The sequence below is a fragment of the Flavobacterium luteum genome (assembly GCF_008806775.1).
GTDB classification, from domain to species: Bacteria; Bacteroidota; Bacteroidia; order Flavobacteriales; family Flavobacteriaceae; genus Flavobacterium; species Flavobacterium luteum.
This window is the reverse complement of the sequence record NZ_WAEM01000008.1, coordinates 1-57,671: the sequence shown is the minus strand read 5'-3', so window position 1 is coordinate 57,671 and position 57,671 is coordinate 1. Positions and strand designations below refer to the sequence as shown.

Genomic DNA, 57,671 nt, shown 5'->3' with positions numbered 1-57,671 from the left:
CCACAAATTAAGACTATTGAGGAGACTTCGGGAGTTATTTTTAAAGTTCAAATTGCAGCAGTAGCAAAAAAAATAGAATTAATTCCAAGTAACTTCAAAGGATTAAAGAATGTAGCCATTAATACAGATAATGGAACATTTTATAAGTATACTTATGGAGAAACTTCTGACTATAGTAATGCAAAACGCAATTTAGAAGAAGCAAAAACGAAAGGATTTACTTCGGCTTACTTAATTGCATTTAAGGATGGTAAGAAAATTAGTATTCAGGATGCCATAAAATAATCCTTTAGTTCAGATAATTTATTTTAAATTTGCTTTAAATCACAAAAATTTTGAAAATATCAAGAGAAATTAAAACCGCAATATTAGTTATAGGCTCCATTTTATTATTTATTTGGGGATACGGTTTCTTAAAAGGAAAAGACTTATTTACCAATTATAGAACATTTTATGTAGAATATCAAAACGTTGAAGGTCTCGCAAATGCTGCTCCTGTAACCATAAATGGTTTAGTTGTAGGCAAAGTCAATAGCATAAAACTTCAAAATACTACTGGAAAACTAATTGTAGAATTGCTTATAAAAAGTGATTTTCCTATTTCTAAATCGAGTATTGTAAAAATTTATGAGCCAGGATTAATTGGTGGGAAGCAAATTCAAATCATTCCGAATTTAGCCGATAAATCGATAGCAGAAACAGAATCATTTTTACTGGGTTCTATTAAACCAGGATTAACAGATCTTGTTGCTGAGAAACTAACTCCACTTCAAGAAAAAGCAGAAAAAATGATAGTTAGTGCAGATTCGCTTTTAACTAATCTGAACAAAGTTCTTGATGCAAAAACGACTGAAAATATAAAAAGTAGTATTTCAAATCTTAACCATACGTTAACCGAATTTAATAAAGCTTCAAAAAGTGTCAATATTATACTGGATGAAAACAAAGAAAAAATAGGAGGAATTGTTACTAATTTCAATAAAGTATCTAATGATTTTAGTAAAATTTCCGATTCACTTTCTAAAGCAAATATTGGAAAAACTATTAACAATTTAGAGAACACTTTGTCAAAAGTAAACAGCATCATGGCAGATGTTCAGTCTGGAAAAGGAACATTTGGTAAGTTAATGAAAGACGATGCATTGTACAACAATTTTAGTAAAACAGCCACAGAATTAGAATTATTATTGCAAGATGTACGATTAAATCCTACACGTTACATTAATGTTTCTGTATTTGGAAAGAAAAACAAGCCATATGTTACTCCAGTAAGCGATTCTATATCAAAGCAAAAAACTAGCAAATGATAAGCTATTTAGATACTATTTTATTTGCAATAATTCTAAGTTTTGGAATAAGCTTTTTTGTGATTAATATCAAGAAAATCATTCGAAATATAAAATTAGGTCAAGACATAAATCGTTCAGATAATTCTGCTCAACGTTGGTCAAATATGGCTATGATTGCATTAGGTCAATCTAAAATGATAAAGCGACCAATTGCTGGAATACTGCATGTTATTGTTTATTTAGGTTTTGTAATCATAAATATTGAAGTACTTGAAATTATTATCGACGGTCTTTTTGGAACCCATCGTGTGTTTTCATTTCTAGGAGTTTTCTATGATGTTTTAATAGGTTCTTTTGAAATTTTAGCCTTTTTAGTTTTAGTAGCTGTTATTGTTTTCTTAATTAGAAGAAATGTCATCAATCTCAAGCGCTTTGTAAGTTCAGATTTAAAAGGATGGCCTAAAAGTGATGCCAATTATATTTTGTATTTCGAAATTGTATTGATGTCTTTATTTCTTTTAATGAATGCTTCTGACTATCATTTACAATTATTGAATTTTGGACATTATGAATTAGCAGGAGCATTTCCAATATCTCAATTTATTGAACCAATTTTTAACGGAATTCCAGAAACTACCGTTATGATGATAGAACGGTTCGTATGGTGGTTGCACATTATTGGAATTTTGTGTTTTTTAAATTATTTGTATTTCTCTAAACATCTGCATATTCTTTTGGCTTTTCCCAACACTTATTATGCTAATTTGAATCCAAACGGACAATTTGATAATTTGGCTTCAGTTACTAAAGAAGTAAAATTAATGATGGATCCAAATGCCGACCCATTCGCCACAGTACCAATAGATAAAAACGCAATACCTAGTAAATTTGGAGCTAGTGATGTTATGGATTTAAATTGGGTGCAATTGTTAAATGCCTATACGTGTACCGAATGTGGTAGATGTAAATCTTCCTGTCCTGCAAACATAACGGGTAAGAAATTGTCTCCTCGAAAAATTATGATGGATACCAGAGATCGTTTAGAGGAAGTAGGTAAAAATATCGATGCCAATAAAGGCGTTTTTGTGCCAGACAATAAAACGTTGCTCAACGATTATATTACAACCGAAGAACTTTGGGCTTGTACCTCTTGTAACGCTTGTGTTGAGGAATGTCCAGTAAATATAAGTCCATTATCTATTATTATGGATATGAGAAGATATTTAGTAATGGAACAAAGCGCAGCACCACAACCTATAAATGCCATGATGACCAATATAGAAAATAATGGTGCCCCATGGCCTTACAATCAGCAAGATCGATTGAATTGGAAGAACGAGTAAATTTTAGTTTAAGTTTTAAAACTTGAAACTTTGAACTTGAAACTTGAAACAAAAAAATTATGTCAGAAGTAATAAACGTGCCAACAATGGCAGAAATGATGGCACAAGGCAAGCAACCCGAAGTTTTGTTTTGGGTAGGTTGTGCAGGAAGTTTTGATGACAGAGCCAAAAAAATAACCAAAGCATTTGTTCGAATTTTAAACAGATCCAATGTTTCCTTTGCAGTATTAGGAACCGAAGAAAGTTGTACTGGGGATCCTGCCAAAAGAGCCGGAAATGAATTTTTGTTTCAAATGCAGGCTATGATGAATATTGAAGTTTTAAACGCTTATGAAGCTAAGAAAATTGTTACTGCTTGTCCACATTGTTTTAATACTTTAAAAAACGAATATCCAGAATTGGGGGGCAAATATGAAGTGATTCATCATACCGAGTTTCTTAAATCACTTTTGGATACAGGACGATTAACCATCGAAGGCGGACAGTTTAAAGGAAAGCGAATTACTTTTCACGATCCGTGTTATTTAGGAAGAGCTAACAATATATATGAAGCTCCTAGAGATTTAATTCAGAAATTGGATGCCGAATTACTAGAAATGAAACGCTCAAGAGCCAACGGATTGTGTTGCGGAGCTGGTGGTGCTCAAATGTTTAAAGATGCAGAAGCTGGGAACAAAGAAATTAATATCGAAAGAACAGAAGATGCACTCGAAACCAAGCCAGATATTATTGCCGCAGGTTGCCCGTTTTGCAATACTATGATGACCGACGGGATTAAAAATAAAGAAAAAGAAAGCGATGTCAAAGTAATGGATATTGCTGAATTAATTGCTAATGCTCAAGATTTATAAAATCTAAAAATCCTAAATCTCATGCTTGTTCCTTTTGAAAATTTACCACTAGAATCAAAAATCTGGATCTATCAATCTAACAGAAAATTCTCTGATGAGGAAATCACTGAAATTGATGTTGCCTTACAATCATTTTTACAAAATTGGGCTGCACATGGCACAAGTCTTGAAGCTTCTTACCAATTAAAATACAATCGTTTTATCATTTTAGCAGTAAATCAAGAAGTACAAAACGCAACTGGTTGTTCTATAGACGCTTCGGTGCAATTTATTCAAAGTTTAGAAAAAAACTACAATGTCGATTTGTTAGATAAAATGAATGTAACTTTTAAACTTGGAGATCATGTAGCGCATAAAACGTTAATAGATTTCAAAAAAATGGCTAAAGATAAAGCCGTTACCGAAAACACGATTGTATTTAATAATTTAGTCAATTCTATTGAGGAATGGAATGAAAATTGGGAAGTTCCTGCAGGCGATAGCTGGCATAGCAGGTTCTTTTAATAATAAAAAGAGAATGAAAAATACAATTATAAAAATACTCCTTCTGAGTTGTCTTTATATTTTTACTGTAAGTTGTGTTACTCCTAAAACGGTAATTCCGAAACCACCAGAGGTTGTTATTGCTCCAATAATAAAACCAGTTTTTGATGATACTTACGGATTTGATTCTGAAAATCAAAAAAAATGGGTAGATAGCGTTTACAATAAAATGACTTTTGATGAAAGAGTTGGACAATTGTTTATGGTTTCGGCCTATTCAAATAAAGATTCACTTCACATCAATTCTATTGATAAATTGATACAAGATTATAAAATTGGCGGATTAATATTTTTTCAAGGAGGACCTGTTCGTCAAGCCAAATTAACCAATCGATTTCAATCAAAATCCAAAATCCCACTTCTCATAGGTATAGATGCCGAATGGGGTTTAAGTATGCGATTAGATTCTACTTATCGTTACCCTTGGAATATGACTCTTGGTGCAATTAAAGATAAAAAATGGATTGAGAAAGTTGGAGTGCAAATGGGTGAGCAAAGCAAAAGAGTAGGAGTACATTTTAATTTTGCCCCTGTTTTAGATATCAATACCAATCCTAAAAATCCAATTATTGGGTTTCGCTCTTTTGGAGAAGACAAAGTAAATGTGGCTGAAAGTGCTTTAGCTTTAATGAGAGGGTATCAAAGTTTAAATTTATTAGCTACAGGAAAACATTTTCCAGGACATGGTGATACCGAAATTGATTCTCATGCGGCGCTCCCAACAATCAGTTTTTCTAAAGAACGATTGGAGGATATTGAGTTTTATCCTTACAAAAAGTTATTTGATGAAGGTTTGGCATCTGTAATGGTAGCGCATTTGAATGTGCCAAGTTTAGAGCCTAAAGAAAATTTACCGTCATCCGTTTCTCATACTATAATTACCGATATTTTAAAAATGCAACTCGGCTTTAAAGGACTTATTTTTACGGATGCCTTGAATATGAAAGCTGCAAAAAATTTCAGAGATCCTGGCGAAATTGATTTAGAAGCTTTTCTTGCTGGAAATGATATCCTACTTTGTGCCGAAAATGTTCCTATTGCCAAAGAAAAGATATGTATTGCTTATCAAGACAGTTTAATTACAGAGAAAAGACTTGCCTATTCGGTAAGAAAAATATTGAAATACAAATATAAAGTAGGATTGAATAATTATGAGCCCATACCTGTTCCTAACATTTACAAGGATTTAAATACAACTGCTAATGATGCTTTGCAATATGAATTGTATGAAAATGCAATAACAGTTTTAAAAAATAAAAATGAGATTCTTCCCATTAAGAATTTAGAAAATAACAAAATAGCTTATGTTAAATTGGGAGATGATATAAACAGTTCTTTCGTTACTACTTTAAAAAAATATACTGAGGTTACCGAAGTTTTTGATGAAAATATAGATAGTTTAAATGTAAAACTTAAAAACTATGACACTGTAATTGTTGGTTTTCATAAGTCGGATAAAGCTTGGAAAAAATATGACTTTACAGATACAGAATTACTTTGGTTGCAAGAGCTAGCAAAAAACAACATTGTTATATTAGATGTATTTACAAAGCCCTACGCACTAAATACTATTTTAAATTTTGATGAAATAGAAGGTGTTGTACTATCGTATCAAAACAGCGATGTAGCACAAATCGTTTCTGCCGAATTGCTTTTTGGCGCTATAGATGCCAAAGGTAAATTGCCTGTTTCTATAAATACAAATTTTAAAATTAATGATGGTTTAACGACACAAAAACTAAATCGACTTGGATTTACTATACCTGAAAATGTGGGTATGAACAGTGAAGTTTTATCCAAGATTGACAATTTTGCAAACAAAGCCATTAATCAAAAAATGACCCCTGGAATTCAGGTTTTAGTGGCTAGAAAAGGAAAAGTAATTTATCAAAAATCTTTTGGTTATCACACCTATGAAAATAAAGTAAAAGTGGTAAATTCAGATATTTATGATATTGCTTCATTGACTAAAATCGTTGCAACTTTACCAAATGTAATGCAACAATACGATCAAGGAAAGGTTACTATGGAAACTACTTTAGGTACTATGCTTCCTATTTTTGATCAGTCAGATAAAAAAGATATTTCGTTTAAAGAGTTATTATCTCATTATGCCCGTTTTGAGGCTTGGACTCCTTTTTATAAAGCCACTCTTGACAGTTCAAAATTTCCTTTGCCTAAATATTATAGCAAAGTAGCAAATGAGCAATTTTCCAAACAAGTTGCCGATAGTCTTTTTTTAAGAAATGATTATCATGATACGATTATGAAAAAAATTGTTGATAGCAAGTTAATACTTAAAAAAGAATACAAATACAGTGATTATACCTTTATTATTTTAAAAGAATATCTGGAAAGAATTACAGGTAAAACCCTTGATATTTTAGTTCAAGAGCATTTTTATAATTCATTAGGGATGAATAATACCACCTATAATCCGTTACGAAAATTCAACAAATACATTATTCCTCCAACTGAAATCGATACCTATTTCCGTCATCAATTGCTTCAAGGGTATGTACACGATATGGCGGCAGCCATGGAAGGCGGAGTTGGCGGACATGCAGGTGTTTTCTCTAATACTATGGATGTTGCTAAAATAATGCAAATGTATTTGCAAAAAGGCAATTACGGCAATCGTCAGTATTTTTCTGAAAAAACATTTGCCGATTTTAATACCTGTTATTTCTGTGCAGAAGGAAATAGAAGAGGAATTGGTTTTGATAAACCACAACAGCCTGGAGCTGCAGGACCCACTTGTGGCTGTGCATCATTAACTAGTTTTGGACATACTGGGTTTACAGGAACTATGACTTGGGCTGATCCAGAAACCGAGATTGTTTATGTGTTTTTATCCAACAGAACTTTTCCAGGTACCAATGCTACCAATACTTTGTCAAAAGAGAACATTAGAGAAGATATTCAGAAAGTGATTTATGAGGCAATTGTGAAATAGTTTTTTAACTAATCATAGACCTTTTATTTTTTTTAACGTAAGTTTTCCTAAAAAACATTTTGATTTCCTTAAATTCGTTTATTAAAAATTATACATGAAAATAGCCATAGTTTGTTATCCAACTTTTGGAGGTAGCGGAGTTGTAGCAACCGAGCTTGGTCTTGAATTGGCAAGGCGGGGACACGAAATTCACTTTATTACCTACAGTCAGCCTGTTCGTTTGGCTTTATTGAATGCAAATGTGCACTACCATGAAGTAAATGTTCCTGAATATCCGTTGTTTCATTATCAACCCTATGAATTGGCGTTGTCAAGTAAATTGGTCGACATGGTCAAATTGTATCAAATAGAGTTGCTTCACGTTCATTACGCCATTCCTCATGCTTATGCAGGATATATGGCCAAGCAAATGCTGAAAGAAGAAGGAATCAAAATTCCAATGGTAACTACACTTCACGGAACTGATATTACTTTAGTGGGCAATCACCCCTTTTACAAGCCAGCAGTAACTTTTAGTATTAATAAGTCAGACGTAGTAACTTCAGTTTCACAGAGTTTAAAAGACAATACGTTAAAGTTGTTCGATATAAAAAAAGAAATAGTTGTAATCCCTAATTTTATAGAATTAGATACTAAAAAAATAGATTCTGATATTCCTTGTTATCGTTCGGTTTTAGCAAAACAAGAGGAGCGCATTATAACTCATATCAGTAATTTCAGAAAAGTGAAACGCATTCCTGATGTCATTAAAATATTCAACAAAATTCAAAAAAAGATACCTGCAAAATTGTTGATGGTAGGCGATGGGCCCGAAAAAGAAAAGGCAGAGCGATTGTGTAATGAATTAGGAATTGCCGATAAAGTTATTTTCTTTGGAAACAGTAATGAAATAGACCGAATTTTGAGTTATTCTGATTTGTTTTTATTGCCTTCAGAAACCGAGAGTTTCGGATTGGCAGCTCTTGAAGCGATGGCATGTAGTGTTCCAGTAATTTCTAGTAACTCGGGTGGCTTACCAGAAGTAAATTTTGATGGTTTTTCAGGATATTTAAGTGATGTTGGTAATGTTGATGAAATGGCTTCAAATGCATTAAAAATATTAAAAGAGGATACTATTCTAAATAAATTTAAGCAAAATGCATTAAAGACAGCTCGGAAATTCGACATCAAAAACATCCTTCCATTGTATGAAGCAATTTACCATAAAGCTATAGAAGATTCTAAAGAAAAAGCAGTTTTAAGTAAAAAGAAAATATAAAATGAAGTTTAATAACAGCTCTTTTATTAAAAATATTTATGTCTTGAGAATGCTAGTCATTTTTTCTTTATTGTTGTTGTTTTCATGCAAATCAGTTACAAAAACAACTACAACTCAAAAATTATATGAAGTACTAACAGAGCAACAAGATGGTGGAGCTCATATTCGTTTTTTTGAAATTCTCTCAGAGCCAAGAGAAATAAAAATGTTGCTAAGTGATGCAAATTTGAGAAAAAAAATAAAACAAGAGGATATAAATACTTGTAATTTTATTATTTTGAATCTTGGTGAAAAAGAAATTTCAGGATCTTCAATACTTATAAAAAGTATAATAGAAACGAATGATAAAATTATAGTTGAAATTGAAGAAATACAATCCAATAGTTCAAATTCAAAACTTCCCGAATACATTTATCCGTATACTATTGTAAAAATAAATTCAAAAAAAGAGTTAGTTGTCAAATAATTTAGAAACGATACTTTATTCCTAATCCAATATTTCCTCTAAAATTATCTTTGTTTTTTTCTTTATAATCGCTAAAATACATTTCGGGTCTGTAATCTAAAGACAGTATTAATGGGGTATCACAAAAGGAATATTCAATGCCTATATCGCCAGTCGCAAAAAGGAAATTTCCATTATAGGCATCATTTTTTACATCATTTTCCCAAACACCAAAGCCAGCACCAAAGCCAGCAAACCAATAAAATCGTTTATCTATATACCAAACCCATTGGTAAAGAGCCGTAAATTTATAAGAATCTATATCTTTATTACTTCTTTTTAAACCCAAATTAATTTCAAGTCTATCACTATCTGAAAGTCCTCTTTGATACGAAAGTTCACCTATAAAGCTGTTGTAACTGCCTATTCGAACTCCAATTGCATTTGTTGCAATTTCTTGGGCTTGCGATAAAAATGAAAACGATATAAAAAGAAGGAGCGTATATATAATTTTTTTCATAAAAAAATGAGTTTTATTTTTACAAATATACAATCTCTAAATAAAAAATCCTGTTTCTATTAAAAAAACAGGATTTTAAATTGAAAAATAAATTATTAATTGAATCTATATCTAATTCCTAAAGCAATATCAGACCCATAATTATTTCTATAATATTTATTTCCTCCAAGCCCAAATTCAGGTCTAAAATCCAAAGAAAGCATAATTGGCACCTCGTCAAAATTATATTCTATCCCAATATCACCAGCAGCAAATACAAAAACACCACTATTATTATAGTATTCATCTTTTTTATTGTAATCAGTACTCCAGCTACCTAATCCCCCACCAACGCCAGCATACCAATTGAATCCGCCATCAATATTCCACACCCATTGATATAAACCTGTAAACTTTATTGCATTATCATCATAACCTCTATTATAATAATCAGATCTATTTCGCCACCCTAAATCTAGTTCCAAACGGTTGTCAGAAGATAATTTTCTTTGATAAGAAATTTCTCCACCAAGACCATCATTGCTGCCTAAACGCAAGCCTAAAGCGTTTTTTGAAATGTCTTGTGCTTGTGAGCCAAATGCTACTCCAATGAGCATAAAAGCAGAAAAAATAAGTTTTTTCATATAATAAATGTATTTGTTTCGGCAAATATACAACCTTAAAATTGACTTTGTTTTAAAAGCATACAAGTATTTAAACAATTACTTTTTTTCAGTAAAAATAAGCGAAGCAATTAATTTACTACTAATCATATTTTCCATTTCAAATAAATCTTCCTCTTCAGTATAGTTAGTGTCTTTGTAACGATACAATTTCCAGCGTTTGTAATTGTATTCTAATGCAGTTAGATTTTCTATCCAATCGCCTGAATTCAAATACATAATTGAACCATTTTTATTTTCTTTCTTTATAATTTTAGGTTCATGGATATGACCACAAATAACAAAGTCATATTTTTTTTCTATTCCAAGTTCTGTAGCGGTTTGCTCAAAATCAGAAATATGCTTGACGGCTTTTTTTACACTAGATTTTATTTTTTTTGAAAAGGAATAGGGCTCTTTGCCTATTTTTGATAGGAACCAATTTACGAATCGGTTTATTAAAATCAGGTAATCGTAGCCAACACCACCTAATTTAGCTATCCATTTAGAATGTTGTACGGAGGTATCAAAAACATCTCCATGAAAAATCCATGCTTTTTTATCGCCTAATTCTAAAACGACTTTGTCAACTAGAGAAATATTTCCCATAGTGAGATCGCTAAATTTGCGAAGCATTTCATCATGATTACCAGTGATGTAATATACTTTTGTCCCTTTTGAAGCCAGATTTATAATCTTTTGAATTACTTTTAAATGAGTCGAAGGGAAATACGATTTTCTAAATTGCCAAATGTCAATAATATCTCCATTAAGTACTAAAATTTTTGGTTTAATAGTAGATAAATAGTTAACTAATTCTTTAGCATGGCATCCAAAAGTGCCTAAATGAATATCAGATAGTACAACTAATTCTATTTTTCGCTTTTTCAATGTAAATGATTTGAAGTTTTACAAATTAATACAATGTATATTAACAAGGAATAAACTAAACATTAATAAATAGTTCAAGAAGTGACTGAAGTGCTTATTTTTATTTATAAGATTTAATTTTATGCTTTTAAACCTAAAACTAAAATGGTACTTTTGTTTAAAATTAAATTATAATGGCAGGAAATAGTTACGGAACACTTTTTAAACTTTCCACTTTTGGGGAATCACATGGTGAAGCTTTAGGTGGAATTATTGATGGATGCCCGGCGGGTATCGTTCTCGATTTAGAAAATATTCAATACGAAATGTCACGAAGAAAACCGGGACAGTCAGCAATTGTTACCCAACGAAAAGAAGAAGATGAGGTTCAATTTCTCTCCGGAATTTTCGAAGGCAAAACTACAGGAACTCCAATAGGTTTTATAATTCCGAATACGAATCAAAAATCGGATGATTATTCACATATAAAAGATACATATAGACCCAGTCATGCCGATTATGTGTATGAAAAAAAATACGGTATACGCGATTATCGTGGTGGCGGTAGAAGTTCAGCTCGTGAAACCGCTAGTAGAGTAGTAGCGGGTGCTATTGCCAAACAAGTTTTAAAAGACATTAAAATCAATGCTTTTGTTTCGTCAGTTGGCGAAATTTTTATTGATAAACCCTATCAAGAATTGGATTTTTCTAAAATAGAAAGCAATCCTGTACGATGTCCTGACGAAGAAGCTGCTGCAAAAATGGAAGAGCATATTCGCGACATTCGCAAACAAGGCGATACCGTTGGAGGTACCATTACTTGTGTCATTCAAAATGTACCTATTGGTTTAGGTGAGCCTGTTTTTGATAAATTACATGCCGAATTAGGTAAAGCCATGCTTTCTATAAATGCCGTAAAAGGTTTTGAATACGGAAGCGGATTTTGTGGCGCTAGAATGAAAGGAAGCGAACACAATGATTTATACAATCCTGACGGAACTACTAAAACGAATCTTTCGGGTGGAATTCAAGGTGGAATCAGCAACGGAATGGATGTTTATTTCCGAGTGGCATTCAAGCCAGTGGCTACATTAATTCAGAAACAAGAAGTTTTAGACAATCAAGGAAACATTGTTGAGCTTACCGGAAAAGGACGCCATGATCCTTGCGTAGTTCCTCGTGCTGTGCCTATTGTTGAAGCTATGGCAGCCCTAGTTTTAGCTGATTTTTATTTGTTAAATAAGACGTATTTGTAAACAGAAGTCAATTTATTATTACTAATAATGCTCTACCTTAGTTTTAAGTTTTTTCAAACAATCTAAACTATTTATGACAACAACAGAAACTAAAAAGCAATCGTATTTCTCCAATTTAACGGTTCAAATACTTATTGCAATGTTGCTTGGAGCGGCTTTAGGAATATTTATATTCAAAAATTATGATGTAGCTACTGCAAAGGCATTTAGTGATAAAATAAAAATATTGGCTACTGTTTTTATTCGATTGGTGCAAATGATAATTGCTCCGTTGGTCTTTACTACTTTGGTTGTTGGAATAGCAAAATTAGGCGACATTAAAACCGTAGGGCGAATAGGAGGAAAAGCAATGGCTTGGTTCTTTTCAGCTTCATTTATTTCGTTGTTAATAGGAATGTTTTGGGTAAATGTTTTACAGCCAGGTGTTGGACTTCAATTAAATACAATCGATTTATCGACTGCTTCAGAAGTAACGGAGAAAACGCAAAATTTTTCTGCTCAAAACTTTGTAGAACATATTATTCCAAAGAGTATTATAGAAGCTATGGCTATGAATGAAATATTACAAATTGTAATTTTCTCTATCTTTTTTGGATTAGCGGCTGCATCAATAGGCGATTATACTAAACCTGTAATTAATGCTCTTGATAAAACGTCACATATCATTTTAAAAATGGTAAACTATGTTATGAAGTTTGCTCCGATGGGTGTTTTTGGAGCTATTGCTGGGGTTTTTGCCATTCGAGATTTGAATGATTTGTTATTGACCTATGCCAAGTTTTTTGGTTCTTTTTTAGTTGGTATAACTTCGCTTTGGTTTTTTCTTTTAGCCATTGGATTTGTTCTTCTAGGCAAACGAATGATTACACTTTTAAAACATATTGTTAGTCCGTTAATTATTGCTTTTGGAACGACGAGTTCTGAAGCCGTTTTTCCCAAACTTACCGAAGAGTTGGAGCGTTTTGGAGTTAAAGACAAAATCGTTTCTTTTATGTTGCCTTTAGGCTATTCTTTTAATTTAGATGGTAGTATGATGTACATGACTTTTGCAAGTATTTTTATTGCGCAAGCTTATGATATTCCTTTAGATTTACCTACTCAATTAACGATGTTGTTTGTTTTAATGCTTACGAGTAAGGGCATTGCAGGAGTTCCAAGAGCGAGTTTAGTAATTGTCGCAGCCACTTGCGGAATGTTTAAAATTCCAGTTGAAGGAATTGCCTTAATTCTTCCAATTGATCATTTTTGTGACATGTTTAGAAGCGCAACAAATGTTTTAGGAAACGCATTAGCAACTTCAGCCATTGGGAAATGGGAAAAAGAATAGTAGGTTTTCCATTTATTTATAAAATAATTCATCAGGAAAGACTCAATCAGTTTACATCTAGATTTTCATCCAGCTTTTAATAAGTTTTATTTAATAAAATAAATATTTGTATTCATTAAAATAAAAACTAAATTTGCAGTTGGTTTTATAATTCCGTTTATTGTTTTAAATTATTAGCATATTACCATTAAAAATGAAGAAAATTTTATGTTTTATCCTTCTTGTTAGCTTTTTTTGCTCCTGTAGTGAATATCAAAAAGCATTAAAATCTGAAGATGTTGGAGTAAAATATGAAATGGCTTCTAAGTTATACGATTTAGGGAAATTTGAAAAGGCAATACGTATTTTTGAAGAAATTGCCCCAGCTTATAGAGGAAAGCCTCAAGCTGAAAAAATGTTTTATATGTTTGCTCAGTCTTATTATAGAACCAAGCAATATTATTTAGCAGGATATCAATTCGAAAGTTTTGCCTCTAGCTATCCAAAAAGTGAGAAAGTAGAAGAAGCGTCTTTTTTAGGAGCTAAAAGTTATTCAAAATTATCCCCAGTATACAGTTTAGATCAAGCAGATACTTTTAAAGCAATTAATAAACTACAAGAATTTATTGATGTCTATCCAAATTCTGAATTTGTTAATGAAGCCAATGCAGATTTAAAAATATTGACGGATAAAATCGAGAAGAAAGTATACGAAAATGCAAAACAATACAATACAATTTCAGATTACAAATCAGCAATTGTGGCACTAGATAACTTTATTTCAGATTATCCAGGAACAAAATACAAAGAGGAAGCCTTATTTTTTAGGTTAGATTCTGCTTATCGCTTAGCAATAAATAGTGTAGTTTCGAAAATGCAAGACCGATTGTTAAATGCTAAAGTTGCCTACGGTAACCTAATTAAAAATACCGAGAATAAAGAATACCGAGAAAAAGCTGACGAAATGTTAGCCAAGATTGAAAAAGATTTACAACAATTTTCTAAATAATTAAAGTCATGGATTTAAAAAAGACGAATGCTCCAGTAAACACAATCACTTACAATAAAAGTGTTATTGAAGAGCCTACTGGTAACGTATATGAAGCGATAACGATTATGGCTAAAAGAGCAAACCAAATTAATTCTGAAATTAAAAAAGAACTAACAGAAAAGTTGGAAGAATTTGCTACTTATAATGATAGTTTGGAAGAAGTTTTTGAAAACAAGGAACAAATTGAAGTTTCAAAATTCTACGAAAAATTACCTAAATCTCATGCCCTAGCTGTTCAAGAATGGTTAGACGGTAAAATTTATTACAGAGATACTAATAATAACAAATAGTATAATGTCAGTTTTAAGCGGTAAAAAAGTAATACTAGGAATTTCTGGTGGTATTGCCGCTTACAAAACAGCAACATTAGTACGATTATTTATAAAAGCAGGTGCGCATGTCCAAGTGATAATGACACCTGCTTCTAAGGATTTTGTAACTCCACTCACTTTATCTACGCTTTCAAAAAATCCCGTCTATTCTACTTTTTATAATATAGATGATGACTCTAAGAATAATACTCAACATCCCAAAAGTGATACTCTTTGGAACAATCATGTAGAATTAGCACTTTGGGGAGATATTATGGTAATTGCTCCAGCTACAGCAAATACACTTTCTAAAATGGTAAATGGCAATTGCGATAATTTGTTAATTGCAACTTATTTATCAGCCAAATGCCCTGTTTATTTTGCTCCGGCTATGGATTTAGATATGTACAAACATCCATCAACTGTCGCTAGTTTTCAGGCTTTAAAAAACTTTGGAAATACTATAATTCCTGCTGAAAATGGAGAACTTGCCAGTGGGCTTTCTGGCGAAGGTCGTATGGCAGAACCTGAGAATATTATTGCATTTCTTGAAGCCGATTTAGAAAGTAAACTTCCCTTAAAAGGAAAAAAAATACTCATTACTGCGGGACCAACATACGAAGCAATAGATCCTGTACGTTTTATTGGAAATCATTCTTCAGGGAAAATGGGTTTTGATATTGCTAAAAGTGCTTCGAGTTTAGGTGCAGAAGTCATTTTAGTAACTGGACCTACTCATCAAATATTGGATGATGCTAATGTAAAATTAATTTCCGTAATTTCTGCACAACAAATGTACGATGCTTGTCATCTTTATTTTAGTGAAGTTGATGTAGCTATAGCCGCAGCAGCAGTTGCTGACTATAGGCCCAAGAATGTGGCAAATCAGAAAATTAAAAAATCGGATGCAAGTTTTACTATCGAATTAGAAAAAACAAAAGATATATTAGAGTCTCTAGGGAAAATTAAAGACAAACAATTTTTAATTGGGTTTGCTTTAGAGACCGAAAATGAAATTGAAAATGCAAAGTTAAAAATTCAGAAAAAAAACTTAGATTTGATAGTTTTAAATTCATTGCAAGATGAAGGTGCTGGATTTGGAAAATCTACCAATAAAGTTACTTTTATTGATTCCTTTTTTAATGTGGAGTCTATGCAATTAAAATCGAAAGAAGCCGTTGCTAATGATATACTAAACAAAATTATTGCGCATTATGAAATTCGCCATTAACTAGAAGTTTGCTTTAGCAAACACAAATCAGTGAAAAGCGGATACCATTTATGACCTTTAATAATATCTTTTACAAATATGAATAAAATTTTTGTTTTTTTTCTGCTGTTTTCAGTGCCCTTTGTAAATGCTCAAGAGCTTAATTGTGTTGTAAAAGTAAATTTTGACCAAGTAACGCGAACCAACAATCAAATATTTGGCACTCTAGAAAAAGCATTGTCAGACTTTATTAATAAAACCAATTGGACAGGAAAAGAATACAAACCTTACGAAAGAATAAATTGTTCGATGGTTATAAATGTTACTTCATATGATGTTGATAAATTCACATCAACATTGCAAGTGCAATCATCAAGAGCAGTTTATAATTCTACGTATTCCTCGCCAGTGTTTAATTACAACGATAAAGATTTTAGTTTTACTTATACTGAATTTCAAAATTTAATTTTCAATCCAGCCAATTTCGATTCTAATTTATTATCAGTGATTGCTTATTACTGTTACATGATAATTGGCATTGATGCTGATACTTTTGCACTAAACGGTGGAACATCTAGTTTTGAAACTGCGCAAGAAATAACTTCTGTTGCTCAAAACGGCGGTTATAAAGGTTGGTCTCAAGGCGATAGTAACCAAAATAGATTCCATCTTCTAAATGACATTATGTCAAACACTTTTAGTGTTTTTAGAGAAGCAATGTTTCAATATCATTTGTCAGGATTAGATACTATGAATGCAGATATAAAAGGGGCTAAATCTAAAATTAAATCTGCAATTGAATCGTTTTCAAAAATAAACTCAATTCGTCCGAACGCCTTTTTATCTCGTATTTTTTTTGATGCAAAATCAGATGAAATTGTTTCTATTTTTTCTGGTGGACCAAATATTCCAATAGACGATTTAGTAACTAATTTAAACAGAGTTTCTCCTTTAAATGCTGCTAAATGGTCTGAAATTAGATAAATGAATGGTTTTCAAAAAATTAAAATTACCCTATTCCAGCTCTAAATGATAACAACACTTTCTATCGAAAATTATGCTTTGATTGAAAAATTATCAATTGATTTTTCAAAAGGATTATCAATAATTACTGGAGAAACAGGTGCTGGGAAGTCAATACTTTTAGGTGCTTTAGGATTAGTTTTAGGAAAAAGAGCCGATTTGTCTTCTCTTAAAAATAAAAGTGAAAAATGTATTATTGAAGCTCATTTTCAAATTTCAGACTACAATTTGCAGCCTTTTTTTACGGCAAATGATTTAGATTATGAAGACCAAACCATTATTAGAAGGGAGATTTTGCCTTCGGGTAAATCGAGAGCTTTTATAAATGATACTCCAGTAAATCTTCAGGAATTGCAAGATTTGAGTTTGTATTTAATTGATATCCATTCACAACATCAAACTCAAGAATTATCCGATGAAGATTTTCAATTTCAAATTATAGATTCTATAGCAAACAATCAGGAATTACTAGAAAAATATAGTGCCTCATTTAAGTTGTTCAAGAACCAAAAATCCGACTTGTTAGATTTAAATTCCCAAATGCAATTGGCTTTAAAGGAGCAAGATTATAACGCTTTTTTATTAGAAGAGTTGCTTCAAGCCAAATTAGAGTCAAGTAATCAAGAAGAGTTAGAATTGATTTTAGAAAAATTATCTAATGTTGAGGCGATAAAAGAAAATGTCGAAAAAGCACTGAGTATAGCCTCTGACGAACAGTTTGGAGTGTTGCAGAATTTAAAAGAAATTAAAAATTCTTTGCAAAAAACAACTGGTTTTTCTTCCGAATATCAATCATTATTCGATAGAGTAAACAGCGTTGTAATTGAGTTAGACGATATTGTTAACGAGTTAAATCAAGTTGTCGAGAATCTTATAAACGATCCTGAGCAATTAGAAATAGTGACTCAAAAATTACAATTAATTTATAGTCTTCAAAAAAAACATCAGGTTTTAAGTGTTCAAGAATTATTGCAAATTCAAAACGATTTAGATACTAAAGTTGTTGCAGTAAGTACTTTAGAAAATCAAATTATTATTTTAGAAAACCAAATTCAACAGTCGGTAATTGCGTTAGATAGCATTTCAAATTTAATTCATTCTAATAGAAAAAAAGCGATACCAACTTTAACTCAAAAATTGATTGCGATTCTAGAACAATTGGGTATGCCAAATGTTCGTTTTAATATTGAAGTTAATGCAACATTAAATTATTTTCAAAACGGAAAAGATGAATTGCAATTTTTATTTTCAGCAAACAAAGGTTCAGATTTTGGGCTGCTTAAAAAAGTAGCCTCTGGTGGAGAATTATCCAGAATTATGCTCGCTGTAAAAGCTATATTAGCACAATATTCAAAATTACCAACCATTATTTTTGATGAAATTGATACTGGAGTTTCTGGAGAAATCGCCATCAAAATGGGTGATATTATGAAAGAAATGAGTAAAAGCATGCAAGTGTTTGCCATTACCCATTTGCCTCAAATCGCTGCTAAAGGAAACAGTCATTTTAAGGTTTTTAAAACGACTCTTCAAGAAATGACACATTCCGAATTAAAATTATTATCTGCTGAGGAGAGGGTTATAGAAATTGCTCAAATGCTGTCAGGAACTGTTGTTTCAGAATCGGCTTTAATTCATGCAAAAGCCTTGTTAGACTAAAAATATCAATTATATTTACATCCTAATAACATGAATTCCAATTTAAATTTTAGATAAACCGATTAACATTTTAAGTATGATTATTGAACCAAGAATGAGAGGATTTATTTGTTTAACTGCCCACCCAAAGGGATGCGAACAAAGCGTTAAAAATCAGATAGAATATATAAAATCAAAAGGGCCTATTGATGGGGCAAAAAGAGTATTAGTAATTGGAGCTTCAACTGGATTCGGATTGGCGTCTAGAATTGCAAGTGCATTTGGTTCTGATGCAGCAACGATTGGAGTATTTTTTGAAAAACCACCTACTGAAGGAAAAACGGCTTCTCCAGGATGGTACAATGCTGCAGCTTTCGAAAAAGAAGCTGCAAAAGAGGGTTTATATGCAAAAAGTATAAACGGTGATGCGTTTTCTAACGAAATCAAACAGCAAACGATTGATCTAATAAAAGCTGATTTAGGACAAGTTGATTTAGTTATTTATAGTTTAGCGTCCCCTGTTCGTTTGCATCCAACTACTGGTGTTTTACATCGTTCGGTTTTAAAACCAATAGGGCAAACGTTTACCAATAATACGGTAGATTTTCATTCAGGAAAAGTATCTGAAATTACTATTGAGCCTTGCAGTGGCGACGACATTGAAAATACGGTTGTAGTAATGGGAGGTGAGGATTGGTCGATGTGGATTGACGCTTTAAAACAAAATAATTTATTAGCTGATGGCGCAACGACAGTTGCCTATTCTTATATTGGATCATCTTTAACAGAAGCCGTCTACAGAAACGGAACCATTGGTCGTGCAAAAGACCATCTTGAAGCTACTGCTTTTTCTATTAAAGACAGTCTAAAAAGTATTAACGGAAATGCATTCGTTTCAGTCAATAAAGCTTTGGTTACCCAAGCAAGTTCAGCAATACCCGTAATTCCTTTGTATATTTCTTTATTGTATAAAATCATGAAAGCTAAAGGAACTCATGAAGGTTGTATTGAACAAATTCAACGATTGTACCAACAACGATTGTTTACTGGAGCAGCTGTTCCAGTTGATGAAAAAGGAAGAATAAGAATTGATGATTGGGAATTGGATGCCGAAGTTCAAGATGAAGTTTCGAAATTATGGGCATTTGCAACAACCGAGAATTTACCAGAAATAGGCGATTTAGAAGGATACAGGAAAGATTTTTATAACCTATTTGGATTTGGATTTGAAGGTGTAGATTATTCAGCTGACGCCAATGAAATGGTAAATGTAGATAGTATAAAATAGTTGTTTTCACAAACAAGTAACATCTAAATTTCTTTACTTTTATAGTAAAGGGTTTAGATGTTTTTTATTAAAAACAAATAGAAATTTATTTATAATTTTAGAATATGTACAATTTATTAAAAGGAAAACGAGGAATTATTTTTGGAGCTTTAGATGAAAATTCAATTGCTTGGAAAACGGCAGAGCGTGTTCATGAAGAAGGAGGTACTTTTGTATTGACAAATGCACCAGCATCTATAAGAATGGGAACAATTGACAAATTAGCGTTAAAAACCAATGCTCAAATTATTCCAGCCGATGCCACTTCGGTTTCTGATTTAGAACATCTTGTTGATGAAGCGGTACAAATTTTAGGCGGTAAAATTGATTTTGTGCTTCATTCAATAGGGATGTCAGTAAATGTTCGAAAAGGCAATCATTACACCAATGAAAATTACGAATTTACAGAAAAAGGCTGGAACGTATCAGCTCTTTCATTTCATAAAGTAATGCAAGTATTATACAAAAAAGAAGCTATGAACGAGTGGGGAAGCATCGTTGCGTTGTCTTACATGGCGGCACAACGCGTTTTTCCAGACTATAATGATATGGCTGACAATAAAGCCTATTTAGAATCTATTGCGAGAAGTTTTGGCTATTTTTTTGGTAAAAACAAGAAGGTAAGAGTCAACACAATTTCACAATCGCCTACAGCTACGAAGGCAGGACATGGGGTAAAAGGCTTTGATGATTTTATAGCCTATTCCGATAAAATGTCGCCATTAGGCAATGCAACTGCTTTAGATTGTGCTAATTATACGGTTACTTTGTTTTCAGATTTAACTAAGAAAGTAACGTTACAAAATTTGTATAATGACGGAGGATTTTCTAATATGGGAGTTAGTCAGGAAATTCTAGATCATTTTAAAGAGTAAATCCAAATTAATTTAAACTTAAAACCCATCAATTAGATGGTTTTTGTTTTCTATAAAGTTTATATTTGTTAAAAAAAGTGAAACATGTTTTTTTCATTAATTATTCCAGTTTATAATAGACCCGATGAAGTAAATGAGCTTTTAGAAAGTTTGTTATTATCAGATTATAGTGCTGATTTTGAAGTTGTAATTATTGAAGATGGATCGACAATAACTTGTAAGAACATTGTCGAGAATTATCAAAATAAACTAAATATTTCCTACTATTTCAAAGAAAATTCAGGGCCTGGAGATTCTAGAAATTTTGGAATGAAAAAAGCAAAAGGCGATTATTTTATTATTTTCGATTCAGATTGTATTATTCCAAAACACTATTTGTCTGAAGTTGCTAGAAGCTTAGAAAACAATTATGTAGATTGCTTTGGCGGACCCGATAAAGCTTTAGATTCTTTTTCAGATGTACAGAAAGCCATAAATTTTGCAATGACTTCTTTTTTAACCACAGGCGGAATTCGAGGAGGGTCTGAGAAAATAGATAAATTTCAACCTAGAAGTTTCAATATGGGATTGTCTAAAAAAGCTTTTGAAGTTTCAGGTGGTTTTGGAAACATTCATCCCGGTGAAGATCCTGATTTAACGATTCGATTATGGAATTTAGGATTTGAAACCAAATTGTTTCCTAACGCTTTTGTGTATCATAAACGAAGAATCGATTGGAATAAGTTTTCAATTCAGGTAAATAAATTTGGCAAGGCAAGGCCTATTTTAAATAGCAGATATCCTCAATACAATAAGCTCACTTATTTTTTTCCATCGGTTTTTAGTATTGGTTTTGGTATTTCGGTTTTCTTATTGATACTTTTACATGACACACTATTTAAGTGTTATGTTTTCTATTTTTTAATGATTTTTGTATTTTCCAGCTATCAAAATAAGAGCATAAAAATAGGTTACTTATCTGTTATTGCAGTTTGGAAACAGTTTTTTGGTTATGGTTTGGGATTCATTAATTCCTATTTCAAAATAATAGTATTAAAACAAAATCCTCAAAAAGCATTTCCTGAATTATTCTTTAAATCATGACAAAAATTATAGGATTAACTGGAGGCATTGGAAGCGGAAAAACAACCATTGCCAATTATTTTGCTGAGAAAGGAATTCCTGTATATATAGCTGATGATGAAGCAAGAAAAATTACAGAATCACCTGAAATTCTGATATCAATTCGAAAGATTTTCGGAGATGAAGTATTTAATAATGAAAAATTAGATAGGGTAAAAGTCTCTCAAATTGTTTTCAATGATAAAGATAAATTAAAGCAATTAAATGCGATAATTCATCCTGCAGTAAAAAAGCATTTTAAAAGTTGGGTATTGCAAAACTCTAATTTTGATTTTGTCGTATATGAAACTGCAATATTATTTGAAAGCGGGAGTTATAAGCAATGTGATTTTGTGATTTCGGTAATTGCTCCCATTGAAACAAGAATTAAAAGAGTTATGATAAGAGATTCTATTTCACGTGAAGATGTGCTTAAGAGAATGGAAAATCAATGGTTAGACGAGCAACGAATTAAGAATAGCGACTTTATTATTGAAAATACAAATAAGAAAGAGATGATGCTTCAGGTAGATGAAATTCTTAAAAAAATTGCAATTCAGTAATATTATTAACATTTGTTAATCTTTGGTTAATATATTGATTGAATAAATGTTAAATTGTTTAACTTTGTATCGATGAATAAATTGTTTTTCAGGTTGCTTGTAGTTTTAATGAGTTTATCCTTAATAGGAATAATTCTTGTGCAAGTTTATTGGTTTAACACTTCTTTCAAAAACAATGATGAGCAATTTCGATACCATGTTACTCAGGTAATTGGAAACGTTGCTGATAAGCTTCAAAAGGAAGAAGCCTATAGTTTTATTGACAAGTATAAAAAATTAAAAGATAGTATAGGTAAAGAGCCTGAAAAGAGTGATTTTCTTGAATTTGGATACTATCAGAGAGATTCTCGCACGAATGAAACGATCATTTATTCCAATAACATAGTATCAGAAGATTTTAATGTGTCTTCTTCGTTCTTTGACAAAAAAACCGACAGTATAAAAAAGCTTAAAAACTTTTCGTCAAAAAGGATTACTGAAGTATACAACAATAATGATATTGATAATTCAGGAGTTCAGCAAAAAGTAACTCCAGATATTAAAATTCAAAAATCGGATAAATTAGATATTCTTGAGAATGCTCAATTTGAAATATTTTTTAAAGATATTGCTGCTGTTAAACCTTTACAAGACAGAGTTTCTATAGAGAAACTTCAAAAACTACTTGAAATTGAGTTGAAAGAATATGAAGTTAAAACCCCTTTTGAATTTGGAATTTACAGCAATGGTTTAGCAACAAAAGTAAAATCGGATAGGTTTAAATTTAACAAAAACTCGACCTATTCCATACCTATTTTTACAGATAATGAAGGCAATAATAAATACCAATTATTGGTTAGTTTTCCTCATAAACAAAAGTTTTTATTTTCTGAATTAGTAGGGATTACATTGTTGTCAATCATTTTTACGCTCATTATAATTATTGCCTATTCTAGTGCTTTAAATCAATTAATTCGTCAGCGTCAGATTTCAGAAATTAAAACTGATTTTATAAATAATATGACTCATGAATTTAAAACACCAATTGCTACAATAAACCTAGCACTTGATGCAATAAAAAATCCTAAAGTAATTCAAGATAAAGAAAAAATAAATAGGTATTTACAAATGATTCGTGATGAGAATAAACGAATGCATGCACAAGTAGAAAACGTACTTCGGATTTCAAAATTAGAAAAAAGGGAGTTAGACATTGCCAAAGAGTCAAACAATATTCATGACATAATTGAAGATGCTATTGAGCATGTAAATTTAATAATTGAAGACAGAGACGGAACTATTACAACTCATTTACAAGCTAACAGAACGACAGTTTTGCTAAATGATGTACATTTTACAAATGTAATTGTAAATGTTTTAGATAATGCAATAAAATATTCTCCCAATGTACCCAAAATAGATATTTATACCGAAAACATAAAAGATTTCGTTATCATTAAGATTAAAGATCAAGGATCAGGAATGAGTAAAGCAGCTCAAAAAAGAATTTTTGAAAAATTCTATCGTGAGCATACAGGAGATTTACATAACGTTAAAGGGCACGGATTGGGTCTCGCTTATGTTAAAAGGATTGTAGAAGATCACAACGGCGAAATATTCGTTGAAAGTGAAAAAGGAAAAGGAAGCACGTTTATAATAAAAATACCACTAATTAACTAAATACATTATGGAAACAGACAATAAAAAAATTCTTTTAGTAGAAGATGACCAAAATTTTGGGGCAATATTAAAAGATTACTTAATGCTCAATGATTTTGATGTAACATTGGCCAAAAACGGAATGGAAGGATTTGAAAAATTTAAAAAGGATACCTATGATTTATGCATCCTTGATGTTATGATGCCTTATAAAGATGGGTATACTTTAGCAAAAGAAATAAGAGAAAAAAATAAAGAGGTGCCTATTATTTTCCTTACAGCGAAATCTATGAAAGAAGATGTGCTTAAAGGATACAAAGCAGGAGCCGATGATTATTTGAACAAACCTTTTGATTCAGAAGTTTTGTTGATGAAAATTAAAGCCATCATTCAAAGAAAAACAACCGACGTAAAAAACGATCATGTAAAATTTGAATTTCAAATCGGTAATTTTCATTTAAATTCTAAACTTCGGTTTTTAACGTTTAAAAATGAGGAGCCCATAAAGTTATCTCCTAAAGAAAATGAATTGCTTAAAATGTTGGCAGTTTATGAAGATGATTTAATGCCTAGAGAACTCGCTCTTACAAAAATTTGGCGAGACGATAACTATTTTACATCTAGAAGTATGGATGTGTATATTGCTAAACTAAGAAAATACTTAAAACCAGATCCGAATGTTGAAATTTTAAACATTCATGGTGAAGGTTTTCGATTGGTCGTAAAAAACAAAGCGGCAGTATAAATGTAATGAGGCTTCGAGAAATCGGAGCCTTTTTTATTTCCAGTTCAATTGCAAAGCAAAACAGTTTTTATCTTCCTTTGTAATGCTAAAAATAGTTTTGTTTATCGATTGACTCTCATGAAGTATTACCTCATCTTTTAAGGATAATTCTTTTAGAAAATTCATCTTAAAGCTTTCTATATTTTGATTCAGAATTTGGTTTTCATCAACAAAATCCAAACACCATTCTAGGTATTTTACATTGTTTACATGATTTACATTGTCTAAATCGGATAGCTGAACCGTTTTTTCAAAAACTATTTCTTTTTCCTCGGGAATACTAATTTTAGAAAATGGTTGCCTGGTAGCTTTATGTTCTGGATACAATTCAAAATGATTATAAGGTAAAGCTAGTTGTTCAGGTCTTCGGATTTTAGTATTAAAAACAACCCAAAAAGTTTCAGAACCAACTATCTTTTTACCATTTACATACATTTCTAAAGCACGAACAGAACGGGAATTTTCTAAAGAATTAATCCATGTTTTTACCGTTACGGTATCTTTCCATTTGGGTAATTCTGATATTTCAACTCGCATTCGGCTTAATACCCAGGCCTGATTGAATTCTTGCATATCTGAAAAACTAATACCACCAAGTTCAGAATGTGCCGCAGCCGTTAATTGCAAAAGATTGCACAAATCAGTATATTTTAGAAAACCGTTTGGTGCACATTGCGTGAAATTAATTTCCCATTCTTTAGACAATATTGATGTAAAATTTGGTGAGATAGGCATATAAATAATTATGAATTATGAATTATTCCAGTTATATAATCAATGATTTTATTTCTATCAGTTAAATAATCAAACCATTTGGTTCTCTCATTTTTTTTAAACCAAGTCAATTGTCGTTTGGAGAATTTTCGGGTATTTTTCTTGATTTCTTCAATAGCAAATTCAATAGCAAATTCGTTATCAAAAAAACTAAAAAGTTCTTTGTAACCAACTGTCTGCAATGCATTCAGCTCTTTATAAAGAAATAAGTCTTTGGCTTCAGCCAATAAACCTTCGTTTAGCATAACATCAACACGATGATTAATTCGGTTATAAATAATACTTCTTTCTGCTTCTATACCGATTAGAATAGGAGTGAAGTTTCTCTCTTTTTTTTTCTGATTGATAAATGAGGAATATGGTCTTCCAGAACCCATACATACTTCAACAAACCGCATCATTCGTTGCGGGTTTTGTAACGTTTGAGGATTTTCTACAGTTAATTTTTCAAAATAAGAAGCGTCTAAATCCCTCAATTGATTTTGTAAATAGTCAATACCTAGTTTCTCATAATCAGCTTGAATAGCCAAACGAACTTTAACATCAATTTCAGGAAATGCATCAAATCCTTTCAAAATCGCATCTACATACAATCCTGAACCGCCTACTAGAATCACAAAATCATTGGTCAAAAACAATTCATCAAGTTTAGCAATAGCTTCTTTTTCAAAATCGCCAACCGTATAATTGTCAAAAATAGATTTGTTTTGAATGAAGTGATGTTTTGCTGAATTTAATTCTTCTATACTTGGAACTGCTGTGCCAATTGTCATTTCCTTATAAAACTGTCGGCTGTCGCAAGAAATAATGTCGCATTTAAATTGATTCGCTAAAGCAATACTCAATGCTGTTTTTCCAATAGCCGTTGGTCCAACAATGGTGATGAGAAATTTAGCCATGACTAGAATTTTTTAATTTTCAAACTCTTACTTCTTCTAATATGACTTTGGATAATATTTCGAGTGTCTCGATTGTTTTGCATCGGAATAATAATATTTCTAAGGATTTCGATGTTGTTAATTTGATAATTCAAATCATAAAAGGCATATCCTTTATAAATCCCGTTTTCTATTAAAATAGCGCTACGTTCATTAATAGTTCGTCCTCTATCTATTAAAACCATATTCTGATTGTCGAAACTATTTTTGTCTATGTAGGATTGAACTCTTTCATTATAAATTAATGGAGAAATTGTACCAATACAAGCACCGTCACATTCTTTTATTTTATACTGAAAACAATCTGATTGGGTTATATATAAACCCGTTAGTTTTTGGCACAAATGATATTCTGCAGCAATTCGAAATAGTGAGTTTTTCCCTTCTTGCAGAGTCGTAAATGAAGTGATTTCTTTTTTTCGACCATCGGCTTTTTGCAATTTTAAATTCAGATAACCATTATTGTCATATTCTGAATACAAAGCCCATTGAAAAATAGTTTTGCGTTGAGCTCTATTAAGAATTGGTTTGTTGATTTTTATTTCTTCACTTTCTTTCAACAAAGCAATCAATTCGCTACCTGTTTCATCATAGGTTACGGTAAAAACTTCGGCCTGAATTTTTTTGCATTTTGTAGTCGTTCCAGTAAAATGCTGATTGATTCTTTTTTTAATATTTCGGCTTTTGCCAATATAAATCAATTCGCTTTTTTCGTTATGAATGTAATAAGTTCCCGTTTTTGAAGGCAAACTTTCAACAATATCTAATAATTTGGGAGCTATCCCTTTAACAATCTCAGTCTTGATAAGTTCTTTGAGAATCACTTTTTCTAAATCCTTATCTAAAAGCATTTTAAAGAGTTTAACCGTTGCCAATGCGTCTCCGCTGGCTCGATGTCTGTCGGCCATAGGAATTCCTAAAGCACGTACCAATTTACCTAAACTGTAGGAGGGTTGTTCAGGAATTAAAACTTTAGCCAGTTCGACTGTACAAAGCGTTTTTGCTTCAAAATTATATCCCAATCGACGAAACTCAGTACGAAGAATACGGAAGTCGAAACTTGCATTATGAGCCACAATAACACAATCTTGAGTGATTTCAATAATACGTTTGGCTACTTCAAAAAATTTAGGAGCCGAGCGTAACATGGCATTATTTATCCCTGTTAGTTTTACAACAAAAGGCTGTATTGGAATTTCAGGATTTACCAAACTAATAAATTGGTCTACAATTTCATGTCCATCATATTTGTAAATGGCAATCTCAGTAATTCCCTCTTCATTAAATTGGCCTCCGGTGGTTTCTATGTCGATTATTGCGTACAAAATCAATATTCAGTTTACATTGTTCAGTTTACAGTTTTTCTGCAAACAAATTAGCGATTTCCAAAGATACTACTTCCAATTCGAACCATAGTGCTTCCGCATTCAATTGCGAGTTTATAATCGCCAGACATTCCCATAGATAAAGTTAGAAGTTGGAAGTTAGAAGTTAGAAGTTGGTTTGTAGTATCAAAAATCGTTTTCAAATGAGTGAATTCTTTCTTGATTTGCTCTTGATTATCGGTAAAAGTAGCCATTCCCATTAAACCAACAATTCGAATGTTTTTCATTTCATGAAATGTTGCAGAATAGAGAATTTCATTCAATTCTTTTTCATTAAGACCAAATTTTGTTTCCTCTTCAGCAATATGAATTTGAAATAAGCAATCGATAATTCGGTCGTTTTTTTGTGCTTGCTTGTTAATTTCTTCTAATAATTTTAAACCGTCTACGCCATGAATTAAGCTTACGAATGGCGCCATAAATTTAACTTTATTGGTCTGAACGTGACCTATCATATGCCATTCGATATCTTTAGGCATCGCTTCCCATTTCTCAGTCATTTCTTGGATTTTGTTTTCACCAAAAATACGTTGACCAGCATCGTAGGCTTCCATTAAATCAGAAATGGGTTTGGTTTTAGAAACAGCAACGAGAGTTACATGTTCTGGTAATGCCGATTTTATGTTGAGTAGATTTTGTTTTATTGACATTTTTAAATTATCAATTATTAATTATTCATTGTTAATTTATAAGAACTGTTTCGAAATTTTCTCTGCTTTTTTACTTTCACTATAATCATAAAAGCCTTCTCCAGATTTTACTCCTAATTTTCCTGCTCGAACCATATTGACTAATAACGGACATGGCGCATATTTTGGATTTTTGAATCCGTCATACATTACGTTTAAAATTGCCAAACAAACGTCAAGTCCAATAAAATCGGCTAATTGCAATGGTCCCATCGGATGACCCATTCCGAGTTTCATAACGGTGTCGATTTCATAAACGCCAGCCACTTTGTTATAAAGCGTTTCAATGGCTTCATTAATCATGGGCATCAAAATTCTATTGGCTACAAAGCCAGGATAATCGTTGACTTCAACGGGAGTTTTTCCTAGTTTTTCCGATAAATCCATGATGATTTTAGTCACTTCGTCACTCGTATTGTATCCACGAATGATCTCGACCAATTTCATCATAGGCACTGGATTCATAAAGTGCATTCCAATAACGCGTTCAGGATGAGCAACTACTGCACCTATTTGCGTGATGGAAATAGAAGATGTATTGGTTGCCAAAATGGTATTGTGCGAACAAACTTCGTTCAGTTGCTTGAATATATTCAGTTTTAATTCAATATTTTCAGTAGCCGCTTCAACAACTAAATCGGCACCTATAACACCGTCTTTTAGGTCGGTATAGGTTATTATATTAGTGATTGTTTTAACAACATCCTCTTGAGTAATGGTGCCTTTTGCTAACATTCTGTCTAAATTAGCAGCAATGGTAGCCATTCCTTTATCTAACGATTTTTCAGAAACATCAATAAGTTTTACGGTAAATCCGCTTTGCGCAAAAGTATGTGCAATTCCGTTACCCATTGTGCCTGAACCAATTACGGCTATTGTTTTCATATTTAAAACTTATTTTTTAAAACAGTCAATAATTTGATTCGCCACTCTCAACGCATTTGTTCCTTGTTCCAAAGTTACAATTGGTGTTGTATTTCTATTAATGGCATCCGCAAAAGATTCTAATTCATCTAGAATTGCATTGTTAGGTGCAACTTCAGGATTAGCAAAATAAATTTGTTTTTTTACTCCTTCGGCATTTTGCAAAATCATATCGAAATCGCCAGGAATTTCGGGAGCATCTTTCATTTTTACAACTTCGCAAACTTTGTCAAGAAAATCAACTGAGATATAAGCATCTTTTTGAAAAAAACGAGATTTACGCATGTTTTTCATTGAAATTCGGCTTGCGGTTAAATTGGCAACACAGCCGTTTTCGAATTCTATTCTAGCATTGGCAATGTCTGGGGTATCACTAATTACAGAAACACCACTTGCATTAATATTTTTCACTTTCGAATTTACGACACTCAAAATAGCATCAATATCATGTATCATCAAATCTAAAACTACCGGAACATCAGTGCCACGCGGATTAAACTCTGCCAAGCGATGCGACTCAATAAACATTGGGTTTTCAATCATGCTTTTTGTTGCAATAAAGGCAGGATTGAAACGCTCTACATGACCTACTTGTCCTTTTACCTTATATTCTTTAGCCAAGGTGATAATTTCTTCAGCTTCGGCTACAGTATTCGAAATCGGTTTTTCAATAAAAACATGTTTGCCAGATTTGATGGCTACTTTTGCACATTTATAATGAGAAAGAGTAGGGGTAACAATATCTATGACATCAACAGCATGAATTAATTTGGCAATAGTGTCGAATTGTTTGTATCCGAATTCAGCAGCTATTTTAGCCCCATTTTCATGATTTTCATCGTAGAAGCCTACTAATTCATATTTCTCTGATTGTTGCAATAACCGCAAGTGTATTTTACCAAGATGACCGGCACCTAGAACGCCAACTTTTAACATAAAAATGATTTTGAACAAAAATAGGAATTAATTGACAATGGATAATTGATAATTGATATTTTGTTTTCTATTTTTACCAAAATAAATCAATTTAAGTTTTGAAAGACACCTCCAAACATCAAGGACTTCGTAATCAATTAGTAGCCATTTTAAAAGAAAAAGGAATAGTAGATAAAAACGTTTTGGAAGCAATAAAAATAATTCCAAGGCATTTGTTTTTAAATTCCAGTTTTGATGATTTTGCCTATCAGGACAAAGCATTTCCAATAGGAGCTGGGCAAACTATTTCGCAACCCTACACAGTTGCCTTTCAATCTCAATTATTAGAAATAAAAAAAGGACATAAAATTCTAGAAATCGGAACAGGTTCTGGGTATCAAACAGCTGTTTTGTGTGCTATGGGAGCCAATGTATATAGTGTAGAACGACAAAATGAATTGTTTAAACAGACATCCGCTTTGTTGCCTAAATTAGGGATTCGTCCCAAGCATTTGTCTTTTGGAGACGGCTATAAAGGCTTGCCGAATCATGCTCCTTTTGACAGTATAATTGTTACCGCTGGTGCACCAATAATTCCAAAACCATTAATGGCACAATTAAAAATAGGAGGACGGTTGGTTATTCCTTTAGGGGAAGATGTTCAAGTGATGACGGTTTTAATTCGCAAAAATGAAACCCAATTTGAGAAACATGAATTTGGTGAATTCCGTTTTGTTCCATTATTAGGTAATAAAAATTAACACTTGTTTTTGATTTACTATATCGTTTTATTTCTATTTTTGGTCTTTAAATCCCTTTAAATTAAATCTTTATAACTACATGAAAAATATTTACACATTACTTTTAGTTACTTTTAGTTTGTTAGTCTCGGCTCAAACAGTAACTACGGTTCCAGCTATCATTACGGATGATTATACGGGTATAATAACCATTACTTATGATCCAGCGTCTAGTGCTATGGCCACAGCCACTAATTGTTATGCACACACTGGCGTAACAATTGCCGGAAATAAGTGGCAATGTACTCCAGCATGGAGAAGCAGTTTGCCAAAACATAAATTAGTGAAAAACGGAACCAAGTGGGTATTGACCATAGATAATATGTATACTTACTATGGTTGTGCTGGTATTTATCAAGGTTTAAATTTAGTTTTTAATGATGGGCTTGGCGGAACAAAGGAAGGAAAAAATCCCACAGATTCGGAGGGTAATTTCTTTGTAAAAATTTTTCCTGCAGGAGAATTGAGTGTTAAGTTTTCGGCTATTTCTTCTTCGGGAGCTATAAGTCCAGGAAGTACCGTTACTTTTTCTGCAGATGCAACTAGTAGTTCTGAGTTAACAATTAAAAAAAATGGAGTTGCAGTAAAAACGGAAAGCAATAGCAATACTATTACTCATAGCGAAGTGTTAAATGCAGTAGGAGATTACGTTTTTACTGTTGAGGCAGTTTCAGGAATAAAAACCGCTTCAGATTCTCGTTCGGTTGCCATTATTTCTAGTTCAGAAAATCAACCACGGCCGTCAGGATTAGTTGGAGGTATTACTTATAATTCTTCAGATAATACGAAAGCGCATTTGTGTTTGTATGCTAAAGATAGAAATAATGTTTTACCAGACAACGTTTTTGTAGTTGGAGATTTTAATAATTGGGGTATTTCAAATGCCTATCAATTAAAAAGAGACGGAGATACTGGTTATTGGTGGATTGAACTTTCTGGTTTACAACCTGGAGTTGAATATGCTTTTCAATATGCCGTAAAAATTGGAAATAAAATGGTTAAAGTAAGTGATCCTTATTCTGAAAAAGTATTAAACCCTGACGACCAATGGGAACCTAAAAAACAATATCCAAATTTAAAGCTATATCCATCACTTGGAGATGGTTATGTGTCAGTATTACAAACCAATAAACCTAAATTTAATTGGAGCTCTCAAACTCAAAATTTTGTTAAACCAAACAAGAATAACTTGGTTATTTATGAATTATGGGTACACGATTTTTCATCAACACGTAGTTTTAATGCTATATCTGATCGATTGAGTTATCTTCAAAATTTGGGAGTAAATGCTATTCAGATTATGCCAATAACTGAGTTTGATGGAAATATAAGTTGGGGTTATAATCCAAATCATTATTTTGCTGTTGATAAATCTTATGGAACAGAAAATGACCTAAAAAAGTTAATAGACGAGTGCCACAAAAGAGGAATTGCTGTTATTTTAGATATGGTTTTTAATCACGTAACTGGTTCTGCACCACAAGCAAAAATGTATTGGGGAACTAATTCTATAGCTACTAATAATCCATGGTTCAATCAGATAGCTCCACATGGAGCAAGTGTTAATCAAGATTATGACCATAATTTTCCACAAACACGTGAAATGTTTAAGCGAGCTCTTAAATATTGGATTGATGAATATAAAGTAGACGGCTACCGTATGGATATTTCACATGGTTTTTGCGGTATAAATTGTAGTAATCGTACTGAAATTATGTTTGATTATTATAATAATGGTGTAAAAGCAGGAAATCCAGATGCCTATTTTATTTTAGAACATTGGGAGCAAACAGCAGGCGAAAGAGAAAATTATATCAATAATGGTATGATGTGTCATTTAAACAACACTAAGAGCTATGAGCAAACTGCAATGGGATGGTTAAAGGACGGAGATGATTTAAATAGCTCTAATCAAGATGGGTTTTTAACCTATTGCGAAAGTCATGACGAAGAAAGAAATATGTATAAAGCAAAAGCTTTTGGTAATGGCCCTACTGTAAAATCTGAAGCAGGGCGATGTTTTCGCGCTCCTTTGAATACTGCTTTTAACGTATTGCTAAATGGTTCTCACATGATGTGGATGTTTCAGGAGTTAGGTTATGACTATAGTATTTTTAGTAATTCAACAGGTGCTACTGGGAATAGAACTGATCCAAAGCCAATTCCAGAAAGTTTAAATTGGTATACCAATTCAACACGAATGGATTCTTATCAAAAAATTGGTCAATTGATTCAATTAAGAACTAGAATATTGCCTAACTTATTTTCTGGAAATCCTACAAGTTCGGACTTAGGTAGTGGTAAGTCTGCGAGAAGCGTGATTTGGGGTTCTGGAAACGAGCGTGTTTTTGTTGTAGGTAATTTTAATGCTCCAACTGATGGACAAACTTTTACAGGACCAGTAAATATTACTTTACCAGCTGGAAGTGATTGGTATGATTATTTAGCGAATGGAAATGTTTCAATATCTTCAGGAACAAATGTATCCTTACAGCCAGGAGAGTTAAAAATTTACACTGCAACTCGATATACTTTGCCTACAGTATCCAATTCCTATTCTGATTTTACTCTAGGTATAAATGAAATGAATAAGGACGAAGTAGTATGTAATGTATTTCCAACATTAGTAGATGCAACAATGACATTAGATACTAAGGAATCGATTAAAGATATCAAAGTAATTGGCATTAACGGAGTTACTTTTTCACCTATTTTGAATTATAATGTAATTGATGTTTCTAAAGTCAATTCAGGTCTTTATTTGTTGCACATTACTTTTAATAACAATAAAACGAAGACAGTTAAATTTTTTAAGAAGTAAGGAATACTTTTTTATAAAAAATGATTTAGTTTTATTGGTAAGAAAAAATAATAAACATACATTTGCATATTATTAAGAAAAAATCAGGAAAACATGTTTGAATTTTCACAGTATTTAGGCTTTTTACTTTTTTTAACCGTTCTGTCTATAGGATTTTGGTTAATGTTTTTTCTAGTTGCTTTTGTCCAGTATTGGGTGGGAGGAGCTTTGTATGAAATGTATAAAGAAAGAAAAGCTAAGAAAAATCAATCTGTTTAATAGATTGATAAAAGAGGCTGTCTATTAGACAGCCTCTTTTTTTATTTTTCTTTTAAAATGTGATTTAGAAATTTGTTTTTTGTTCAGGAATTTGCTGGCTTAAGCAATGTAAGGTTCCGAATCCCCATATTAAGTCTATAGCGCTTATTCCTATAATTTCTCTTTTTGGAAAGCAATCAGCAATTATATTTAATGCAATCCTATCATTTGCATCATTAAATGTGGGAACTAAAACGCAGTTGTTTAAAATTAAAAAATTAGCATAACTAGCAGGAATTCGCAATCCACCAAATTCTAATCGTTTGGGCATAGGTAATGTTACAATTTTAGGAGACAAACCATTTTCTAAGGTAGCATTTTGTAAAATCTTTAAATTTTCCTGTAAAGGCATGTAATTATTGTCATTCGGGTCAGATTCTACAACGGTAACAATAGTATCTTCATTAACAAATCGGCATAAATCATCAATATGACCGTGTGTATCATCACCTTCAATTCCGTCTTTTAACCAAATTACATTAGTAATGCCTAAATACTCCTTAAATATTACTTCATAATCGGCTTTAGTAAATCCGGGATTTCTGACTTGTACACTTGGATGCATCAAACATTCTTCGGATGTGAGTAAAGTTCCTTTTCCATTAACGTCAATGGCACCACCTTCTACAATTACTGGTTTGCCTTTATATTTAACTTGAGTTAATGGAATTTTTAAAAAATCGGCAACTTTATTCGGAACATGTTTGTCTAGTTGGAAGTTTTTATATTTTGCCCAACCATTAAAGTTAAAATTTAAGGCTTCTCTTTTGGTACCATTTTTTACAAGTATAGGTCCCGAGTCACGCATCCAACTTCTATTGGTTTTATGTATGATGAAAGAAACATTTTCAACGATAACATGTGCCGTTTGGAGCATCTCTATAACTTTTCCTTTTAATTTTTCATCAGCCACAACCAGAAAAACCTGCTCGAAATTAGCCGCTTTCTTAATAAATTCTACAAATGCCCATTGTATGGCTTCGTATTTTCCTGGCCAATCATTACCATTATGAGGAAAGCAAAGCAAAATTCCTTGTTGTTTTTCCCATTCTGCTGGAAATCGTCTATTATTAGTAGTACTCATGATTAATCGATAGCTCTTTTTGTAATATCTCCATAAGCATCGATGCGTCGGTCTCTAAAAAACGGCCAGTTCTGGCGTACATTTTCTTGTAAGTCTAAATCGACTTCTGCTATCAGAATCTCTTCTTTATCAGTAGATGCTTGTGCTAAAATCTCTCCTTGTGGACCGGCAATAAAAGAAGATCCCCAAAATTGAATACCAGCAGTACCTTCAATATATTGTTCTAAACCAATTCTATTTGCCGCAGCAACATATACACCATTAGCAACAGCGTGACCTTTCATGACATTCATCCAAGCACCTTGTTGGTTTTCTCCGTATTGTTCTTTCTCAAGTGGATGCCAACCAATTGCTGTTGGGTAAAACAAAACTTCAGCACCTTGTAAAGCTGTTAAACGAGCTGCTTCGGGATACCATTGATCCCAACAAATCAGAGTTCCTATTTTTCCTTTTTGTGTTGGTATAGTTTTGAAACCTAAATCTCCTGGAGTAAAATAGAATTTTTCATAGAAATGGGGATCGTCAGGAATATGCATTTTGCGGTACAATCCTGCTTCAGAGCCATCTGTGTCAATGATGTAAGCACTATTGTGGTAAATTCCAGCCATTCTTTTTTCAAAGAAAGGAACGATAATAACAACTCCCAATTCTTTAGCCAAAGCGCTAAAAGCAATAAATGAAGTGCTGTACAATGGTTCTGCCAAGGCAAAATTATTCACATCTTCGCTTTGACAAAAATAGTGGCTGCTGTACAATTCTGGTAACGAAATCACCTCGGCGCCTTGACTGGCCGCATCGCGCACCCAAGACAAACATTTTTTCAGATTGTTTTCGGCAACATCATTTAGGTTCAATTGTATAACAGCTATTTTGTATTTCTTATTTGGCATGACAAAAATTTAGACTGCAAAAATAGGAATTTTTATAAAGAATAGAAGTAATGAGAAATGGAAAACTTGGATTTAAAGTTAAATTCTTCTTTCAATCATTTTATGAAACTCATTTTTTTTCAAATTTTTTTAAACATTTTTTTGAAAAGATTTACCACTACCAAAACAATTCCTCCAAAAAGAAGCCCGAAACCAAATTCTCTAATAATAGAAGGCCATTGTGGGAATAAGTGATGCAAAAATTCAATTTTATGAATAAAAATACCGCCCGCTACAAGGAGCAAGGCGATAGTACCAATAACAGCTAAACTTTTTATAATCTTTGGCAAGGCTTGCACCAATATGTTTCCGACTGTTTTTGATAAACTACTTTCCTTGGAACTCAATGCAATAAGTTTGAAACCTAGTTCGTCCATTCGCACAATGAGAGCCACAATACCGTAAACACCTACGGTTGCTATTATTGAAACTATTGAAACAACAGCAATCTGTGAGCTTATGGGTTCGTCTATTACGGTGCCCAAAGCAATAATTACAATTTCAACCGAAAGAATAAAATCGGTTACTATGGCCGACTTTATTTTATCTTTTTCAAGAGATAAAATTTCTTCTTCGGTAAAATCTTGTACGATAATTTCGGTTGCGACGTGCTTGTGCGGAAAGAAGTATTCATATATTTTTTCTGCCCCTTCATATGCTAAGAAAAGACCTCCAAGCACTAATATAATTGTAATTGCCAAAGGTAAAAAAGCACTAAGTAAAAAAGCTACTGGTAAAATAATCAATTTATTAAGGAAAGATCCCTTTGTAATTGCCCATAAAACTGGGAGTTCTCTATTTGAAACAAATCCAGATGCTTTCTCGGCATTTACTGCCAAATCATCTCCCAATATTCCTGCAGTTTTTTTGGTTGCAATTTTACTCATTGCTGCAACATCATCCATAATTGCTGCGATATCATCTAAGAGTGCGAAAAAACCTGATGCCATAAAAATTTATTATATTACCTAATTGCTGTTTTTATATTTTTAGGCGAAGGTACTAAATAATGTTTTTTTAATAACAACATCTTCGTTCGATAAACGAGAATATTTCTTATTTATCCGAGCAATCGGGTAGAAGTCGGGAGACTTCGCACAGCTCCACCGCTTTTGTGGAACACATCGAAGAGCTGGGTTCACAATAGTTTGCGCAGTTTTGCATACGATAGAAAGTGAACAGCGAAATAATTTTGCGCTTACTTTAATGGGAAGATTTAGTATATCATCAAGAAATCGGGATATTTTCATAACTATTACATTATACAACAAATATAATCCAAAAAATAAGTTTCTAAAGTTGTTGTAGAATCTTATATAGTGCTTATGGAGTTGGGAGACTTAGTCTTTACTTTGTTTTTTGAAAAAAAAAAAAAACACTGGCTTTTCAATCAGTGTTTTTTATAAAATTATAATTGCATTTTATTAGTGTACCAATTCGCTCTGGTTCCTAAACACCAATTTTCCATCAAAAGCATCCAACAAGATAATGCTGTCCGCGGTAACTTTTCCGGCCAAGATTTCTCTTGATAATTGGTTCAGAACGTCTCTTTGTATTACCCTTTTTACGGGTCGAGCACCAAACTGCGGATCATACCCTTTTTCAGATAAATAGGCAATGGCTTCTGGCGTGGCATCCATCGTGATGCCTTGTTGTGCCAGCATTTTGGTCACTGATTTCAGTTGCAAGCCCACAATTTGGGCAATATTTGCATTGGTCAAAGGCGTGAACATCACGATTTCGTCAATACGATTGATGAATTCCGGGCGAACGGTTTGTTTCAACAAGCCCAAAACTTCCACTTTTGCGGCTTCGGTGGTGGCTTCGATACTTCCTTTCAGATTGTCGAATTTATCCTGAATAATCTGGCTTCCCATATTCGAAGTCATAATAATAATCGTGTTTTTGAAATCTGCCAAACGTCCTTTGTTGTCTGTCAAACGTCCTTCGTCTAAGACCTGCAACAAGATGTTGAAGGTGTCTGGATGGGCTTTTTCGATTTCGTCCAAGAGAATCACGGAATACGGTTTTCTACGCACTGCTTCAGTCAATTGTCCGCCTTCGTCATAACCCACATATCCCGGAGGCGCACCAACCAAACGGCTTACGCTGTGGCGTTCTTGGTATTCGCTCATGTCGATTCGGGTCATCGCGTTTTCATCATCGAAAAGGTATTCGGCTAAAGCTTTGGCCAATTCGGTTTTCCCCACTCCTGTAGTACCTAAGAAAAGGAAGGTTCCCACGGGTTTTTTCATATCCTGCAATCCTGCACGACTTCTACGAACGGCATCGCTCACGGCTTCGATGGCTTCTTCTTGACCCACGACGCGTTTGTGCAATTCGTCTTCTAGTTTCAAGAGTTTTTCTCTCTCGCCTTGCAGCATTTTCATCACAGGAATTCCTGTCCATTTGGCTACAACTTCGGCAATGTCTTCACGGGTCACTTCTTCTTTGATTAAGGAAGTTCCCGATTGATTTTCGGCTAGTTTTTTTTGAAATGCATCCAATCGTTCTTGAGCTTCTTTTATTTTTCCGTAACGAATTTCGGCAACTTTTCCATAATCACCTTCTCGTTCGGCACGTTCGGCTTCGTATTTAAAGTCTTCGATTTCGGTTTTTACGGCTTGTATATTATCGACCACATCTTTCTCTGATTTCCATTTGGTAAAGATTTCGTTTCGGTCGTCTTTTAGGTTGGCCAAATCCATTCCTAGATTTTTAAGTTTGCTCTCGTCTTTCTCCCGTTTAATGGCTTCAATCTCGATTTCCAATTGCATTATTTTTCGATCTAAAACGTCCAATTCTTCAGGTTTCGAATTAATTTCCATGCGGATTTTAGATGCGGCTTCGTCCATTAAATCGATTGCTTTATCTGGCAAAAATCGATTGGTAATATACCTTTGCGATAATTCGACAGCCGCAATAATGGCTTCGTCTTTTATCTGTACTTTGTGGTGTGTTTCGTATTTTTCCTTGATGCCTCGAAGGATGGAAATCGCACTTTCGGTATCGGGTTCCTCAATCATTATTTTTTGGAAACGACGTTCGAGTGCCTTGTCTTTTTCGAAATATTTTTGGTATTCGTCCAATGTGGTTGCACCAATGGCACGCAATTCGCCACGGGCCAAAGCTGGTTTCAGGATATTGGCCGCATCCATCGCGCCTTCGCCACCACCAGCACCAACAAGCGTGTGGATTTCGTCTATGAACAACACAATATCACCTTCGGCAGCGGTCACTTCTTTCACGACCGATTTTAGTCGTTCTTCGAATTCTCCTTTGTATTTGGCTCCAGCAATTAGTGCACCCATGTCAAGAGAAAAAACGATTTTGTCTTTCAGGTTTTCGGGAACATCGCCATCTACAATTCGGTGTGCCAATCCTTCGGCAATGGCGGTTTTACCAACTCCAGGTTCACCCACAAGCATCGGATTATTTTTGGTTCGACGCGTCAAAATTTGCAAAACCCGACGAATTTCTTCGTCACGACCAATTACAGGATCGAGTTTGCCAGTTTTCGCTAATTCGTTGAGGTTTTTGGCGTATTTGTTCAAGGAATTATAAGTTTCCTCTGCTGAAGCTGAAGTAACTCTTTCGCCTTTTCGGAGTTCGTCGATAGCGGCTTTCAATCCCTTTTCGGTAACGCCTTGGTCTTTTAATATTTGGGCAACCTTGCTCTTGGAACCAAAAATAGCCAGAATTAAATGCTCGATGGAAACGAACTCGTCGTTCATTTTTTTGGCGATGATTTCCGATTCGTTAAGCATCGTATTTGCCGTTCTTGAAAGCATGATTTCGCCACCAGAAACTTTCGGAAAGCTCTGAATAGTGCTGTCTAATATTTGTTCAAATAACGGAACATTTACATTTAGTTTTTTCAAAATAAAAGGAGCCACGTTTTCATCGACTTCAAAAATCGCCTTAAAAATGTGTTCGTTTTCTATTTGTTGTTGTCCATAACTCTGAGCCAATTGTTGAGAAAGCTGAATGGCTTCCTGCGATTTGATGGTAAATTTATTAATATTCATTTTACTTTTAATTTAAAGTTGAATGTTTGATATGCTATTAAACGTGCTTGTTTAAGTTTTAAGTTGTTGTACCTTTGTCAAATAATCGTCAAATCTTATTCCACCATTAAAGTTACGACAAAATGACTGATAAGTAGGTGTTTGTGAAAGACAAATTGACTTAAAAAAAGACAAAATGAGTGTATTTTCAAATATTTTCGGGAGTTCCGACAAACAAGATAATTCGAAGAGCAAAATCAATTGGATAAACTTGACTGATTTGGGTCAGTTGAATGAAATTATAAGTTCTTCAAATGAAAAACCCGTAGTGATTTTCAAACACAGTACCCGCTGTAGCGTAAGTCGAATGGTATTGAAACAATTTGAAAACGAGTTCGATTTAGACGATGAAGTAGATGCTTATTTTTTGGATTTATTGGAACACAGAGCTATTTCAAATGAAATTGCTTCTCGTTTTGGAGTGTACCATCAATCGCCACAATTGCTTTTGATTAAAGATGGAAAATCAGTTTATGATGTTTCCCACAGTGATATTGATGCTGGGGAATTGAAAGGGAAGTTATAGATTTTTTACAAACAAATTTCCGCAACATTTTTTATAATCCTTTCCAAAAGTTTTTTGTTTGTCTTGTAATTGTATATTAGTCACATACAAAATATTTAGATTCGGACAAAAGTTTATCTATATGGTATCAAAATCAAATATCCATCTTCAGCATCATTATGTCTAAATCGGTCGTTTTTTAAAGCGTTGGTGTTCATATTTAGAATAACTGTACTATTAAGTTCGCCTGTTGTTTCAATTATAACATTTTGGAAAACAGGAAATAATCCTCCATCATTAAAAATGAAACTATCAGAAACTTTTGAAAGTGTAAATTTATATTTTTCCCCTTCGTTTATTGAATAATATTCAGCATCAAAATAATACAAGTCTTCACTGCTCCCTTTGAACTTAAAAGGTGAATTTTCCGTGAGAAATTTATATAATTGTTCTATTGTCATTCTAGATAGATTGTATAATTATTTTATTCATTTTACATTTCTAATTGCAATATTCTTTAATATCCTCAAAGACATTTTCATAACCTAATTCTCCAGCTTTTCTCCAATCCATACAAGCATTATCTTTTTGACCAAGAGCCATTTTTGCTTGACCTCTATTGTAAAAAGCCAAACCGTCTTCAGGATGAATTTCAATAAGTTTGTCAAAATCGGCGATTGCACCTTTGTAATCCTTTAATATCATTTTCGAATGACCTCTATTTCCATATGCTTGAAAATCATTAGGGTCTAATTCAATTGCTTTGTTGAAATCGGCTATAGCACCTATCTCGTCTTTTAATTCTTTTTTAGAACAACCTCTGGAAAAATATATTATAGCTAAGTCATCTTTACCATCCCATACTTGAATAGCTTTAGTGAAGTCAATTATAGATCCTTTGAAGTCTTCTAAATCTGCTTTAGACCATCCTCTGTTTACATAAGCCATTTTAAAATCTGGGTTTAACTTAATAGATTTAGTAAAATCAATAATTGCTCCGTTATTGTCTCCCATAACGGATTTCAAAACACCTCTTAGCCAATAACACCTAAAGAAATTAGGATTTATATCAATAGCTTTATTATAATCTGTCATAGCCCCATTATAGTCCTCTAATTCTTGTTTCGAATTTCCACTATCACAATATGCTCTTCCTTCTTTCGTACCTGAATCAATAATTTTAATAGAATTATCTAACAATGTTAGTGCACCACTATTAGGGTCAAATTGAAATTTTCCAAGTTTTGCCATTGCTGATTGACCTAATAATAAAGGCGCATTTAATTCGTGAACTACTTGTGCTTCAACATTATTTAAAATTATACCTGAAAACTCTAATTTTCTAATATTTATTATCGTGCCCACACTAACATTACCCGTTGCGTCTTGAAAATTTGCGCTACCAATAATATCTTTCTTTGTTAAATATCCATTCTTAAATAGAAAATTAGCTTCTGTTAAAGATATTGAAACATTACTTGCACCAGTATCAAAAATGAATTTTAACCCTATTCCATTTACTGAACACGGAATGGAATAAACTCCTCCTTCTTTTTTCATATTTATGGTTGTCTGTCCATATGAAATTTGACTTTTCCCAAAAAGGAGTATTGTGGTTAAAAGGATATAGGTTAATATATTTTTCATATTTATTGTATTTAATATTTGTAGTAATTACTCAATGTGATTAAAATTCTTTAACTGTTTGATTTTAATAAACTAACTTTTGTTAAATTTTGAACACTTAATTGTCAAATAATGCAGATTTTTTTTATATAAATATATTATTTATCTTGTATATTATTAAACAAAAAAAAATGAATAAATGATAGAAAAAGAACTTTCGGAATATTTGACAAATATAGAGAAAATAGAAGGGGATATAATTTCTTATGAAGAAAAAATATTCAAGAGCGAGTCAGAGAAATGCCTTTTTGATACATTTTGTATTGCACAATTAAATAGAAGTTTAAATTTGGTGGATGCTTTTGTCACACTAGCAAAAATAGATAATTATATTGTTGCAATGGCTCTTGTCAGGCTTCATTTAGATACATTATTGAGGCTTTATGCAATCAGACTAACAAGGCTAGACGTAAACCAAGTTGTTGAAGAAATTTTAAATGGAAAATCGATTAATAAATTAAAAGATGGAACTAATAAAAAACCATTGACAGATTCATATCTAAAAGAGAAAATTTCTGAAATGGAAAATTTTATTTGGGTGAAAGAAACGTACGAAAAGTCAAGCGGATTTGTTCATTTTTCAGATAATATTTTAAGAGCTTCTAATCTTGGAGATACTTCAAATATGTCGCTAAAACATTCAATTAAATTGGGTAGTAGTTTAATAAATGGTTTTGATAAAAAAGTAGCTTGTGTGCAAATGATTAAAATTACTGAAGGAATTTTTGGTTTAATTAATAATTGGATTGATCTAAAAGAGAAATGATTTGCAGTAGTAAATTATCAATGATGTAATATATAGATTTATTTAGAAAACCGAAAATTAGCAAATTATGTATATCAACATAATCTGCGAATCTGCGGTTTTTTTTTGGTTTTTAAAACGTTAAAAAGCCAATCTCATTTTCTCCTTAATTTCCTCCAAACAAAGGTTGTTGATACTTCCTTCGTGAGTGTGTTTGGTTTCTTTTGGCGATTTAAAAGTGCCGTTTTCCAGTTGTTCAGCAACGACTTTGTATGCATCTCTAAACGGCATTCCGGCAACCACCATTTCGTTTAAAGTATCAACAGTAAACAGATAATCGTATTTTTTATCGGCTAGAATATTATCTTTTACCTTGATGTCTTTGATAGAAAAAATCGCAATATCCAAACAGGCTTTCAGGTTTTGAATGGCAGGAAACAACCCTTCTTTCAACAATTGTAAATCACGGTGATAGCCACTCGGCAAGTTGTTGGTGATTAACGTGATTTCATAAGGCAAGGCTTGAATCTTGTTGCATTTTCCACGGATTAATTCAAAAACATCGGGGTTTTTCTTGTGTGGCATAATACTGGAACCTGTTGTTAAGTGTGCTGGCAAAGAAATAAAATCAAAATTCTGGCTCATATACAAGCAAACATCCATTGAGAATTTTGCCAAGGTTGCAGCCAGACTACTCATAGCAAAAGCCACTGTTTTTTCTGATTTTCCACGGCTCATTTGTGCGGCAACCGAATTGAATTTTAAAGTTTCGAAACCTAATTCTTTGGTTGTAAAAATTCTGTTGATAGGGAAGGAGCTTCCGTAACCTGCGGCGGAACCTAATGGATTTTGATCTACGATTTTCAAAGCAGCATTCAACATAGTGATATCATCTATTAAGGTTTCGGCATAAGCGGAAAACCACATTCCAAAGGAGGAAGGCATGGCGATTTGCAAATGCGTATAACCCGGCAACAAAACGTTTTGGTGTTTTTCTGCCGATTCCATCAATAAATCGAATAGGGTTTTGACTTGATATTTGAATTCGGTTACAACGTCTTTAAGATACAAATTAACATCAACTAAAACTTGATCGTTACGAGAACGAGCGGTATGGATTTTCTTTCCAGCATCGCCTAATTTTAAGGTCAATAAATACTCGATTTTTGAATGCACATCTTCAAAACTGTCTTCAATTTCGAATTTGTCATTTTCAATATCGATAATAATATCTTGTAAAGCTAAAACCAAAGAATTCGTTTCGGAATCGTTTAAAAGGCCTATTTGTCCCAACATTTTAGCGTGAGCGATAGAACCTAAGGCATCGTATTTGGCTAGAACCAAGTCCAATTCTCTATCGTTTCCAACGGTGAAATGTTCGATTTTCTTATCGGTAGGTATTCCTTTTTCCCAAAGTTTCATGTTTTTTTATTTTTTGATGTAGGGTCGGCTCGCGAGCTGTCCGTACGATATAATTATTGTTTGAAAAAATCAGTCAGTATTTTGATATATAAATCAATTCCTTCTTCGATTTCATTTAAATAAATAAATTCGTCAGCCGAATGTGAACGTAAGCTTTCTCCAGGCCCTAATTTTAAAGATTGGCAACTGAGTACCGATTGATCTGAAAGGGTAGGAGAGCCATAGGTCGTTCTTCCCAAGGTGATTCCTGCTTGAACTAATCCGTGTGAAACGGGAATTGAAGACGCATTCAAATGCATCGAACGAGGAGTTACTACAGCACTTACATTTGTTCTTACAGTTTCTAAAATTTCGGTATTGTTGTAACAATCATTTACACGAATATCAACAACCAAATGGCATTCGGCTGGAACTACATTGTGTTGTTTTCCGGCGCTAACTTGGGTTACGGTCATTTTTACTGGGCCTAAAATTTCGGATATTTTCTCGAATTGATAGGTTTTGAACCAATCAATAATAGGCACTGCATTGTAAATTGGGTTGTCAGGATTGTTATGTGCAGCGTGACTGGCTGTGCCTTTTACAACAATATCCAATACCAATAATCCTTTTTCAGCTATGGCCAATTGCATCAATGTAGGTTCGCCAACAATGGCACATTCTAATTCTGGCAAATGTTTTAATACGCTGTTCAAACCATTTTTTCCACTACTTTCTTCTTCTGCTGAGACAACCATTACAATATTGTACGGCAAATTTTCTTGTGAATAAAAATGCGTAAAAGTGGCGATAAGCGAAACTAAACAACCTCCAGCATCATTACTTCCCAATCCGAATAATTTGCCTTCTTCAACAATTGCTTTAAATGGGTCTTTGGTATATCCTTGGTTTGGTTTTACTGTATCGTGATGTGAATTGAGTAAAAGTGTGGGTTTTGATTGATTAAAATATTTATTGTAAGCCCATACATTATTATTTTCTCTTTCGAACGGAATGTTGTTTTGAGTAAACCAATTTTCGATTAAAAGCGCCGTTTGATCTTCTTCGCTAGAAAAGGAAGGAGTTTCAATTAATGCTTTTAAAAGCGCAATGGCTTCTTGAGTTAGGGTTTTTATGGTTTTCATAAAGTTATTGTTGTATGCAATGCCTGTTTATTTTGTAACATGCTATGATGACCAATTTTTATTTTCTGAACGCCTTTCGATAAACTGTTGAAACAGTTGTCTAATTTAGGAATCATTCCGGAATGAATAGCGCCTTCATCTTTTAATTTAGAATAAAGGTCCGAATTAATTTGTTGAATTACCGAATTTTCATCTTCAACATTTTTTAAGACTCCCGCTTTTTCGAAGCAATAGTTTAAAGTTACTTCAAAAAAATCAGATAATGCAATTGCCAATTCGCTCGCAATAGTGTCAGCATTAGTATTTAATAATTGTCCTTTTTTATCATGGGTAATAGCACAAAATACTGGCACAATTCCGTTAGATATTAAAACTTCTAATAAAGTTGTATTCACTTTTTGAACATCGCCCACAAAACCATAATCTATGGTTGGATGGTTTCTTTTAGTCGATTGAATCAAATTCCCATCAGCACCCGAAAATCCCATTGCATTGGTTTCGTTGGCTTGTAATTGCGCCACAATATTTTTATTGATTTCACCAGCATAAATCATTACTACTACATCCAGCATTGGTTTATCGGTAATTCTCCGTCCGTCAATCATTTGAGGAGTCAAACCGATACTTTGCGCCATTTTTGTAGCTGATTTTCCGCCACCGTGTACCAGAATTTTGTTCCCCTCAATGTTCGAAAAATCAACCAAGAATTGAGACAATTCGTTTGGATTATCGATGATGTTTCCACCAATTTTTATAATTGATAATGGTTTTTTATTTGACATTTTTCAGTATTTTTTGCAATACCAATTGTGCCGAATAAGTTCTATTATTGGCTTGTTCAATTACAATTGAATTTTCACTATCGATAACTTCATCAGTCACAATCATGTTTCTACGAACTGGTAAACAGTGCATAAATTTGGCATTATTAGTCAGTTTCATTTTCTCTGCAGAAACGGTCCAATTCGGGTCGGAATTGGTAATTTGTCCATATTCTTTATAATTACTCCAGTTTTTAGCATAAATAAAATCGGCATTTTCGAACGCTTTGTTTTGGTCGTATTCTATTTTGGAATCTTTAGTTATTTCTGGATTCAATTCATAGCCTTCAGGATGCGTAATTACAAAATCCATTTCGGTTTGCAATTGCATCATTTCTACAAAGGAATTGGCTACAGCCTGTGGCAATGCTCTAGGATGCGGAGCCCAAGTGAGTACTACTTTTTGTCGATGCTTTGTTTTGTGTTCTTCCATAGTTATGGCATCGGCGAGCGATTGTAAAGGATGTCCTGTACAGCCCTCCATATTTACAATAGGTACAGTAGCGTATTTTTGGAAACCAGTTAGTACCGTTTCGGCATTATCTTTTTCTTTATCAGCTAATCCTGCAAATGCTCTAATGGCAATAATATCACAATATTGCGAAATTACAGCTGCTGCTTCTTTTATATGTTCAGAAGCGCCTTTATTCATAATGGCACCGTCTTCAAATTCAAGGGTCCAGCCTTCATTGGTAAAATTCATGACCATTACATTCATTCCTAAATTTAATGCTGCTTTTTGTGTGCTCAAACGAGTTCTTAAACTGGGATTGAAAAACAACATTCCTAAGGTTTTGTTTTTTCCTAGTTTTTTATTTTTAAGCGGTTTCTTTTTTATTTTTAGAGCATCTTTAACCCATTGAGAAAGATTGTCGATGTCGTTTATAGAAGTGTAGTTCATTTTTAAATTATTTTTGTAAAAGGAATCTCATTTTTTAACGCTTTTAAAATAAAATTATCTTCCAAACCATTAATTATCCATGTTTCGATATTTGCATCTTTTGCAATTGCTGCCGAATCTATTTTAGATTGCATACCACCAGAACCATGAGAAGATTTTGAATCGCCTATTTCTTTTTCTAAAACTTGAATATCATTTACAAGAGCAATTGTTTCAGGAATTTTGTTATTAATAGATGATTTTGTATATATTCCGTTAGTATTTGTGGCAATAATTAAAATATCAACGTTTAATAAAACAGCGGTTAATGCTGCTAATTTATCATTATCACCAAATTGAATCTCATCTGTTGCAACTGTATCATTCTCATTAATAATTGGTATGTAGTTGTTTTTTACCAATACATTTATTGTGTTTACAATATTTATTTTAGATTGTTCTTTTTCGAAATCAGAATAGGAGAGGAGGCACTGCGAAATAAGTAATCCTAAGTCACTAAAATTTTCATGGTAAATCCGCATCAAATGAGGCTGACCAATAGAAGCTAAGGCTTGTTTCACAAAAACATCTTTATCTTGACTTTCTAGCTTAACAAATTGTTTTGCTGCTGCAATTGCCCCAGAACTTACAATTATAAATTCATAATCGTCTTTTAAAGCGGCTATTTGCATACCAATATCTTCAATTTTACCTCTCGAAATATGATTGGTTTCCTTGGTTAAGGTATTACTTCCAATTTTTAACAATATTCTTTTTTTTGCCATAATTCTTTTTTTTACCACAAAGGGCACAAAGTTTTTTTATTCTAATACTTCAAAAACACAAAGTTCATAAAGTGTCATTTACTATTCTAAATTTTTTCTCAATCTGAAATGTTTTGCCATTTCGCTGATGATCAGGTCAAAAATCATTAATTTACAATCAAAAATCTTCCTATCGAACTTGACCTTCTCCGTAAACATACCATTTATTTGTAACTAAATGTTGTAAGCCTATAGGGCCTCGTTGGTGTAATTTGTCGGTACTTATTGCTAATTCTCCACCTAAACCAAATTGTCCGCCATCAGTAAAACGAGTAGAAGCATTTTGATAAACTGCCGCACAATCAACTTGCTCCATAAATTTCTGGGCTAGGGCATCATTAGATGTAATAATCGAAGCAGAATGGCCTCCACAATATTTGTTAATTTTAGAAATCGCTTCTTCATCAGAATTTACGATTCCAATAACAATCTTATAATTTAAAAACTCTTCATACCAAATTTCTTCATTTTCAATTTTAGAAACCTGAGTCACTTTGGCGAAAGCTTCATCTCCTAAAATAATCACTTTGTATTGCTGTAATTCGGCAACTAATTTTTTCGCAAAAATTTCCCAGTTTTCTAAATTAGTATCAATTAATACTTTATCTAAAGCATTACAAACACCTATATTAGTGGTTTTTCCGTTAATTATAATACTTAATGCTTTTTGTAAATCAGCTTCTTTACTTATGTAAATAAAATTATTTCCACGACCACTTACAATTACAGGACAAGTAGCGTGTTTTTTTGTAAAAGCTATCAATTGTTCGCCACCACGTGGAACGATTAGATCGACTCTTTGAGTTGGGTTTTCAAGAAATGCTTGTGTTTCGTCACGGTTGTAGTTCAAATATTCAACCCAATTGGTATCGATTTCATTATCCGTTAAGGCTTGATGCCAAAGTGAAACAATTTTTAAATTGGACAACAAAGATTCTTTTCCGCCTTTCAGCAAGATTTTGTTACCCGATTTGAAAGCGATTCCACCAGCCTCAACCGTTACATCGGGCCGAGATTCGTAAATAATCATTATCGTACCAAAAGCTGCAGTTTTATTGATGATTTTCAAACCATTTTCGTGAATAAAATGAAATCGTTCTGCTCCTACAGGGTCTTCCTGACTTGCCAATTGTTGCATTGACAAAATCATTCCGTCAATTTTAGCATCATCAACTAAAAGCCGTTTTTCCATAGCCAAATCATCTCCAGAATAATTACTTAGATCCTGTTGATTTATTGTTTTAATATTGGCTCTTTCTTGTTCTAGAAGTTCCGACATTCGGCTTAAAACAGCATTTCGTTTTCCTATGGATAATATTGTGTTCATCTTTATGATTTTAGTTCTGCTAAAGATTCTTTCAAAGCGGTAATGAAAGTATCAATATTTTCCTTTTTCACAGTCAAAGGAGGAAGAATTCTCAACAGATTTTTATTGCTTGAACCTCCGGTAAAAATATGTTTATCAATAATCATTTTCTTTCTCAAAGTACTCACATCAAAATCAAATTCAACTCCTAACATCAATCCTCTTCCTTTTACCTTAATGATTTCTGGAATTACTTTGATAGCTTCAAAAAAGTATTTTTCAATTGCGATGGCATTATCCATCAATTTTTCTTTTTCAATAATATCTAATACTGCAATACCGGCAGCACAAGCCAAGTGACTTCCTCCAAAAGTAGTGCCCAATAGTCCGTGACTTGCTTTAAATTTGGGAGAGGTTAGTATTCCACCAATAGGGAAACCATTTCCCATTCCTTTTGCCATGCAAATAATATCGGGTTTAATGCCATGATGTTGGTGCGCAAAAAATTTACCGCTTCTGCCGTAACCCGATTGCACTTCATCTAAAATCAGGACTACTTCATAAGAATTACAGACTTTTTCTAATGCTTGGAAAAACGAGGTAGTGCCCATGTCTAAGCCGCCTACACCTTGTATTGGTTCAATGATTACACAGGCTACATCGCCTTTTTTTAATTCATTTTCTAGTAATTCAATTTCGTTCAAGGGCAAAAAAGTAACTACTTGTTGTGCATTCATAGGAGCTACAATCTTTGGATTGTCAGTCGCTGCTACTGCTGCTGATGTACGTCCGTGAAAAGCATTATTAAAAGAAACTACTCTTGATTTGTTGGTGTGGAAAGAAGCTACTTTCAAAGCATTTTCATTGGCTTCAGCACCTGAGCTACACAAGAAAAGACTGTATTCTTCACAGCCAGATAATTTACCTAATTTCTCAGCTAATTCTACCTGCAATGGATTTTGAATGGCATTCGAGTAAAAACTCAAATTGTCTAATTGTGCTTTTACTTTAGCTACATAATCGGGTTGGGTGTGACCTATAGAAATCACTCCGTGACCAGAGTATAAATCTAGGTATTCGATTCCTTTTTCGTCAGTAATGATGCAATCTAATGCTTTTACTGGTGTTATTGGATATAATGGATAAACGTCAAATAAGTTCATTTTTATTGTTTAATCAGTTAATTGTTTAATTGGTGAAATGTTTAAAGATAATAAACGAATCACCTATTAAACTTTTTTTAAAATCCACTTGGTTTTAAATGTAAGCCTGTAGTTTCGTCTAATCCAAACATTAAATTCATGTTTTGAATGGCTTGACCTGAGGCGCCTTTGGTTAAATTATCAATTATTGATGTTATTAATAGCCTATTTCCTTTTTTCATTAAACTAATTATACATTTATTGGTTTGAACCACTTGCTTCATGTTGATTGATGTTGTGGTAACGGTAACAAACGGTTGCTTAGCATAATAAGCATCGTATTTTGCTACGATATCTTCAAGACTTTCTTCGATTGTTGTATATAAAGTAGCAAAAATTCCACGAGCAAAATCACCTCTATTTGGAATAAAGATTAATTCGTTCTCATAACCTGCCTGCAATTGATTGACACTTTGATTTATTTCTCCTAAATGCTGGTGGTCGAATGCTTTGTAATGCGACATATTGTTTAATCTCCAGCTAAAATGAGTCGTTTCTGAAGGCGTAACTCCAGCACCAGTACTTCCTGTGGTAGCATTAATGTGTACATCTGAGGTAAGCATTTCGTTTTTTGCAAGCGGAAGTAAAGCCAATTGAATAGCTGTAGCAAAACAGCCTGGATTGGCTATAAACTGAGCATTTTTAATTTTGGTTTTATTCAATTCGGGTAACCCGTAAACAAATGATTTTCCGTCAAAAACTTTATCTTTTGTTAATCTGAAATCGTTTCCTAAATCGATAATTTTGGTATGACTTGCAAACTGATTTTGCTCTAAAAAGGATTTAGATTTACCATGACCCAAGCACAAGAATACAACATTTACATTGGGATTTATAACATCTGTAAAATTCATTTCAATATCTCCCAATAAATCATGATGTGCTACTGCGAGCGGTTTTCCTGCATTGGTAGTACTGTATACAAAATTGATAGTTGTATTAGGGTGAAACATTAGTATTCTAATGAGTTCCCCAGCGGTATATCCGGAACCTCCTATTATTCCAATATTAATCATAACTCAAATGGTTTACAGATGAAAATATGTTTTGGGCATTTCCTAAAATTTTGATAAACCCTTTGGCATCGTCTGATGTCCAAGCGTTGTTCATTTCACCATATTGCCCAAAGCCAGTATTCATCAAATCATTATCCGATTCTATTCCGTCTAACGAGAAATGATATGGTTTTAAAGAAACTGTTACTATTCCGTTTACTGTTTTTTGAGTATCCTCTAGGAAAGTCTCGATGTTTCTCATCACAGGGTCTAAAAACTGCCCTTCATGAAATAACATTCCGTACCAGTTTCCTAGTTGTTCTTTCCAGTATTGTTGCCATTTTCCAAGTGTATGTTTTTCTAACAAATGGTGTGCTTTGATGATAATTAATGGTGCTGCGGCTTCAAATCCTACTCTTCCTTTAATTCCGATTATGGTATCACCTACGTGAATGTCTCTACCAATAGCATAGGAATTTGCTAATTTTTCAAGAACAACAATATTATTAGATGGTTTGTCTTTTTGTCCATTTACGGCAACTAGTTCGCCTTTTTCGAATTGTAAAGTTACTTTTTCTTCACCGTCTTTTTGCAATTGCGATGGATAGGCTTCGCTAGGTAATGGTTTTCCTGAAGTCAAGGTTTCTTTTCCTCCAACGCTAGTTCCCCAAAGTCCTTTATTGATTGAATATTGCGCTTTTTCCCAAGAATAATGCACTCCGTTTTTAGCTAAATAATCTACTTCTTCCTGACGAGACAATTTTAAATCCCTAATAGGAGTAATGATTTCAATTTCTGGCGCAATGGTTTGAAAAATTAAATCGAAACGAATTTGATCGTTCCCAGCTCCTGTGCTTCCGTGAGCAATAGCTGTTGCTCCAACAGATTTAGCATATTTAATAGCTTCAATGGCTTGAAAAACACGCTCTGCACTTACAGATAACGGATAGGTATTGTTTTTTAATACATTACCATAAATTAAATATTTAATTGCTTTGTCATAATATTTATCGACTATAGTTAAATTGGCGTGTTTTGCACTTCCTAATTCGTAAGCTCTATCTTCTATTGCTTTAAGTTCGGTTTCATCAAATCCTCCTGTATTTATTAATACAGTATGAACTTCAAAACCTTTTTCGTTTTTTAAATATTTTAAACAGTATGAAGTGTCTAATCCTCCACTATATGCTAAAACTACTTTTTTAGTTGCCATTTTAATTTTTTTAAGTTCGTGAATATTCAATTTCACATAGTTTATTTTTTTAAGAAAAGTGCTTGTTTTATTTCCTTTAATCTATTCCAAATCCTAATGTTAAAGGGATGTTTTGGTGGATCTTTAGGTTTTTCATTAGGATCGTAAAGCATTCCAGTACACAAACACATTTTATTTTCTTTGCTTTTAAGAATTTCATAATTGGTGCAGGTTTGGCATCCTTTCCAAAAACTTGGGTCAGTAGTCAATTCAGAAAATGGAACAGGTTTGTATCCTAAATCGGAATTAATTTTCATTACAGCCAATCCTGTTGTGATACCAAATACCTTAGCTTCTGGATATTTTTCTAAGGAATAATCAAAAACTTTTGACTTGATTTTTTTTGCTAAACCTAAATTTCTATATTTAGGATGAACAATTAATCCAGAATGTGCTACAAATTTTCCGTGCTGCCAACTTTCTATATAACAAAAGCCAGCAAATATATCGTTGTCTAATGCAATAACAGCATCTCTGTTTTGAATCTTCTTTTTAATGTAGTCAGGAGTCCTTTTAGCAATTCCAGTACCTCTTAATAAAGCAGAAGATTCTATAGTGTCACAAATTTCTTGTGCATATTTATTATGTTCTTCTTGAGCAATAACTATAGATATTTTCATTTCAAGAGTTAGAAGTTTAGGTTAAAAAATGTAAAATATGATATTATTAAAAAAGCTATTCTAAAACGTAATGTTTGAGTTATAGTTTTAATAGTATGTTGAAAAAATTTAGAGTAAAAAAAAGGTAATTTCAAAATAATAAAATGAAAGATGAATAAACGTAACAAACTTTTTTGGACTTATAAATAATTATAGCATCCTTACTTCGGGTGAAGCCAAGTGTTTGTTTATCCTTGAGATAGAAGTTATATGTAAAATCATTTTATTCATTACCGCAAAATTACAATTTTTTATAAAACAATTTTGTTTTTTTTAATTTATAACAATTTTTTAATGCATTGTTACTTTTTGTTTAAATTGGTAACATTTTTTCAATTTACGACAATATCATATTTTGTTAAAAGTCCCTTTAAATTATCAATTGAAAAGATGGCTTTCTTCAATTTCGTTCTTTCAGGGTTTATAGTAAAATTAGAACTCGTTTTAAAGTTGGCTTTATTAGCAATTGCTTTATCAAACTCACTTCGATACAAATCACAGCAGTCGAAAACAGTTTCTGTTAAGTCGGCACTCATAAAATCGACAGCTATAATACTGCAATGTGAAAATGAAGTTCCTTTTAGTTTTAAGGTGTAAAATTTAGAAAAATCGAGAACACAATGATTAAAAGTAATCTCAAAAATTAATTTATCGCACATGGCAAAATTGACTTCTTGAATATTGCAATGATTAAAAGTTACCGATCGTAAAGCTGCATAGTTGATTTTAGTTGAATTGAAATTGCAATTATTAAAAACACAATCAATAAAAGTAACCGATAGAAAGACACATTTAGAGAAATCACAATGACTAAAAGTACAGGATTCGAATTCCTTGAAATTGACTTCATCTTTATCATATAGAATGTTGTTGAATTCAATATCTAGTATATAAGCCATTGTTAAATTCTGCTTTTTATTATATTTGGATTTATAATATTTTTTAAAACAAGAAAAGCCCAAACCTTTGTTTGAGCTTTTACCATGTTTTGTGACCTCGACTGGATTCAAACCAGTAACCTCTTGAGCCGTAATCAAGTGCGCTATTCAGTTGCGCCACGAGGCCTTTTTTGTGGGTGCAAAGATAAGTAATTTTGGTAATTCTGCAAATCTAAATTCAAATAAAATTTAATTTAGATTTTGACCTTTTTTACTCGTCTAACGCTCTTGTGGTTACATAATATCTCCAACCAATAATTACCGTTTGCCATTTTGTAGCTTTACTTAAATCCAATTGTTTTTTAGAAAAACTTGGTAATAGGAGTTTATTTACTTTAGCAATAATTTTAAACATACCATACTTTGTTTTTAATAAATTTTTGGACTATTCGGGTTTGTTATTAAACAATGCAAAATTCCTAGATTTTTTAGGGTATTCAGCATACGATTTATCGCTTGGGTTAACAATTGTGGTTTTAATAGTGATTTTGTCGCCTAAATTAAATCCTTTAGATACCATTTGATAATCTAAAAGAAATTCTCCACAAAAGTAATTTCCGTTTGCATCTTTTTCTATAATTCCTGTATAAATTCCTTTAGACATTTTATTTTTATGGTTTTATAAAGTAATAATGATAACTTTAATATTGATGATTATTAGTTTAAAAAACTTTTCAAAATAGTAATAGTTTGTAACTTTTGCTATTTCGAAAAGTCTTCTTTGATTAGTTTAAGTCCTTTTTATTATTATTTAAAATAGGAAAAAGTTTCTTCGTTTTCAATTTTCAATAGTGTTTCGTATATCAATTTAATTACATTTTCAACGTCATCACGATGCACCATTTCTACCGTTGTATGCATGTAACGCAATGGTAAGGAAATTAGTGCCGATGCAACTCCGCCATTACTGTAAGCAAACGCATCAGTATCTGTCCCTGTTACTCTAGAAGAAGCCAATCGTTGAAAAGGAATGCCTTTCTCAATAGCAGTATTTAATATTAATTCTCTCAAATTATTTTGAACCGCTGGAGCGTAAGTAACAACAGGACCGCGCCCAATTTTTGTATCTCCTTCAATTTTCTTTTCGATCATAGGAGTAGTAGAGTCATGACAAACGTCAGTAATTATAGCAACATTTGGTTTGATAGTTTGAGTAATCATTTCAGCTCCACGCAAACCAACTTCTTCCTGTACCGAATTGGTAATGTACAAACCAAAAGGAAGTTTGATATTATTTTCATGTAATAATCGAGCCACTTCGGCAATCATAAATCCACCCATACGATTATCTATGGCGCGACAAACAAATTTATTTTCGTTCATTATCATAAATTCATCAGGATAGGTAATCACACAGCCCACATGAACTCCCATTTTTTCAACTTGCTCTTTAGTCTCGCATCCCAAATCAATAAAAATATTACTAATTTTTGGGTTTTCCTCTTTATCTCTATTTCTAGTGTGTATAGCAGGCCAGCCAAAAACGCCTTTTACAACTCCGTTTTTAGTATGAATATTTACGCGTTTCGATGGCGCAATCTGATGATCAGAACCTCCATTTCTAATTACATAAACCAATCCATCATCAGTAATATAGTTTACATACCATGCAATTTCGTCAGAATGGCCTTCAATGACAACTTTATAAGGAGCTTCAGGATTAATAACTCCAACGGCTGTACCATAAGTGTCGGTTATAAAAGTATCAACATAAGGCTTTATGTATTCCATCCATAATTTCTGACCTTCAGCCTCATAGCCAGTAGGCGATGCGTTGTTTAAATAGTTTTCTAAAAAGGTTATTGAAGACTTTTTTAATATAGATTCTGTACTCATACGTATTTTTTTTTGCTAAATTATAAATTTGGCATTACACTTGCATACATAATGTATAATTTTATCAATTAAATTTTCTCGTTTATGAAGATCATAAATTCTTTTTTATTCTTTTTTTTAGTATCAATTTCAGTTCAATCACAAATAATAGAAAATGATACTATCAAAATGGGATATCAATTAAAAGAAAACGACACCTTGCTAAGTGAGCCCATTCAGCTCGAAGAAATCTTAATCCTTAAAGAGAAGCTAGATCCAGAAAGTAAAAAGCAGTACTTATTGTTACGCAATAGAGTTTACAAAACCTATCCTTATGCAAGAATTGCTTCTATGCGATTAGTAGCTATTGATAATACAATGGATAAATTAAAAACCAATAAAGAAAAAAGAAAGTACTTCAAAATTGTTGAAGATTATATGGAGAATGAATTTACCGAACAATTAAAAAAACTATCCCGCAAACAAGGACAAATTTTAGTCAAACTCATTCATAGACAAACAGGCATTACAACTTATGAATTAATAAAAGACTATAAAAGTGGCTGGAAAGCATTTTGGTCAAACACAACTGCGCGTGTTTTCGACATAAATCTCAAAACGCCTTATTCTCCATACGAAGTTAACGAAGACTATCTCATAGAAACTATTCTCTTCAGAGCCTTCAACAGCGGAAGGTTAGTCAAACAAGAATCCAAAAACCCAGTCAGTTATGATGATTTGTCCGATTTTTGGGAGCAAAAAGCATTAAAGAAAAATTAAATCTCTTTTTTTATCAGGAGCTATTTCCTGCTATTCGTTACAATCTTTTTCCTGCTAAAGAAGCAAGAAAAAGGATTTCCACTTCTATCAGGGCTATTGACATTTGATTTCAAAAGCACATTTGAATGACTTTTTGAGCTTTGGTTGTTTGTTTTTTCAATGAACATTGCGTCTTAGTGCCTTTGCGAGTAAAATTTAAAAGTTGCAACCCACGCTTGTCCAACGATTTATAAACAAAGTAAAAAAAAGGTTAATAAAGTTTTGGAAAAAAGTAAGATAAGTGTTTATCTTTGCA

56 protein-coding genes and 1 tRNA gene (1 of these 57 running past the window's edge) are annotated in these 57,671 nt (G+C 32.7%); 27 read left to right on the top strand and 30 right to left on the bottom strand.

What is annotated here, in order from left to right; translation table 11 throughout:
• The 8 genes from F6464_RS12795 to F6464_RS12760 all read left to right on the top strand — a co-directional run.
• Positions 1–285 carry the 3' end of an N-acetylmuramoyl-L-alanine amidase family protein gene (locus F6464_RS12795; RefSeq protein WP_151108343.1) on the top strand. It extends 885 nt beyond the left edge of the window, so only the last 285 of its 1,170 coding nucleotides appear in the window; its start codon lies beyond the left edge, outside the window; the stop codon is at positions 283–285.
• 50 nt (positions 286–335) lie between these two features.
• The gene (locus F6464_RS12790; RefSeq protein WP_151108342.1) at positions 336–1,307 is read left to right on the top strand and encodes an MlaD family protein; all 972 of its coding nucleotides are present in this window, start codon (positions 336–338) and stop codon (positions 1,305–1,307) included.
• Positions 1,307–2,632 (top strand): (Fe-S)-binding protein, encoded by a 1,326-nt coding sequence (locus tag F6464_RS12785; protein WP_151108382.1) that lies wholly within the window; start codon positions 1,307–1,309, stop codon positions 2,630–2,632. Before F6464_RS12790 ends, F6464_RS12785 begins: the two co-directional genes overlap by 1 nt.
• A 59-nt stretch (positions 2,633–2,691) precedes the next feature.
• Positions 2,692–3,483, top strand: coding sequence for a (Fe-S)-binding protein (locus F6464_RS12780; protein WP_151108341.1), 792 nt, complete (start codon positions 2,692–2,694; stop codon positions 3,481–3,483).
• A gap of 21 nt (positions 3,484–3,504) precedes the next feature.
• Positions 3,505–3,987: an ABC transporter ATPase gene (locus F6464_RS12775; RefSeq protein WP_151108340.1), complete on the top strand. Its 483-nt coding sequence runs from the start codon at positions 3,505–3,507 to the stop codon at positions 3,985–3,987.
• Positions 3,988–4,000: 13 nt separating this feature from the next.
• On the top strand, positions 4,001–6,982 hold the full coding sequence (locus F6464_RS12770; protein ID WP_151108339.1) for a glycoside hydrolase family 3 N-terminal domain-containing protein: 2,982 nt from the start codon (positions 4,001–4,003) through the stop codon (positions 6,980–6,982).
• A gap of 94 nt (positions 6,983–7,076) precedes the next feature.
• Complete coding sequence (gene bshA, locus F6464_RS12765; protein WP_151108338.1) at positions 7,077–8,240, top strand: N-acetyl-alpha-D-glucosaminyl L-malate synthase BshA; 1,164 nt, start codon at positions 7,077–7,079, stop codon at positions 8,238–8,240.
• A 1-nt stretch (position 8,241) separates the two neighbouring features.
• The gene (locus F6464_RS12760) at positions 8,242–8,706 is read left to right on the top strand and encodes a protease complex subunit PrcB family protein (RefSeq protein WP_151108337.1); all 465 of its coding nucleotides are present in this window, start codon (positions 8,242–8,244) and stop codon (positions 8,704–8,706) included.
• Position 8,707: 1 nt separating this feature from the next.
• On the opposite strand, the gene F6464_RS12755 is transcribed toward F6464_RS12760, so the two are convergent.
• The 3 genes from F6464_RS12755 to F6464_RS12745 all read right to left on the bottom strand — a co-directional run bounded on the left by F6464_RS12755 (position 8,708) and on the right by F6464_RS12745 (position 10,737).
• Positions 8,708–9,205, bottom strand: coding sequence for a porin family protein (locus F6464_RS12755; protein WP_151108336.1), 498 nt, complete (start codon positions 9,203–9,205; stop codon positions 8,708–8,710).
• A 95-nt stretch (positions 9,206–9,300) separates the two neighbouring features.
• A complete protein-coding gene (locus F6464_RS12750; RefSeq protein ID WP_151108335.1) occupies positions 9,301–9,828 on the bottom strand; it encodes a hypothetical protein in 528 nt (175 codons plus the stop codon).
• Positions 9,829–9,906: 78 nt separating this feature from the next.
• Entirely contained in the window at positions 9,907–10,737 is an 831-nt protein-coding gene (locus tag F6464_RS12745) for a UDP-2,3-diacylglucosamine diphosphatase (protein ID WP_151108334.1), read from the bottom strand.
• A 173-nt stretch (positions 10,738–10,910) separates the two neighbouring features.
• On the opposite strand from F6464_RS12745, the gene aroC reads away from it, so the two are divergent.
• From aroC to F6464_RS12680, 13 genes are all read left to right on the top strand, one after another.
• Positions 10,911–11,972 (top strand): chorismate synthase, encoded by a 1,062-nt coding sequence (aroC, locus tag F6464_RS12740; RefSeq protein ID WP_151108333.1) that lies wholly within the window; start codon positions 10,911–10,913, stop codon positions 11,970–11,972.
• Positions 11,973–12,045: 73 nt separating this feature from the next.
• On the top strand, positions 12,046–13,299 hold the full coding sequence (locus tag F6464_RS12735) for a dicarboxylate/amino acid:cation symporter (RefSeq protein ID WP_151108332.1): 1,254 nt from the start codon (positions 12,046–12,048) through the stop codon (positions 13,297–13,299).
• Positions 13,300–13,492: 193 nt separating this feature from the next.
• Positions 13,493–14,287 (top strand): outer membrane protein assembly factor BamD, encoded by a 795-nt coding sequence (locus F6464_RS12730; protein ID WP_151108331.1) that lies wholly within the window; start codon positions 13,493–13,495, stop codon positions 14,285–14,287.
• 8 nt (positions 14,288–14,295) lie between these two features.
• Positions 14,296–14,619 (top strand): DNA-directed RNA polymerase subunit omega, encoded by a 324-nt coding sequence (locus F6464_RS12725; RefSeq protein ID WP_151108330.1) that lies wholly within the window; start codon positions 14,296–14,298, stop codon positions 14,617–14,619.
• A 4-nt stretch (positions 14,620–14,623) separates the two neighbouring features.
• Positions 14,624–15,871: a bifunctional phosphopantothenoylcysteine decarboxylase/phosphopantothenate--cysteine ligase CoaBC gene (gene coaBC / locus F6464_RS12720; RefSeq protein ID WP_151108329.1), complete on the top strand. Its 1,248-nt coding sequence runs from the start codon at positions 14,624–14,626 to the stop codon at positions 15,869–15,871.
• A gap of 78 nt (positions 15,872–15,949) precedes the next feature.
• Entirely contained in the window at positions 15,950–16,834 is an 885-nt protein-coding gene (porD, locus tag F6464_RS12715) for a type IX secretion system protein PorD (protein WP_151108328.1), read from the top strand.
• 45 nt (positions 16,835–16,879) lie between these two features.
• Complete coding sequence (gene recN / locus F6464_RS12710; protein ID WP_151108327.1) at positions 16,880–18,532, top strand: DNA repair protein RecN; 1,653 nt, start codon at positions 16,880–16,882, stop codon at positions 18,530–18,532.
• Positions 18,533–18,608: 76 nt separating this feature from the next.
• Positions 18,609–19,799, top strand: coding sequence for an enoyl-ACP reductase FabV (gene fabV / locus F6464_RS12705; RefSeq protein ID WP_151108326.1), 1,191 nt, complete (start codon positions 18,609–18,611; stop codon positions 19,797–19,799).
• Positions 19,800–19,903: 104 nt separating this feature from the next.
• Positions 19,904–20,713, top strand: a complete 810-nt coding sequence (locus tag F6464_RS12700; RefSeq protein WP_151108325.1) for an enoyl-ACP reductase FabI — start codon at positions 19,904–19,906, stop codon at positions 20,711–20,713.
• Positions 20,714–20,797: 84 nt separating this feature from the next.
• Positions 20,798–21,796 carry a glycosyltransferase gene (locus tag F6464_RS12695; protein WP_151108324.1) on the top strand — a complete coding sequence of 333 codons (999 nt, stop codon included), beginning with the start codon at positions 20,798–20,800 and terminating at the stop codon, positions 21,794–21,796.
• A complete protein-coding gene (gene coaE / locus F6464_RS12690) occupies positions 21,793–22,377 on the top strand; it encodes a dephospho-CoA kinase (RefSeq protein ID WP_151108323.1) in 585 nt (194 codons plus the stop codon). The genes F6464_RS12695 and coaE overlap by 4 nt, the downstream gene beginning before the upstream one ends.
• Positions 22,378–22,449: 72 nt before the next feature.
• Positions 22,450–24,036, top strand: coding sequence for a sensor histidine kinase (locus tag F6464_RS12685; RefSeq protein ID WP_151108322.1), 1,587 nt, complete (start codon positions 22,450–22,452; stop codon positions 24,034–24,036).
• 7 nt (positions 24,037–24,043) lie between these two features.
• Positions 24,044–24,760 carry a response regulator transcription factor gene (locus F6464_RS12680; RefSeq protein ID WP_151108321.1) on the top strand — a complete coding sequence of 239 codons (717 nt, stop codon included), beginning with the start codon at positions 24,044–24,046 and terminating at the stop codon, positions 24,758–24,760.
• 33 nt (positions 24,761–24,793) lie between these two features.
• Here F6464_RS12680 and F6464_RS12675 read toward each other — a convergent pair whose 3' ends face one another.
• The 6 genes from F6464_RS12675 to F6464_RS12650 are packed head-to-tail and all read right to left on the bottom strand — an operon-like array spanning position 24,794 to position 30,445.
• On the bottom strand, positions 24,794–25,534 hold the full coding sequence (locus F6464_RS12675) for an acyl-[acyl-carrier-protein] thioesterase (RefSeq protein WP_151108320.1): 741 nt from the start codon (positions 25,532–25,534) through the stop codon (positions 24,794–24,796).
• An 8-nt stretch (positions 25,535–25,542) separates the two neighbouring features.
• Complete coding sequence (miaA, locus tag F6464_RS12670; RefSeq protein ID WP_151108319.1) at positions 25,543–26,472, bottom strand: tRNA (adenosine(37)-N6)-dimethylallyltransferase MiaA; 930 nt, start codon at positions 26,470–26,472, stop codon at positions 25,543–25,545.
• A gap of 2 nt (positions 26,473–26,474) precedes the next feature.
• Positions 26,475–27,836, bottom strand: coding sequence for an exonuclease domain-containing protein (locus F6464_RS12665; protein ID WP_151108318.1), 1,362 nt, complete (start codon positions 27,834–27,836; stop codon positions 26,475–26,477).
• A 50-nt stretch (positions 27,837–27,886) separates the two neighbouring features.
• On the bottom strand, positions 27,887–28,546 hold the full coding sequence (locus F6464_RS12660; RefSeq protein ID WP_151108317.1) for a YggS family pyridoxal phosphate-dependent enzyme: 660 nt from the start codon (positions 28,544–28,546) through the stop codon (positions 27,887–27,889).
• A gap of 36 nt (positions 28,547–28,582) precedes the next feature.
• Complete coding sequence (locus F6464_RS12655; RefSeq protein WP_151108316.1) at positions 28,583–29,470, bottom strand: 3-hydroxyacyl-CoA dehydrogenase family protein; 888 nt, start codon at positions 29,468–29,470, stop codon at positions 28,583–28,585.
• 9 nt (positions 29,471–29,479) lie between these two features.
• Positions 29,480–30,445 carry a Gfo/Idh/MocA family protein gene (locus F6464_RS12650; RefSeq protein ID WP_151108315.1) on the bottom strand — a complete coding sequence of 322 codons (966 nt, stop codon included), beginning with the start codon at positions 30,443–30,445 and terminating at the stop codon, positions 29,480–29,482.
• A 98-nt stretch (positions 30,446–30,543) separates the two neighbouring features.
• Between F6464_RS12650 and F6464_RS12645 the strand changes: the two genes are divergently transcribed.
• The 3 genes from F6464_RS12645 to F6464_RS14540 all read left to right on the top strand — a co-directional run bounded on the left by F6464_RS12645 (position 30,544) and on the right by F6464_RS14540 (position 34,303).
• Positions 30,544–31,185 carry a protein-L-isoaspartate(D-aspartate) O-methyltransferase gene (locus F6464_RS12645; RefSeq protein ID WP_151108314.1) on the top strand — a complete coding sequence of 214 codons (642 nt, stop codon included), beginning with the start codon at positions 30,544–30,546 and terminating at the stop codon, positions 31,183–31,185.
• A gap of 79 nt (positions 31,186–31,264) precedes the next feature.
• The gene (locus F6464_RS12640) at positions 31,265–34,045 is read left to right on the top strand and encodes an alpha-amylase family glycosyl hydrolase (protein ID WP_151108313.1); all 2,781 of its coding nucleotides are present in this window, start codon (positions 31,265–31,267) and stop codon (positions 34,043–34,045) included.
• 93 nt (positions 34,046–34,138) lie between these two features.
• Positions 34,139–34,303: a hypothetical protein gene (locus F6464_RS14540; protein WP_191963387.1), complete on the top strand. Its 165-nt coding sequence runs from the start codon at positions 34,139–34,141 to the stop codon at positions 34,301–34,303.
• Positions 34,304–34,367: 64 nt separating this feature from the next.
• Here the strand turns inward: F6464_RS14540 and F6464_RS12635 are convergent, their stop codons facing one another.
• From F6464_RS12635 to clpB, 4 genes are all read right to left on the bottom strand, one after another.
• A complete protein-coding gene (locus F6464_RS12635; RefSeq protein ID WP_151108312.1) occupies positions 34,368–35,426 on the bottom strand; it encodes an agmatine deiminase family protein in 1,059 nt (352 codons plus the stop codon).
• A 2-nt stretch (positions 35,427–35,428) separates the two neighbouring features.
• A complete protein-coding gene (locus tag F6464_RS12630; RefSeq protein WP_151108311.1) occupies positions 35,429–36,316 on the bottom strand; it encodes a carbon-nitrogen hydrolase in 888 nt (295 codons plus the stop codon).
• Between the two features lie 119 nt (positions 36,317–36,435).
• A complete protein-coding gene (locus F6464_RS12625; protein WP_151108310.1) occupies positions 36,436–37,305 on the bottom strand; it encodes a DUF808 domain-containing protein in 870 nt (289 codons plus the stop codon).
• Positions 37,306–37,779: 474 nt separating this feature from the next.
• The gene (clpB, locus tag F6464_RS12620; protein WP_151108309.1) at positions 37,780–40,383 is read right to left on the bottom strand and encodes an ATP-dependent chaperone ClpB; all 2,604 of its coding nucleotides are present in this window, start codon (positions 40,381–40,383) and stop codon (positions 37,780–37,782) included.
• A 175-nt stretch (positions 40,384–40,558) separates the two neighbouring features.
• Here clpB and ytxJ point away from each other — a divergent pair, with 175 nt between their 5' ends.
• Positions 40,559–40,948 carry a bacillithiol system redox-active protein YtxJ gene (gene ytxJ, locus F6464_RS12615; protein WP_151108308.1) on the top strand — a complete coding sequence of 130 codons (390 nt, stop codon included), beginning with the start codon at positions 40,559–40,561 and terminating at the stop codon, positions 40,946–40,948.
• 113 nt (positions 40,949–41,061) lie between these two features.
• Here ytxJ and F6464_RS12610 read toward each other — a convergent pair whose 3' ends face one another.
• Positions 41,062–41,388 carry a hypothetical protein gene (locus F6464_RS12610; protein WP_151108307.1) on the bottom strand — a complete coding sequence of 109 codons (327 nt, stop codon included), beginning with the start codon at positions 41,386–41,388 and terminating at the stop codon, positions 41,062–41,064.
• Between the two features lie 40 nt (positions 41,389–41,428).
• On the bottom strand, positions 41,429–42,574 hold the full coding sequence (locus tag F6464_RS12605) for a tetratricopeptide repeat protein (protein WP_151108306.1): 1,146 nt from the start codon (positions 42,572–42,574) through the stop codon (positions 41,429–41,431).
• Positions 42,575–42,752: 178 nt separating this feature from the next.
• Between F6464_RS12605 and F6464_RS12600 the strand changes: the two genes are divergently transcribed.
• Positions 42,753–43,379, top strand: coding sequence for a hypothetical protein (locus F6464_RS12600; protein ID WP_151108305.1), 627 nt, complete (start codon positions 42,753–42,755; stop codon positions 43,377–43,379).
• A gap of 120 nt (positions 43,380–43,499) precedes the next feature.
• Here the strand turns inward: F6464_RS12600 and argH are convergent, their stop codons facing one another.
• From argH to F6464_RS12525, 15 genes are all read right to left on the bottom strand, one after another.
• Positions 43,500–44,780, bottom strand: coding sequence for an argininosuccinate lyase (argH, locus tag F6464_RS12595; protein WP_151108304.1), 1,281 nt, complete (start codon positions 44,778–44,780; stop codon positions 43,500–43,502).
• A gap of 53 nt (positions 44,781–44,833) precedes the next feature.
• Positions 44,834–45,904: a M20 family metallo-hydrolase gene (locus F6464_RS12590; protein ID WP_151108303.1), complete on the bottom strand. Its 1,071-nt coding sequence runs from the start codon at positions 45,902–45,904 to the stop codon at positions 44,834–44,836.
• Positions 45,901–46,686 carry an acetylglutamate kinase gene (gene argB, locus F6464_RS12585; protein WP_151108302.1) on the bottom strand — a complete coding sequence of 262 codons (786 nt, stop codon included), beginning with the start codon at positions 46,684–46,686 and terminating at the stop codon, positions 45,901–45,903. The genes F6464_RS12590 and argB overlap by 4 nt, the downstream gene beginning before the upstream one ends.
• On the bottom strand, positions 46,676–47,626 hold the full coding sequence (locus F6464_RS12580; protein ID WP_151108301.1) for an N-acetylornithine carbamoyltransferase: 951 nt from the start codon (positions 47,624–47,626) through the stop codon (positions 46,676–46,678). Before F6464_RS12580 ends, argB begins: the two co-directional genes overlap by 11 nt.
• A 2-nt stretch (positions 47,627–47,628) precedes the next feature.
• Entirely contained in the window at positions 47,629–48,390 is a 762-nt protein-coding gene (gene proB / locus F6464_RS12575) for a glutamate 5-kinase (RefSeq protein ID WP_151108300.1), read from the bottom strand.
• A gap of 169 nt (positions 48,391–48,559) precedes the next feature.
• Positions 48,560–49,756, bottom strand: coding sequence for a glutamate-5-semialdehyde dehydrogenase (locus tag F6464_RS12570; protein WP_151108299.1), 1,197 nt, complete (start codon positions 49,754–49,756; stop codon positions 48,560–48,562).
• 2 nt (positions 49,757–49,758) lie between these two features.
• Complete coding sequence (locus tag F6464_RS12565) at positions 49,759–50,898, bottom strand: aspartate aminotransferase family protein (protein ID WP_151108298.1); 1,140 nt, start codon at positions 50,896–50,898, stop codon at positions 49,759–49,761.
• A gap of 77 nt (positions 50,899–50,975) precedes the next feature.
• Positions 50,976–51,953 carry an N-acetyl-gamma-glutamyl-phosphate reductase gene (gene argC, locus F6464_RS12560; protein ID WP_151108297.1) on the bottom strand — a complete coding sequence of 326 codons (978 nt, stop codon included), beginning with the start codon at positions 51,951–51,953 and terminating at the stop codon, positions 50,976–50,978.
• Positions 51,946–53,145: an argininosuccinate synthase gene (locus tag F6464_RS12555; protein ID WP_151108296.1), complete on the bottom strand. Its 1,200-nt coding sequence runs from the start codon at positions 53,143–53,145 to the stop codon at positions 51,946–51,948. Before F6464_RS12555 ends, argC begins: the two co-directional genes overlap by 8 nt.
• Positions 53,146–53,186: 41 nt before the next feature.
• Positions 53,187–53,804, bottom strand: a complete 618-nt coding sequence (locus tag F6464_RS12550) for a GNAT family N-acetyltransferase (RefSeq protein WP_151108295.1) — start codon at positions 53,802–53,804, stop codon at positions 53,187–53,189.
• A gap of 371 nt (positions 53,805–54,175) precedes the next feature.
• Positions 54,176–54,742 carry a pentapeptide repeat-containing protein gene (locus F6464_RS12545; RefSeq protein WP_151108294.1) on the bottom strand — a complete coding sequence of 189 codons (567 nt, stop codon included), beginning with the start codon at positions 54,740–54,742 and terminating at the stop codon, positions 54,176–54,178.
• A 92-nt stretch (positions 54,743–54,834) separates the two neighbouring features.
• Positions 54,835–54,908, bottom strand: a tRNA-Arg gene (locus tag F6464_RS12540).
• Positions 54,909–54,992: 84 nt separating this feature from the next.
• Positions 54,993–55,136 carry an SsrA-binding protein gene (locus F6464_RS12535; protein WP_151108293.1) on the bottom strand — a complete coding sequence of 48 codons (144 nt, stop codon included), beginning with the start codon at positions 55,134–55,136 and terminating at the stop codon, positions 54,993–54,995.
• 30 nt (positions 55,137–55,166) lie between these two features.
• A complete protein-coding gene (locus F6464_RS12530; protein ID WP_151108292.1) occupies positions 55,167–55,385 on the bottom strand; it encodes a hypothetical protein in 219 nt (72 codons plus the stop codon).
• A 143-nt stretch (positions 55,386–55,528) separates the two neighbouring features.
• Positions 55,529–56,617: a M42 family metallopeptidase gene (locus F6464_RS12525; protein WP_151108291.1), complete on the bottom strand. Its 1,089-nt coding sequence runs from the start codon at positions 56,615–56,617 to the stop codon at positions 55,529–55,531.
• An 84-nt stretch (positions 56,618–56,701) separates the two neighbouring features.
• Here F6464_RS12525 and F6464_RS12520 point away from each other — a divergent pair, with 84 nt between their 5' ends.
• Positions 56,702–57,376: a DUF4294 domain-containing protein gene (locus F6464_RS12520; protein WP_225318082.1), complete on the top strand. Its 675-nt coding sequence runs from the start codon at positions 56,702–56,704 to the stop codon at positions 57,374–57,376.
• Positions 57,377–57,671: the final 295 nt, after the last annotated feature.

Bases quoted from the DNA above. Each gene is read 5' to 3' on its own strand.
- F6464_RS12780 (WP_151108341.1), top strand. From the start codon at position 2,692: ATGTCAGAAGTAATAAACGTGCCAACAATGGCAGAAATGATGGCACAA.
- F6464_RS12775 (WP_151108340.1), top strand. From the start codon at position 3,505: ATGCTTGTTCCTTTTGAAAATTTACCACTAGAATCAAAAATCTGGATC.
- F6464_RS12770 (WP_151108339.1), top strand. From the start codon at position 4,001: ATGAAAAATACAATTATAAAAATACTCCTTCTGAGTTGTCTTTATATT.
- bshA (WP_151108338.1), top strand. From the start codon at position 7,077: ATGAAAATAGCCATAGTTTGTTATCCAACTTTTGGAGGTAGCGGAGTT.
- F6464_RS12760 (WP_151108337.1), top strand. From the start codon at position 8,242: ATGAAGTTTAATAACAGCTCTTTTATTAAAAATATTTATGTCTTGAGA.
- F6464_RS12755 (WP_151108336.1), bottom strand. From the start codon at position 9,205: ATGAAAAAAATTATATATACGCTCCTTCTTTTTATATCGTTTTCATTT.
- F6464_RS12750 (WP_151108335.1), bottom strand. From the start codon at position 9,828: ATGAAAAAACTTATTTTTTCTGCTTTTATGCTCATTGGAGTAGCATTT.
- aroC (WP_151108333.1), top strand. From the start codon at position 10,911: ATGGCAGGAAATAGTTACGGAACACTTTTTAAACTTTCCACTTTTGGG.
- F6464_RS12735 (WP_151108332.1), top strand. From the start codon at position 12,046: ATGACAACAACAGAAACTAAAAAGCAATCGTATTTCTCCAATTTAACG.
- F6464_RS12730 (WP_151108331.1), top strand. From the start codon at position 13,493: ATGAAGAAAATTTTATGTTTTATCCTTCTTGTTAGCTTTTTTTGCTCC.
- F6464_RS12725 (WP_151108330.1), top strand. From the start codon at position 14,296: ATGGATTTAAAAAAGACGAATGCTCCAGTAAACACAATCACTTACAAT.
- coaBC (WP_151108329.1), top strand. From the start codon at position 14,624: ATGTCAGTTTTAAGCGGTAAAAAAGTAATACTAGGAATTTCTGGTGGT.
- porD (WP_151108328.1), top strand. From the start codon at position 15,950: ATGAATAAAATTTTTGTTTTTTTTCTGCTGTTTTCAGTGCCCTTTGTA.
- recN (WP_151108327.1), top strand. From the start codon at position 16,880: ATGATAACAACACTTTCTATCGAAAATTATGCTTTGATTGAAAAATTA.
- fabV (WP_151108326.1), top strand. From the start codon at position 18,609: ATGATTATTGAACCAAGAATGAGAGGATTTATTTGTTTAACTGCCCAC.
- F6464_RS12700 (WP_151108325.1), top strand. From the start codon at position 19,904: ATGTACAATTTATTAAAAGGAAAACGAGGAATTATTTTTGGAGCTTTA.
- F6464_RS12695 (WP_151108324.1), top strand. From the start codon at position 20,798: ATGTTTTTTTCATTAATTATTCCAGTTTATAATAGACCCGATGAAGTA.
- coaE (WP_151108323.1), top strand. From the start codon at position 21,793: ATGACAAAAATTATAGGATTAACTGGAGGCATTGGAAGCGGAAAAACA.
- F6464_RS12685 (WP_151108322.1), top strand. From the start codon at position 22,450: ATGAATAAATTGTTTTTCAGGTTGCTTGTAGTTTTAATGAGTTTATCC.
- F6464_RS12680 (WP_151108321.1), top strand. From the start codon at position 24,044: ATGGAAACAGACAATAAAAAAATTCTTTTAGTAGAAGATGACCAAAAT.
- F6464_RS12675 (WP_151108320.1), bottom strand. From the start codon at position 25,534: ATGCCTATCTCACCAAATTTTACATCAATATTGTCTAAAGAATGGGAA.
- miaA (WP_151108319.1), bottom strand. From the start codon at position 26,472: ATGGCTAAATTTCTCATCACCATTGTTGGACCAACGGCTATTGGAAAA.
- F6464_RS12660 (WP_151108317.1), bottom strand. From the start codon at position 28,546: ATGTCAATAAAACAAAATCTACTCAACATAAAATCGGCATTACCAGAA.
- F6464_RS12655 (WP_151108316.1), bottom strand. From the start codon at position 29,470: ATGAAAACAATAGCCGTAATTGGTTCAGGCACAATGGGTAACGGAATT.
- F6464_RS12650 (WP_151108315.1), bottom strand. From the start codon at position 30,445: ATGTTAAAAGTTGGCGTTCTAGGTGCCGGTCATCTTGGTAAAATACAC.
- F6464_RS12640 (WP_151108313.1), top strand. From the start codon at position 31,265: ATGAAAAATATTTACACATTACTTTTAGTTACTTTTAGTTTGTTAGTC.
- F6464_RS14540 (WP_191963387.1), top strand. From the start codon at position 34,139: ATGTTTGAATTTTCACAGTATTTAGGCTTTTTACTTTTTTTAACCGTT.
- F6464_RS12635 (WP_151108312.1), bottom strand. From the start codon at position 35,426: ATGAGTACTACTAATAATAGACGATTTCCAGCAGAATGGGAAAAACAA.
- F6464_RS12630 (WP_151108311.1), bottom strand. From the start codon at position 36,316: ATGCCAAATAAGAAATACAAAATAGCTGTTATACAATTGAACCTAAAT.
- F6464_RS12625 (WP_151108310.1), bottom strand. From the start codon at position 37,305: ATGGCATCAGGTTTTTTCGCACTCTTAGATGATATCGCAGCAATTATG.
- clpB (WP_151108309.1), bottom strand. From the start codon at position 40,383: ATGAATATTAATAAATTTACCATCAAATCGCAGGAAGCCATTCAGCTT.
- ytxJ (WP_151108308.1), top strand. From the start codon at position 40,559: ATGAGTGTATTTTCAAATATTTTCGGGAGTTCCGACAAACAAGATAAT.
- F6464_RS12610 (WP_151108307.1), bottom strand. From the start codon at position 41,388: ATGACAATAGAACAATTATATAAATTTCTCACGGAAAATTCACCTTTT.
- F6464_RS12605 (WP_151108306.1), bottom strand. From the start codon at position 42,574: ATGAAAAATATATTAACCTATATCCTTTTAACCACAATACTCCTTTTT.
- F6464_RS12600 (WP_151108305.1), top strand. From the start codon at position 42,753: ATGATAGAAAAAGAACTTTCGGAATATTTGACAAATATAGAGAAAATA.
- argH (WP_151108304.1), bottom strand. From the start codon at position 44,780: ATGAAACTTTGGGAAAAAGGAATACCTACCGATAAGAAAATCGAACAT.
- F6464_RS12590 (WP_151108303.1), bottom strand. From the start codon at position 45,904: ATGAAAACCATAAAAACCCTAACTCAAGAAGCCATTGCGCTTTTAAAA.
- argB (WP_151108302.1), bottom strand. From the start codon at position 46,686: ATGTCAAATAAAAAACCATTATCAATTATAAAAATTGGTGGAAACATC.
- F6464_RS12580 (WP_151108301.1), bottom strand. From the start codon at position 47,626: ATGAACTACACTTCTATAAACGACATCGACAATCTTTCTCAATGGGTT.
- proB (WP_151108300.1), bottom strand. From the start codon at position 48,390: ATGGCAAAAAAAAGAATATTGTTAAAAATTGGAAGTAATACCTTAACC.
- F6464_RS12570 (WP_151108299.1), bottom strand. From the start codon at position 49,756: ATGAACACAATATTATCCATAGGAAAACGAAATGCTGTTTTAAGCCGA.
- F6464_RS12565 (WP_151108298.1), bottom strand. From the start codon at position 50,898: ATGAACTTATTTGACGTTTATCCATTATATCCAATAACACCAGTAAAA.
- argC (WP_151108297.1), bottom strand. From the start codon at position 51,953: ATGATTAATATTGGAATAATAGGAGGTTCCGGATATACCGCTGGGGAA.
- F6464_RS12555 (WP_151108296.1), bottom strand. From the start codon at position 53,145: ATGGCAACTAAAAAAGTAGTTTTAGCATATAGTGGAGGATTAGACACT.
- F6464_RS12550 (WP_151108295.1), bottom strand. From the start codon at position 53,804: ATGAAAATATCTATAGTTATTGCTCAAGAAGAACATAATAAATATGCA.
- F6464_RS12545 (WP_151108294.1), bottom strand. From the start codon at position 54,742: ATGGCTTATATACTAGATATTGAATTCAACAACATTCTATATGATAAA.
- F6464_RS12535 (WP_151108293.1), bottom strand. From the start codon at position 55,136: ATGTTTAAAATTATTGCTAAAGTAAATAAACTCCTATTACCAAGTTTT.
- F6464_RS12530 (WP_151108292.1), bottom strand. From the start codon at position 55,385: ATGTCTAAAGGAATTTATACAGGAATTATAGAAAAAGATGCAAACGGA.
- F6464_RS12525 (WP_151108291.1), bottom strand. From the start codon at position 56,617: ATGAGTACAGAATCTATATTAAAAAAGTCTTCAATAACCTTTTTAGAA.
- F6464_RS12520 (WP_225318082.1), top strand. From the start codon at position 56,702: ATGAAGATCATAAATTCTTTTTTATTCTTTTTTTTAGTATCAATTTCA.